Source organism: Methylosinus sp. RM1 (genome assembly GCF_011378635.1).
GTDB classification, from domain to species: Bacteria; Pseudomonadota; Alphaproteobacteria; order Rhizobiales; family Beijerinckiaceae; genus Methylosinus; species Methylosinus sporium.
On record NZ_WOVC01000008.1, the window covers coordinates 1 to 57,671 of the forward strand.

50 protein-coding genes (1 of these 50 running past the window's edge) are annotated in these 57,671 nt (G+C 65.6%); 20 read left to right on the plus strand and 30 right to left on the minus strand.

What is annotated here, in order from left to right:
- On the minus strand, positions 1 to 188 hold a 188-nt coding region (locus tag FMZ75_RS21305), incomplete at its 3' end, for a hypothetical protein (protein WP_207783328.1).
- Between the two features lie 35 nt (positions 189 to 223).
- Here FMZ75_RS21305 and FMZ75_RS07355 point away from each other — a divergent pair.
- The 3 genes from FMZ75_RS07355 to FMZ75_RS07365 all read left to right on the plus strand — a co-directional run bounded on the left by FMZ75_RS07355 (position 224) and on the right by FMZ75_RS07365 (position 5,919).
- A complete protein-coding gene (locus FMZ75_RS07355) occupies positions 224 to 745 on the plus strand; it encodes a Dps family protein (RefSeq protein WP_166141872.1) in 522 nt (173 codons plus the stop codon).
- Between the two features lie 110 nt (positions 746 to 855).
- Entirely contained in the window at positions 856 to 3,513 is a 2,658-nt protein-coding gene (gene pepN / locus FMZ75_RS07360; protein ID WP_166141873.1) for an aminopeptidase N, read from the plus strand.
- 117 nt (positions 3,514 to 3,630) lie between these two features.
- Complete coding sequence (locus tag FMZ75_RS07365; RefSeq protein WP_166141874.1) at positions 3,631 to 5,919, plus strand: HAMP domain-containing sensor histidine kinase; 2,289 nt, start codon at positions 3,631 to 3,633, stop codon at positions 5,917 to 5,919.
- A gap of 39 nt (positions 5,920 to 5,958) precedes the next feature.
- Here FMZ75_RS07365 and FMZ75_RS07370 read toward each other — a convergent pair whose 3' ends face one another.
- The gene (locus FMZ75_RS07370) at positions 5,959 to 6,309 is read right to left on the minus strand and encodes a hypothetical protein (RefSeq protein WP_166141875.1); all 351 of its coding nucleotides are present in this window, start codon (positions 6,307 to 6,309) and stop codon (positions 5,959 to 5,961) included.
- Between the two features lie 49 nt (positions 6,310 to 6,358).
- Entirely contained in the window at positions 6,359 to 7,924 is a 1,566-nt protein-coding gene (locus FMZ75_RS07375; protein WP_166141876.1) for a radical SAM protein, read from the minus strand.
- Between the two features lie 316 nt (positions 7,925 to 8,240).
- Between FMZ75_RS07375 and FMZ75_RS07380 the strand changes: the two genes are divergently transcribed.
- Genes FMZ75_RS07380 through FMZ75_RS07390 form a run of 3 tightly spaced genes read left to right on the plus strand, consistent with a single transcriptional unit; the run spans position 8,241 to position 10,680 of the window.
- Positions 8,241 to 8,657, plus strand: coding sequence for an SxtJ family membrane protein (locus tag FMZ75_RS07380; RefSeq protein ID WP_166141877.1), 417 nt, complete (start codon positions 8,241 to 8,243; stop codon positions 8,655 to 8,657).
- Positions 8,658 to 8,691: 34 nt separating this feature from the next.
- The gene (locus FMZ75_RS07385) at positions 8,692 to 8,838 is read left to right on the plus strand and encodes a DUF5989 family protein (protein WP_166141878.1); all 147 of its coding nucleotides are present in this window, start codon (positions 8,692 to 8,694) and stop codon (positions 8,836 to 8,838) included.
- A gap of 6 nt (positions 8,839 to 8,844) precedes the next feature.
- Positions 8,845 to 10,680 carry a carbamoyltransferase gene (locus tag FMZ75_RS07390; protein ID WP_166141879.1) on the plus strand — a complete coding sequence of 612 codons (1,836 nt, stop codon included), beginning with the start codon at positions 8,845 to 8,847 and terminating at the stop codon, positions 10,678 to 10,680.
- 46 nt (positions 10,681 to 10,726) lie between these two features.
- Here the strand turns inward: FMZ75_RS07390 and FMZ75_RS07395 are convergent, their stop codons facing one another.
- From FMZ75_RS07395 to FMZ75_RS07405, 3 genes are all read right to left on the minus strand, one after another.
- Complete coding sequence (locus FMZ75_RS07395) at positions 10,727 to 12,166, minus strand: ATP-binding protein (protein WP_166141880.1); 1,440 nt, start codon at positions 12,164 to 12,166, stop codon at positions 10,727 to 10,729.
- Entirely contained in the window at positions 12,150 to 12,833 is a 684-nt protein-coding gene (locus FMZ75_RS07400) for a response regulator transcription factor (protein WP_108918421.1), read from the minus strand. Before FMZ75_RS07400 ends, FMZ75_RS07395 begins: the two co-directional genes overlap by 17 nt.
- A 333-nt stretch (positions 12,834 to 13,166) precedes the next feature.
- On the minus strand, positions 13,167 to 14,744 hold the full coding sequence (locus FMZ75_RS07405) for a Do family serine endopeptidase (protein ID WP_207783329.1): 1,578 nt from the start codon (positions 14,742 to 14,744) through the stop codon (positions 13,167 to 13,169).
- 268 nt (positions 14,745 to 15,012) lie between these two features.
- On the opposite strand from FMZ75_RS07405, the gene FMZ75_RS07410 reads away from it, so the two are divergent.
- A complete protein-coding gene (locus FMZ75_RS07410; RefSeq protein WP_142863413.1) occupies positions 15,013 to 15,429 on the plus strand; it encodes a regulator in 417 nt (138 codons plus the stop codon).
- A 62-nt stretch (positions 15,430 to 15,491) separates the two neighbouring features.
- Here FMZ75_RS07410 and FMZ75_RS07415 read toward each other — a convergent pair whose 3' ends face one another.
- Entirely contained in the window at positions 15,492 to 16,571 is a 1,080-nt protein-coding gene (locus FMZ75_RS07415) for a hypothetical protein (RefSeq protein ID WP_166141881.1), read from the minus strand.
- Between the two features lie 237 nt (positions 16,572 to 16,808).
- On the opposite strand from FMZ75_RS07415, the gene corA reads away from it, so the two are divergent.
- Positions 16,809 to 17,810, plus strand: coding sequence for a magnesium/cobalt transporter CorA (corA, locus tag FMZ75_RS07420; protein ID WP_166141882.1), 1,002 nt, complete (start codon positions 16,809 to 16,811; stop codon positions 17,808 to 17,810).
- A 50-nt stretch (positions 17,811 to 17,860) separates the two neighbouring features.
- Here corA and grpE read toward each other — a convergent pair whose 3' ends face one another.
- From grpE to FMZ75_RS07440, 4 genes are all read right to left on the minus strand, one after another.
- Complete coding sequence (gene grpE, locus FMZ75_RS07425) at positions 17,861 to 18,466, minus strand: nucleotide exchange factor GrpE (protein WP_166141883.1); 606 nt, start codon at positions 18,464 to 18,466, stop codon at positions 17,861 to 17,863.
- 55 nt (positions 18,467 to 18,521) lie between these two features.
- Positions 18,522 to 21,356, minus strand: a complete 2,835-nt coding sequence (locus FMZ75_RS07430; protein WP_166141884.1) for a [protein-PII] uridylyltransferase — start codon at positions 21,354 to 21,356, stop codon at positions 18,522 to 18,524.
- Positions 21,349 to 22,305, minus strand: a complete 957-nt coding sequence (gene gshB, locus FMZ75_RS07435) for a glutathione synthase (protein WP_166142068.1) — start codon at positions 22,303 to 22,305, stop codon at positions 21,349 to 21,351. Before gshB ends, FMZ75_RS07430 begins: the two co-directional genes overlap by 8 nt.
- A 243-nt stretch (positions 22,306 to 22,548) precedes the next feature.
- Positions 22,549 to 23,715, minus strand: coding sequence for a penicillin-binding protein activator (locus tag FMZ75_RS07440; protein WP_166142070.1), 1,167 nt, complete (start codon positions 23,713 to 23,715; stop codon positions 22,549 to 22,551).
- 268 nt (positions 23,716 to 23,983) lie between these two features.
- Here FMZ75_RS07440 and rsmI point away from each other — a divergent pair, with 268 nt between their 5' ends.
- Together rsmI and FMZ75_RS07450 are read left to right on the plus strand one after the other, a co-directional pair.
- On the plus strand, positions 23,984 to 24,907 hold the full coding sequence (gene rsmI / locus FMZ75_RS07445; RefSeq protein WP_166141885.1) for a 16S rRNA (cytidine(1402)-2'-O)-methyltransferase: 924 nt from the start codon (positions 23,984 to 23,986) through the stop codon (positions 24,905 to 24,907).
- Between the two features lie 13 nt (positions 24,908 to 24,920).
- Positions 24,921 to 25,295: a YraN family protein gene (locus tag FMZ75_RS07450; RefSeq protein ID WP_166141886.1), complete on the plus strand. Its 375-nt coding sequence runs from the start codon at positions 24,921 to 24,923 to the stop codon at positions 25,293 to 25,295.
- A 93-nt stretch (positions 25,296 to 25,388) separates the two neighbouring features.
- On the opposite strand, the gene FMZ75_RS07455 is transcribed toward FMZ75_RS07450, so the two are convergent.
- From FMZ75_RS07455 to FMZ75_RS07495, 9 genes are all read right to left on the minus strand, one after another.
- Complete coding sequence (locus FMZ75_RS07455) at positions 25,389 to 26,711, minus strand: methyl-accepting chemotaxis protein (RefSeq protein WP_142861534.1); 1,323 nt, start codon at positions 26,709 to 26,711, stop codon at positions 25,389 to 25,391.
- A gap of 164 nt (positions 26,712 to 26,875) precedes the next feature.
- Positions 26,876 to 29,212 (minus strand): glycine--tRNA ligase subunit beta, encoded by a 2,337-nt coding sequence (gene glyS, locus FMZ75_RS07460; RefSeq protein WP_166141887.1) that lies wholly within the window; start codon positions 29,210 to 29,212, stop codon positions 26,876 to 26,878.
- A 209-nt stretch (positions 29,213 to 29,421) separates the two neighbouring features.
- A complete protein-coding gene (locus tag FMZ75_RS07465) occupies positions 29,422 to 29,844 on the minus strand; it encodes an endonuclease domain-containing protein (protein ID WP_142861532.1) in 423 nt (140 codons plus the stop codon).
- A 156-nt stretch (positions 29,845 to 30,000) separates the two neighbouring features.
- Positions 30,001 to 30,996: a thioredoxin-disulfide reductase gene (trxB, locus tag FMZ75_RS07470; RefSeq protein ID WP_166141888.1), complete on the minus strand. Its 996-nt coding sequence runs from the start codon at positions 30,994 to 30,996 to the stop codon at positions 30,001 to 30,003.
- Between the two features lie 118 nt (positions 30,997 to 31,114).
- Complete coding sequence (locus FMZ75_RS07475; RefSeq protein ID WP_166141889.1) at positions 31,115 to 32,290, minus strand: mitochondrial fission ELM1 family protein; 1,176 nt, start codon at positions 32,288 to 32,290, stop codon at positions 31,115 to 31,117.
- 68 nt (positions 32,291 to 32,358) lie between these two features.
- Entirely contained in the window at positions 32,359 to 32,832 is a 474-nt protein-coding gene (greA, locus tag FMZ75_RS07480; protein ID WP_026191343.1) for a transcription elongation factor GreA, read from the minus strand.
- 156 nt (positions 32,833 to 32,988) lie between these two features.
- A complete protein-coding gene (gene carB, locus FMZ75_RS07485) occupies positions 32,989 to 36,483 on the minus strand; it encodes a carbamoyl-phosphate synthase large subunit (RefSeq protein WP_166141890.1) in 3,495 nt (1,164 codons plus the stop codon).
- A gap of 260 nt (positions 36,484 to 36,743) precedes the next feature.
- On the minus strand, positions 36,744 to 37,052 hold the full coding sequence (locus FMZ75_RS07490) for a DUF167 family protein (protein ID WP_108917490.1): 309 nt from the start codon (positions 37,050 to 37,052) through the stop codon (positions 36,744 to 36,746).
- On the minus strand, positions 37,049 to 37,756 hold the full coding sequence (locus FMZ75_RS07495; RefSeq protein WP_166141891.1) for a spermidine synthase: 708 nt from the start codon (positions 37,754 to 37,756) through the stop codon (positions 37,049 to 37,051). The genes FMZ75_RS07490 and FMZ75_RS07495 overlap by 4 nt, the downstream gene beginning before the upstream one ends.
- A gap of 232 nt (positions 37,757 to 37,988) precedes the next feature.
- On the opposite strand from FMZ75_RS07495, the gene FMZ75_RS07500 reads away from it, so the two are divergent.
- The 6 genes from FMZ75_RS07500 to glcF all read left to right on the plus strand — a co-directional run bounded on the left by FMZ75_RS07500 (position 37,989) and on the right by glcF (position 44,494).
- Positions 37,989 to 38,246 carry a type II toxin-antitoxin system Phd/YefM family antitoxin gene (locus tag FMZ75_RS07500; RefSeq protein WP_166141892.1) on the plus strand — a complete coding sequence of 86 codons (258 nt, stop codon included), beginning with the start codon at positions 37,989 to 37,991 and terminating at the stop codon, positions 38,244 to 38,246.
- Positions 38,246 to 38,659: a type II toxin-antitoxin system VapC family toxin gene (locus FMZ75_RS07505; protein WP_166141893.1), complete on the plus strand. Its 414-nt coding sequence runs from the start codon at positions 38,246 to 38,248 to the stop codon at positions 38,657 to 38,659. Before FMZ75_RS07500 ends, FMZ75_RS07505 begins: the two co-directional genes overlap by 1 nt.
- Positions 38,644 to 38,988: a hypothetical protein gene (locus tag FMZ75_RS07510; protein WP_166141894.1), complete on the plus strand. Its 345-nt coding sequence runs from the start codon at positions 38,644 to 38,646 to the stop codon at positions 38,986 to 38,988. Before FMZ75_RS07505 ends, FMZ75_RS07510 begins: the two co-directional genes overlap by 16 nt.
- A gap of 1,189 nt (positions 38,989 to 40,177) precedes the next feature.
- Positions 40,178 to 41,956: an aspartate--tRNA ligase gene (aspS, locus tag FMZ75_RS07515; RefSeq protein ID WP_166141895.1), complete on the plus strand. Its 1,779-nt coding sequence runs from the start codon at positions 40,178 to 40,180 to the stop codon at positions 41,954 to 41,956.
- 72 nt (positions 41,957 to 42,028) lie between these two features.
- Positions 42,029 to 43,204, plus strand: coding sequence for a glycolate oxidase subunit GlcE (gene glcE, locus FMZ75_RS07520; RefSeq protein ID WP_166141896.1), 1,176 nt, complete (start codon positions 42,029 to 42,031; stop codon positions 43,202 to 43,204).
- Between the two features lie 9 nt (positions 43,205 to 43,213).
- On the plus strand, positions 43,214 to 44,494 hold the full coding sequence (gene glcF, locus FMZ75_RS07525; protein ID WP_166141897.1) for a glycolate oxidase subunit GlcF: 1,281 nt from the start codon (positions 43,214 to 43,216) through the stop codon (positions 44,492 to 44,494).
- A 10-nt stretch (positions 44,495 to 44,504) separates the two neighbouring features.
- Here the strand turns inward: glcF and trpS are convergent, their stop codons facing one another.
- Entirely contained in the window at positions 44,505 to 45,539 is a 1,035-nt protein-coding gene (gene trpS / locus FMZ75_RS07530; RefSeq protein ID WP_166141898.1) for a tryptophan--tRNA ligase, read from the minus strand.
- 84 nt (positions 45,540 to 45,623) lie between these two features.
- A complete protein-coding gene (gene glpE, locus FMZ75_RS07535; RefSeq protein ID WP_142861519.1) occupies positions 45,624 to 45,935 on the minus strand; it encodes a thiosulfate sulfurtransferase GlpE in 312 nt (103 codons plus the stop codon).
- A 569-nt stretch (positions 45,936 to 46,504) separates the two neighbouring features.
- Here glpE and rplS point away from each other — a divergent pair.
- Both rplS and FMZ75_RS07545 read left to right on the plus strand, forming a co-directional pair.
- Positions 46,505 to 46,909, plus strand: coding sequence for a 50S ribosomal protein L19 (rplS, locus tag FMZ75_RS07540; RefSeq protein ID WP_018266314.1), 405 nt, complete (start codon positions 46,505 to 46,507; stop codon positions 46,907 to 46,909).
- Between the two features lie 94 nt (positions 46,910 to 47,003).
- Positions 47,004 to 47,450 carry a hypothetical protein gene (locus tag FMZ75_RS07545; RefSeq protein ID WP_166141899.1) on the plus strand — a complete coding sequence of 149 codons (447 nt, stop codon included), beginning with the start codon at positions 47,004 to 47,006 and terminating at the stop codon, positions 47,448 to 47,450.
- A gap of 19 nt (positions 47,451 to 47,469) precedes the next feature.
- Here FMZ75_RS07545 and FMZ75_RS07550 read toward each other — a convergent pair whose 3' ends face one another.
- A complete protein-coding gene (locus tag FMZ75_RS07550; RefSeq protein WP_166141900.1) occupies positions 47,470 to 47,886 on the minus strand; it encodes a glyoxalase/bleomycin resistance/extradiol dioxygenase family protein in 417 nt (138 codons plus the stop codon).
- A gap of 1 nt (position 47,887) precedes the next feature.
- Positions 47,888 to 48,901, minus strand: a complete 1,014-nt coding sequence (locus FMZ75_RS07555) for a small ribosomal subunit Rsm22 family protein (RefSeq protein ID WP_370464685.1) — start codon at positions 48,899 to 48,901, stop codon at positions 47,888 to 47,890.
- A 137-nt stretch (positions 48,902 to 49,038) separates the two neighbouring features.
- On the opposite strand from FMZ75_RS07555, the gene leuC reads away from it, so the two are divergent.
- A complete protein-coding gene (leuC, locus tag FMZ75_RS07560; RefSeq protein WP_166141902.1) occupies positions 49,039 to 50,448 on the plus strand; it encodes a 3-isopropylmalate dehydratase large subunit in 1,410 nt (469 codons plus the stop codon).
- A 7-nt stretch (positions 50,449 to 50,455) separates the two neighbouring features.
- Positions 50,456 to 50,881, plus strand: a complete 426-nt coding sequence (locus tag FMZ75_RS07565) for a metallopeptidase family protein (RefSeq protein WP_142861514.1) — start codon at positions 50,456 to 50,458, stop codon at positions 50,879 to 50,881.
- Between the two features lie 9 nt (positions 50,882 to 50,890).
- Here FMZ75_RS07565 and FMZ75_RS07570 read toward each other — a convergent pair whose 3' ends face one another.
- From FMZ75_RS07570 to FMZ75_RS07595, 6 genes are all read right to left on the minus strand, one after another.
- Positions 50,891 to 51,901 (minus strand): sensor histidine kinase, encoded by a 1,011-nt coding sequence (locus tag FMZ75_RS07570; RefSeq protein ID WP_166141903.1) that lies wholly within the window; start codon positions 51,899 to 51,901, stop codon positions 50,891 to 50,893.
- Between the two features lie 42 nt (positions 51,902 to 51,943).
- Positions 51,944 to 53,536: an ATP-binding protein gene (locus FMZ75_RS07575; protein WP_166141904.1), complete on the minus strand. Its 1,593-nt coding sequence runs from the start codon at positions 53,534 to 53,536 to the stop codon at positions 51,944 to 51,946.
- A gap of 113 nt (positions 53,537 to 53,649) precedes the next feature.
- Positions 53,650 to 54,294 (minus strand): sterol desaturase family protein, encoded by a 645-nt coding sequence (locus FMZ75_RS07580; protein ID WP_166141905.1) that lies wholly within the window; start codon positions 54,292 to 54,294, stop codon positions 53,650 to 53,652.
- Between the two features lie 8 nt (positions 54,295 to 54,302).
- On the minus strand, positions 54,303 to 55,298 hold the full coding sequence (locus tag FMZ75_RS07585; protein ID WP_166141906.1) for a fatty acid desaturase: 996 nt from the start codon (positions 55,296 to 55,298) through the stop codon (positions 54,303 to 54,305).
- Positions 55,295 to 56,488, minus strand: coding sequence for a hypothetical protein (locus tag FMZ75_RS07590; RefSeq protein WP_166141908.1), 1,194 nt, complete (start codon positions 56,486 to 56,488; stop codon positions 55,295 to 55,297). Before FMZ75_RS07590 ends, FMZ75_RS07585 begins: the two co-directional genes overlap by 4 nt.
- A gap of 135 nt (positions 56,489 to 56,623) precedes the next feature.
- On the minus strand, positions 56,624 to 57,671 hold the 3' portion of the coding sequence (locus tag FMZ75_RS07595) for an aminotransferase class I/II-fold pyridoxal phosphate-dependent enzyme (protein ID WP_024880662.1). 194 nt of this gene lie beyond the right edge of the window; the window shows 1,048 of its 1,242 coding nt (coding positions 195-1,242); its start codon lies beyond the right edge, outside the window; its stop codon occupies positions 56,624 to 56,626.

The window sequence follows — 57,671 nt, forward strand, 5'->3', positions numbered from 1 at the left end:
GTACACCGCCTGCCGGCGGCGCGCCGCCCGACGGCCGAGCCGGCCCCGGCCGAGCCCGCAGAGCCGCTCGAAAACGAGCTCCCCAGCGCCTCCGCCGGCTGACGGCGCGCGACGATCCGTCTCGGCGGCCCCGCCAAAAAATCCGCGCCGAGCCATGGGAAGCCGCGCGCGCCGGCATATCTGGTCATAGCGATCCAGCCCTCCGCTCGAGGAGAAAATCGCAATGACCAATCGTGAACTGCGCTCCCGCCAAAAGGCCGCGCTCGAGACGCCGACCTGCTTCTCGCCCGAGGCGACGCGCGATCTCGCCGGCGCGCTCAACGCTCTGCTGGCGGATGCCTTCGCTCTCTATCTGAAGACGAAGAATTTCCATTGGCACGTCTCCGGCCCGCATTTTCGCGACTATCATCTGCTGCTCGACGAGCAGGGCGCGCAGATTTTCGCGACGACGGACGAGCTCGCCGAGCGGGTGCGCAAGGTCGGCGGCGTGACGCTGCGCTCCATCGGCCACATAGCGCGGCTCCAGCGCATCCTCGACAATGACGCCGATTATGTCGATCCGCAGGACATGCTGGCCGAGCTGCGCGACGACAATAACGCGCTGGCGGCGCGGATGCGCGAGGCGCATTCCCTCTGCGACGACCGCGGCGACGTCGCCACCGCGAGCCTGCTCGAGAATTACATCGACGAGGCCGAAAGGCGTGTCTGGTTCCTCTTCGAGGCCGGCCGTCGCGGCAACGCCTGACGCAAATCGTCGGCGGCGGCTCTCTTCTCCTGCTGCTTGCCTCGCCCGTTTTCCCTAGCCCGTTGCGAAGGCGCGCCGCCGCGTGTAGGTGTGACGTGCATCGAGGTCCCATGCGCAACCCACCCCCTCAGGCCGTCCGCCTCGCCGACTATCGCCCGCCCGCGTTTCTGATCGACGCGGTCGATCTCGATATTTCGCTCGATCGCAGCAAAACGCGTGTCGCCGCGCGCCTCGCGATCAGGCGCAATCCGGCCGGACAGGCCGGCGCGCCGCTCGCGCTCGACGGCGACGGCTTGGTCTTGCGGCGCGTCGCGCTCGATGGGGCGCCGCTCGCGCCCGAGTCCTATGAGGCGACGCCCGATTCCTTCCTGCTGCGCGCCCCGCCCGAGGGGCCCTTCACGCTGGAGATAGAGACCGAGGTCGATCCTTCGGCAAATACGCAATTGAGCGGGCTCTATCGCTCCGGCTCCGCCTATTGCACGCAATGCGAGGCGGAGGGCTTTCGCCGCATCACCTATTTCCTCGACCGGCCCGATGTGCTGAGCGTCTACACGACGCGCATAGAGGCCGATAAGAGCGAAGCCCCGGTTCTGCTCGGCAATGGCAATCCGATCGCCTCGGGCGATCTCGACGGCGGCCGGCATTTCGCGATCTGGCGCGATCCTTTCCCCAAGCCCTGTTATCTCTTCGCCCTCGTCGGCGGCGACCTCGGCCATATTTCCGAGAGCTATCGCACGAGCTCCGGCCGCGACGTGGAGCTCGCCATCTATGTCGAGCGCGGCAAGGAGCCCTTCGCCTCTTATGCGATGGATTCGCTGGTGCGCTCCATGCGCTGGGACGAGCAGGCCTTCGGCCGCGAATATGATCTCGACGTGTTCAACATCGTCGCCGTCTCCGATTTCAACATGGGCGCGATGGAGAACAAGGGCCTCAACATATTCAACGACAAATATGTTCTGGCCTCGCCGGAGACCGCGACCGACTCCGATTATGCGGGCATCGAATCGGTCATCGCCCATGAATATTTCCACAATTGGACCGGCAATCGCATCACCTGCCGCGACTGGTTCCAGCTGTGCCTGAAGGAAGGGCTGACCGTCTATCGCGATCAGGAGTTCTCTGCGGATCAGCGTTCTCGCGCGGTAAAGCGCATTTCCGACGTGCGCGGCCTGCGCGCGCAACAATTTCCCGAGGACGCCGGCCCGCTCGCCCATCCGGTGCGGCCGAGCCTCTATCACGAGATCAATAATTTCTACACGGCCACCGTCTATGAGAAGGGCGCCGAGATCGTTCGCATGTTGAAGACGCTGATCGGCGAGGCCGATTTCCGTCGCGGCATGGACCTCTATTTCGCGCGTTTCGATGGAACGGCGGCGACGGTGGAGGATTTCCTCGCCTGTTTCGCCGAAGCCTCCGGCCGCGACCTCGCGCAATTTTCGCTCTGGTACGAGCAGGCCGGCACGCCGCAAATCTCAGTGCAGAGCGACTATGACGCTGCCGCCAAGACTTTCACGCTCGCCCTCGAGCAGTCGACGCCGCCGACGCCCGGCCAGAGCGAGAAAAAGCCTTTCGTCATTCCGCTCGCGCTCGGCCTCATCGGCGAGAATGGCGACGAGCTGACGCTGTCCGCAGCGCCCGGCGAGACCGGCGCGAGCGGCGAGGAATGCGCGCGCGGCGTCGTCGAGCTCTCGACGCCAAAACGGAAGATCGTGTTCGAGAATGTCCCCTCGCGGCCGGTGGCGTCGCTGCTGCGCGGCTTCTCCGCGCCCGTGCGCCTCGCGCCGCCGCAATCGGCGGAAGACCTCGAGCGGCTGCTCGCCCATGACAGCGATTCCTTCAATCGCTGGCAGGCGGCGCAGAGCCTCGCGCTGCGTTCCGTCTTCGCCCGCGTCGAGGCCGCCCGCGGCGGCGAGGGCGTCGACGACAAGGCCTTTTTCGACGCGCTGAAACGGCTCGTCGAGGCGGGGGAGGGCGATCCGAGCCTCGTCGCCCAGGCGCTCTCTCTGCCGTCCGAGATCGACATCGCGCGCGAGATGGGCAAGGACGTCGATCCCGATGTGATCTATTCCGCGCGCTCCGGCCTGAAGCGCGATCTCGGCCGCTTTCTGGCGCCGGCGCTCGCCGAGGCGCACGCGCGCTTCGCGCCGCAGGAGGGTTTTTCGCCGGACGCCGCCAGCGCCGGCCGGCGCGCCATGCGCAATGTCGCGCTCGATCTTCTCGCAGCGGGCGATCCGGCCTCGGGCGGTCCGCTGGCCGAGCGGCAATTCGCCGAGGCGACGAATATGACCGACCGCATCTGCGCGTTGGCGACGCTGTCGCATCTTCCGGGCGCCGCGCGCGAGGACGCTTTCGCCGCCTTCTACGAGCGCTACCGAAAAGATCATCTCGTCGTCGACAAATGGTTCGCTCTGCAATCGACGATTCCGGAGGTCGAGACGACGGCGCGCGTCGCGCGGCTGATGGCGCATGAGGACTTCTCGCTCGCCAATCCCAATCGCGTGCGCGCGGTGGTCGGATCCTTCGCCAATGGCAATCCGACGCGTTTCCATGCGCTGGACGGCTCCGGCTATGCGCTGCTGGAGCGCGTCGTGCTGGAGCTCGACCCCAAAAATCCGCAGCTCGCCGCGCGCCTGCTCTCGGCGCTGCGCTCCTGGCGCTCGCTGGAGGAGCGGCGGCGTAAAATCGCCGAGACGACGCTGCGTCGCATTCTCGCGACGCCCGATCTCTCCGCCGATGTTTCGGACATAGCGACGCGCGCGCTCGGCTGAGCGTTTACGTCCTTTTAAGGTCTGGACAAAAGCCCTCCGCCGGATTCGAATGGTGCTGATTCGGGGCGGGATGCGGCGCGTTTTTCCCCCTCTTCGACAAACGCGGGGACTTACGAAATGGCGCGTGGACGCGCGGCCAATACGACGACTTGCGCCGATTCCTCATGGAGCGCTGCGGGCTCCGCGAGCATCGGCCGGGCGATCGCGCAACAGCTGAGCGCGCGGCGCGCGACTGTCGCGCTCGGCGCCTGCGCTCTCGCGCTCGGCGCGCTGCTTCTCCTGCTGGCGGAGGCGGCGCATGAGCGCACATTGATCGAGGCGGCGCAGGAGCTCGAGATTTTCGCGCGCGCCGTCTCCCGCGACGTCGAGGCGAGCGCGCGCGGCGGGGCGGCGGCGCTGCCCGATTACGCCGCGATGCGCGGACGCCGCGTCGCCGTCGCCGACGCGTCCGGCCGGATCGTCGCCGCGACAGCGCCGCTCGACGCCTCCGGCGCGCTCGCCGGCCTGCTCGGCGCCGAGCAGATATTGACCGAATTCGCCGATAAGGCGGGAGTGATGCGCGTCACTCTGGCCGATGGCCGCAAGGCGCTCGCCACTGTGCGCAATCTGGCGCCCGCGGCGGGACAAGGCGTGGGACAAGTCGCGGCGATCTTGCCTTACGACGCGGCCCTCGCCGATTGGCGCTGGTCGGTCGCGCGCAATGCGGCGCTCGCCGCGGCGGCCGCGCTGGCGACGACGCTCGGCCTCGTCGCCTTTCGGCGGCAGGCGCGCCGCGCCGCGCTCGCCGAGCGCGCGCAGATCGATCTGCGCCGGCGCGTCGACGCCGCGCTCGGCTCCGGCCGCTGCGGCCTTTGGGATTGGGACATTGCGCGCGGGCGCATTCATTGGTCGCAATCCATGTTCGCGCTGCTCGGCCTCGATCCGCAACCGCGTTCGCTCTCCTTCGGCGAATTGAAGACGCGTCTGCATCCGCAGGACGGCGATCTCATCGCCATTGTCGAGACCATCGTCGCCTCCGGCTCGCGCGGCATGGATCACGAATTCCGCATCCGCACTGCGCGCGGCGACTTTTTGTGGCTGCGCGCCTGCGCCGAATTGATCGACGATGCGCAGGGCGGCAAGCGCCTCGTCGGCGTCGCCGTCGACATTTCCGAGCAGCGCGCGCTGGCGGAAGGCGCCGCCACCGCCGATATGCGGCTGCGCGACGCCATAGAGACGATCTCCGAGGCCTTCGTGCTGTGGGACGCGCATAATCGGCTCGTCGCCTGCAATTCGAAGTTTTTGGCGCTGCACGGCCTCGCCGCCGAGGCGGCGGCGCCCGGCGCGAGCTATGCGCGCATCATGGCGAGCGCTTCCGCCGCGCTCGCCGAGACGCAGATCGTCTCCGACGAGGCCGTGACGGCGAGCGAGCGCACCTATGAGGCGCGACTCGCCGACGGCCGCTGGCTGCAGATCAGCGAGCGCCGCACCAAGGACGGCGGCTATGTCTCGGTCGGCGCCGACATCACCGCGCTGAAGCGCAATCAGGAGAAGCTCATCGACTCCGAGCGCCGGCTGACGGCGAGCGTCGCCGATCTCTTGAAATCGCGGCAGACGCTGGAGGCGCAGGCGCAGCAGCTGGCGACGCTGGCCGAGCAATATCATCTGCAGAAGGGCGAGGCCGAGGCCGCCTATCAGGCCAAGTCCGAATTCCTCGCCAATATGAGCCATGAGCTGCGCACGCCGCTCAACGCCATCATCGGCTTTTCGGAGATGATGCAGGCGCAGGTGTTCGGCGAGCTCGGCTCGACCAAATATGTCGAATATTGCAATCATATCCATCAGGGCGGCCGCTATCTGCTCGATGTGCTGACCGATATTCTGGACATGTCGCGCCTCGAAGCCGGCCGCGTGCGGCTGGATCAGCGCGAGGTCGACGTCTCCGGCGCCGTGCGCGCGACGGTGGAGCGGTACCGCCATAGCGCCGAGACGAAGCGCGTCGAGATCAGCGTCGACGCCTGCGACGGGCTGCGCTGCTATGGCGATCATGACGCGATCGTCAAATCGATCGGCGTGCTCGTCTCCAACAGTCTGAAATTCACCACGGCCGGCGGCGCCGTGCGCGTGCGAGCGCGTCGGCTCGCGCGCTCGGTCGCCATTTTCGTCGAAGACGACGGCTGCGGCATAGAGAAGGCCGCCATCCCCAAGCTCGGCCGCCCCTTCGAGCAGCCGATCGCCGTCATCGAAAATGGCATGAAAGGCTCCGGCCTGGGCCTCGCCATAGCGCGCTCGCTGATCGCGCTGCATGGCGGCGCGCTGCGCATCCGCTCGCATGTGGGCATCGGCACGATCGCGATGCTCCGCATTCCGGTGCGGCCGACGACGCGGGCGATTTCGGCGCAAGGCGCGCGGACGTCGCTGTACTGAGCGTCGTAGCCGCGGCTCGCGAGCGGCGTTAGTGGGCGCTCAGCTTTTCTCGGCGTCGGTCGAATAGACCGATATCTCGATTTCATCGACGGCGCGGCCGACCGTCCTCATGAATTCGGACGGCAGCACAAAGTTTCGCGTCATTGCGTCATGATCGAAATAGACAGCGACATTCGCCGAAACCGTTAGCTCGGCGAGAGAGCGCAGTTCGCCGATCGCGCACAAAAATTTCGACAGCGTCTCTTCGCTGGCGAGGATATGATCGGCCGCGAAAGAAACGAGGTCTCTCTCCGCCGTTGCGACATTCCGCAATGGAGCGACGCCCCAGTCCAATTTTCCGAGATCGGAATGGGGCCGTTCGACGCGCAGCCACAAAATGATGTCCGACAATTCGAGTTCCACCATCGCGCGACGTTTCTCCGACCGCTGCTCTTACACGTCACTCCGCCGCGGCCTCCGCCATCTCCCGCCGCGGCGGCGCAAAGGCCAGCTGCGGCTCCCAATAATTGCCGCGGTCGAACATGTGCCGCGCCTGCGCATATTGGAACATGATGCGCCCGACGATCTTCGCCGTCGCCGGCTTGCGCAGCGCCGCGCCCCACACTTTGTTCCACATGCGCCCCTCGGCGTCGCCGAGACGGCGCACCTCGGCGGCGATGTCCATCGCCTGCCGCTCCACCTCGCGAAAGCTCTCGAACTCCGGCAGCTTGGCGTCGCTCAAATCGCGCGAGCGGCCGAAGCTGTGAATGAAATTCAACATGCGCTCGCCGAAGGCGGCGGGCGAATAGAGCGCGTTGCAGAGATTGTGCAGGCCGGAGTTCAGCTCCTCCATGCTCATCGTCACCGGGCGGATATTGGAGCCCCAGGGCACCGCCTGCGTCTCCACCGTGCCTTGCAGCAGGCGTCCTTCGGCGGTGATGCGGTCGAAGAGCGGCGTCGCCTCCGAGGCCATCAGCGCGCCGAGGCTGAAGATGGGGATCGGCGTCGACATGGCGAACTCATATTGTTGCGAAAACACATTCGGCCCGTCGTGATCGAAGCCGACGATCATGCCGCCCATCACTGAAATGCCGCGGTCGATGAGCTTCTGCACCTCGCTCGGAATGTCGATCTTCAAATTCTGCTTTTTGCCGGTCTCGCGCAGGCTGTCGAGATTGGGCGTCTCTATGCCGATGAACACTTGATGCACGCCGGCCTCGACCAGCATGTCCATCAGCTCCGCGTCGCGCGTCGCGTCGATGGAGATTTGCGTGACGAAATCCATCTCATGGCCATTGCGCCGCCAATGCGCCATCGCCTCCAGCAGCTCCTTGCAATGGGCGCGATAGGCGGTGAAATTGTCATCCGCCAAGAATGTCGCGCGAAAGCCATGCGCCCAAAGAGCGTCGAGCTCGGCGATCACATTGGCGATCGGCTTGTGACGCTGCTTGCGGCCGAGATATTGGATGACGTCGCAGAATTCGCATTCGAACGGACAGCCGCGCGATGTCTGCACGGCGCCGAGCATGGCGCGATGATTGGGATAGAGATCCCAACGTGGGATCGGGCTCGTCGCCAGCGAAGGCTTGTCGCCGATGTAGCGATCGCGCGGACGCCCGCGGCGCAGATCGGCGAAGAGCTCGTCGGCGATCTCCTCGATCTCGCCGCTCACCAGCACATCGCAATGCGCGGCGAGATGATCGGGGCTGAGGCTGGCGTATGGCCCGCCGATGATGACCTTCTTGCCGCGGCGACGAAATTCGTCGGCGATGGCGATCATGCGGCGGCGCTGACTCACCTTGCCGGTGACGCAAATCCAATCTGCGTCATGATCGAAATTCACGGGCGCGACGCCCTCGTCGCTGATCTCGATCGCGAAGTCGCGCGGCGCCATTGCGGCGACGGTCGTCGATGAGAGATCGGCCATCATGACGCCCGAGGGCCGGCCGGAGGCGACGAGAATCTCGGCGCCGAAGTAGGTTGGAAAATCTGCAGCGGGATTGATGATATAAAGGGATGAGGTCATTGCAGGCCCCTTTCCGACAACCCATGAATTAAGGTCTTTTTTTTTGTCGCGCGCAAGCCCAAAGCGCGCCGCGGCCTCTCATTCGCGCGGCGCCCGGCCGTTTCTCGAAGGTAATCCACAGGCTCGCCGGCGCCGCGAGGCCGGGGCGCAAAGTCATGTGAGTGTCGAAACGTCTTGCCGCTCAATCTTCTACATCGATCTGCGGACGCGGATGGGGATACCCCGTAATTGACGCTCCACTTTTCATCGCCTAAGCCTCGCGAGGTTTTGGTGACGACGCGTTTCTACGGTTTTTTTCAGGGGATGGCGCCATAAGATGACGCATGAAGCCCTCACCTCGGATCGGCCGGTCGAGCGTGGTTCCGATCGCTCCTTCGGCCTGGTGATCGCCGCCGCGCTGACCATTTTGGCGCTGGCGCCGATGTGGCGAAACGACTCTCCGCACCTTTGGGCGCTCGCCGCCGCCGCGGTTTTCGCGGCGCTCGCCATCATCGCGCCGAAGCGGCTCGCAGCGCTCAACGATCTCTGGCTCGCCTTCGGATCGACGCTTCACAAAATCGTCAATCCGATCGTCATGGCAGTGCTGTTCTTCGGCGTGCTGACGCCGATCGCCATCCTCTTTCGGCTGCGCGGGCGTGACCCTCTCGCGCTGCGTTTCGACCAAGCGGCCGAGAGCTATTGGACGCGGCGCGGCGATGCGGACGGCGCCTCCGACATGCGCAAGCAATTCTGACCGGAAAAGCAATTTCTGACAGGAGACGAATGCGATGGATATGGTTCTCGAGCTGTGGGATTTCGTCGCGAGTCGCAAGAAATATTGGATGGCGCCTGTGCTCGGCGTGATGATGCTGCTCGGCGGGCTGATGCTGCTGCAGGGAACGGCGGTCGCTCCTTTCATCTACACGCTGTTCTGATCGCTCGTGCGAATTCTGGGCGTTTCCGCCTTCTATCACGACAGCGCGGCCGCGTTGATCGAGGATGGACGCATCGTCGCCGCCGCGCAGGAAGAGCGCTTCTCTCGCGTCAAGCATGATGCGCGCTTCCCCGCCAACGCCATCGACTATTGCCTCGCCGCCGCCGGCCTCGAGGCGAAGGACATCGATCACGTCGCCTTCTACGACAAGCCCTTCGTGAAGTTCGAGCGTCTGCTCGAGACATACACCACCTTCGCGCCGCGCGGGTTTCAGTCCTTCGCGACCGCTCTGCCGGTGTGGCTGCGCGACAAGCTGTTTCAAAAATCTCTGCTCGCGCAAAAGCTGAAGCATCATGCGCCCAATGTCGATTGGCGCGTGCGCCTTCTCTTCGCCGAGCATCATCTCAGCCATGCGGCGAGCGCCTTCTATCCATCGCCCTTCGACGAGGCTGTGGTACTGACCATGGACGGCGTCGGCGAATGGGCGACGACGTCGGTCGCTTTCGGCGAGGGCGCGAAGCTCGTCATGCAGCGCGAATTGCGCTTTCCGCATTCGCTCGGCCTGCTCTATTCGGCCTTCACCTATTACACGGGATTCAAGGTCAATAGCGGCGAATATAAGCTCATGGGCCTCGCGCCCTATGGCGAGCCGAAATATGCGAGCCTCATTCTCGATCACATCGTCGATCTGAAGAAGGACGGCACATTCCGTCTCGATCAATCCTATTTCGATTATTGCACAGGGCTGCGCATGACGAGCGAGAAGCTGCATCGCCTGTTCGGCGGCCCGCCGCGCGCGCCGGAAGAGCAGCTGACGCAGCGTCATATGGACATAGCCGCATCGATCCAAGCGGTGACGGAGGAGATCGTGCTGCGCCTGACGCGCGCGCTGGCGGCGGAGACAGGCGCGCGCAATCTCTGCCTCGCCGGCGGCGTCGCGCTCAATTGCGTCGCCAATGGTAAGGTGCTACGCGACAAGAGCTTCGAGCGCATTTGGATTCAGCCCGCGGCCGGCGACGCCGGCGGCGCGCTCGGCGCCGCGCTGCTCGCCTATCATGATTTCAACGGACGTCCGCGCGCCGCGTGCGGCGAAGGCGACGCAATGCAGGGCGCCTATCTCGGGCCGTCCTATTCGCAGAGCGATATAGAGCGTCGCCTCGCCGATAGCGGCGCGCGCTTCACGACGCTCTCGGATGAGGAGACGATCGCCGCCACGGCGCGCGATCTCGCCGATGGCAGGGCGGTGGGATGGTTCCAGGGGCGCATGGAGTTCGGCCCACGCGCGCTCGGCGGGCGCTCCATTCTCGCCGATCCGCGCTCGCCGCAAATGCAGAGGACGCTCAATCTCAAGGTGAAATATCGCGAATCCTTCCGGCCCTTCGCGCCCTCCGTTCTGTGCGAGCATGTCGCCGATTGGTTCGATCTCGATGAGGATTCGCCCTACATGCTGCTCGTCGCCGATGTCGCGAAACGGCATCGTCTCGCGACCAGTGCGGAGGATGAGGCGCTGTTCGGCATAGAGCGCTTGCAGCGGCCGCGCAGCGTCATTCCGGCGGTGACGCATGTCGATGGCTCCGCGCGCGTGCAGACGGTGCATCGGGAGACCAATCCGCGCTATCACGCGCTGATCTCGGCCTTTCATGCGCGGACCGGCTGTCCCGTGCTGGTCAATACGAGCTTCAACGTGCGCGGCGAGCCGATCGTCTGCAAGCCCGAGGACGCCTTCGCCTGCTTCATGGGCACGGAGATCGAGACGCTGGTCATCGGCAATTGCCATTTGCGCAAGGAGGATCAGGACCAAGTGCTGCGCAAGGACTATAAGGACAGATTCGAGCTCGACTGACGTTTTCGCCCGCGGAACCCGCGCGAAACGATCGGCCGAAAATTCGTCACTCCGCCGACGGCGCCTGCGGAACGGCGGGGGAAGGCGCGGCGCTCGGCGCATGGGTCGCCGGGGCCGCGCGCGGCAGCGCCAGCACGACGCGCAGGCCCGGCGCATTGTCTTCTATGCGCAAGGTCCCGCCATGCAGGCGCGCGACTGCGGCGGCGAGCGACAGGCCGAGGCCGGAGCCCGGCCGCGAGCGCGAATTCTCGAGCCGCACGAAACGCCCGATCACGCGGTCGCGGTCCTTCTCCGCTATGCCGGGGCCGCGATCGGAAACCTCGATCTCTATGCTGTCGCCCGCCCGCCGCGCCGCGACGCGCACGACGGCGCCGGGCGCGGCCGCGCCATATTTCAGCGCATTGTCGACGAGATTGACCAGCGCCTGGCCGAGCAGCTCGCGATTGCCGCGCAGCGTCAGCCCGTCGGCGGCGGCGAGCTCTATGCGCGCGTCATGCTCCTCGGCGACGGGCTCGTACATTTCGGCGATGTCGGCGGCGACGCGGCCGGCGTCGAAGTCGCTGGAAAAATCGCTGCAATAGCCGGCCTCTGCGCGCGCGATCATCAGCAGCGCGTCGAAAATGCGGATGAGAGCGTCGGATTCCTCGATCATATCGGTCAGCGCGTCGCGATATTGCTCGGCGCCGAGATCGGCGCGCAGCGCGGCGTCGGCGCGATTGCGCAGCCGCGTCAGCGGCGTTTTCAGATCATGGGCGATATTGTCGGACACTTCGCGCAGCCCGGTCATCAATTGCTCGATGCGGTCCAGCATGGCGTTGAGATTGGCGCTGAGCCGATCGAGCTCGTCGTCGGCGCCCATCAGCGGCAGGCGCTGCTCGAGATCGCCGGACATGATGCGCCGCGCCGAGGCGGAGAGCTTGTCGAGCCGCGCCAGAATGCGCCGCGCGACGATGAGGCCGCCGAGCGTGCCGATGGCGATCAGCCAGAACAGCGAGGCGACGAGCGCGCGGCGCAATATGCCGTGCAGCAGTCTGCGGTCCTGCAGATCATGGCCGACCAGCAGGCGGAAGCCGCCCGGCAGCTGGAACAGCCGCATCATCGCGCGATGATGGGCGGTGGTCTCGCCGCGGCGCTGATAGCGCGCCTCGACCAGCTCGGATCGATCGGGAAGGTCCGGCGGCAGCGCGGCGATATTGCCGACGATGAGCTCGCCGGAAAATGTCGTCACCAGATAGAGCGAGGCGCCCGGCGTGCGCACGCGGCGCTCGATCACCTCGACGAGCTGGCGTATGCCGCCTTCCGAATATTGCTCGGCGAGACCGCGAATATCGGCGTCGATCGTCTGCGCGGTCTGCTCGTCGAAGAGGTCTTCGACATTGATCTGCACGCGCGTCAGCACAATGGCCGCGCCGATGCCGAACAGCACCAGATAGGCGAGCGACAGCTTGAAGGCCGTCGTGCGGAAGAGTCTAACGAGCGCCTTCACGGATCATATATCCCGCGCCGCGGATCGTGTGCAGGAGCGGCGTCTCGCGTCCCTTGTCGATCTTGGCGCGCAGTCTGGAGATGTGGACGTCGATGACATTGGTCTGCGGATCGAAGTGATAATCCCAGACATTCTCGAGCAGCATGGTGCGCGTCACCACCTGGCCGGCGTGCTTCATCAAATATTCCAGCAGGCGGAACTCGCGCGGCTGCAGCACGATCTCCTGTCCGGCGGCGACGACCTTATGGGCGAGCCGATCGAGCTCGAGATCGCCGACGCGATAGACGGTCTCTTCCGGCTTCGGCCCGCCGCGGCGGCGCGCCAGCGCCTCGACGCGGGCGAGCAGCTCGGAGAAGGCGTAGGGCTTGGACACATAATCGTCGCCGCCGGCGCGCAGGCCGCGCACGCGATCGTCCACCTGGCCGAGCGCGGAGAGGATGAGAGCGGGCGTGTCGATCTTCTGCTCGCGCAGGCCCGAGATGAGCGAGAGCCCGTCGAGCTTGGGCAACATGCGGTCGATGATCAGCACGTCATATTTGCCGTCCGTCGCGGCCGCATAGCCTTCCAGCCCGTCGGCCGCATGGTCGGCGACATGGCCTTGCTCGCGGAACGCCTTCACGAGATAGGCGCCGGCTTCCGAATCGTCCTCGACGATCAATATTCGCATTTCATCCATATAGCGCGCCTCGAATGAAAACGGCAGGCCGGCGAGAACGCGCCGACCTGCCGCGACTGACGCGGCGGGAGAGGAGACGTCTGTCCCCCACCGCCTTCATGCGCAGCGCCCGCTACACGGGGGGCGGGCAATACGGGCCCCGCGCAAGAAGCTCTGGGAATCCACCCTCTCCTTTCGGGGGAGGGGCGGACTGCGGAGCAATCCAGGGTGGGGTTCCGCGGCGAACACTCGTGGCGTCGCCCCCTCCCGAGCGCCTGCGGCTATCGACCTCCTCCCTAGTGGGGGAGGCGGAATTGCCTTTCCGGCGCCTGTCCTCGTTCATCGTCAGGACGCCGGATTGACCGAGAGCGCGACGAAGCGCGCCCCTTCCGGCGATTTCACGCGCAGCAGCACGGATTTGCGGCCCTCTTTCTTGGCCGAGTCGATCGCCGCCTGCAGATCGCCGCGCGCCTTCAAAGTCTGGCCATTGGCCTCGACGATCACGTCGCCCTGGCGCAGCCCCTTCTGGGCGGCGGCGCCATTGGGGTCGATGCCGACGATGATGAGGCCCTCGCCGCCGCGGCCGCCGCGCACTTCCGCGGCCGGCGCCACTTCTATGCCATAGGCGGCGAGCGCCGCGCCGGGCTCGACGCCGTCGTCTTTGGATTCGGCGGCGGCGGTCTCCTTTTCGCTCGGCAGCTTGCCGAGTTTCAGCTTCACGCTCTTCTCGGCGCCATTGCGCAGGAAGGTGAGCTCAGCGCTCTTGCCGGGGCCGAGCGTCGCGATGCGGCGGGCGAGGTCGCGCGGTCCGTCCACTTTCTGGCCGTCTACGGCGGTGACGACGTCGCCGGCCTTGAGCCCGGCCGCCTCGGCCGGGCCGCCGCGCTGCGGCTGCGCGATCAGCGCGCCCTTGTTGTTTTTGAGCCCCAGGCTCTCGGCGATTTCCGGGGTGATCGGCTGGATGGAGACGCCGATCCAGCCGCGCGCCACCTGACCCTTGTCCTTGAGCGCGGCGATCACATCCTTGGCCACCTCCGAAGGAATGGCGAAGCCGATGCCGACCGAGCCGCCTGAGGGCGAATAGATCGCCGTGTTGACGCCGATCACCTGGCCATGCTCGTCGAAAGAGGGGCCGCCGGAATTGCCGCGGTTCACCGGCGCGTCGATCTGGATGAAGTCGTCATAGGGGCCGGCGCCGATGTCGCGGCCGCGCGCCGAGACGATACCCGCCGTCACCGTGCCGCCGAGGCCGAAGGGATTGCCGACCGCGATCACCCAATCGCCGATGCGCGGGCTGGCGCTCGCCCAATCGACATGCGGCAGATTATTGCCGTCATTGATCTTCAGCAGAGCGAGATCGGTGCGCTTGTCGGTTCCGACGATCTTGGCCGGCAGCGTGCGGCCGTCGTCGAAAGTCACCTCCACCTGCGTCGCATGTTCGACGACATGGTTGTTGGTGACGACATAGCCGTCGGCGGTGATGACGAAGCCGGAGCCCAGCGCCTGCGTCATATGCTTTTGTCGCCCGCGTCCTCCCGGAGGCTCGCCGAAATGGCGGAAGAAGCGATAGAGCGGATCGTCCGGCGAAAGCTCGGGCGGCATTCCGGGAAAGCCTTCCTCCGGGCCGCCGCCGGCCTCCAGCGCCTTGGTCTTGATCGCGACCACGGCCGGCTTCACCCGCTCGACGACATCGGCGAAGGATTGCGGGCCGACGGCCGCAGCCGCGCTCTGGCTGGTGCTCTGCGTCTGGGTCGCTGGAGCCTGGCCCCAGGCGAAGGTCTGCGCCGGCAGCAGCGTCGCGCCGAGCGCGAGCGCGGCGGCGCCGGACATCAGCGCGAGACGAAACGGGCGCCCTTCCGGGCGACGCCAGCGCGCCGTTCGGGTCGTGGCGAGAACTCGACGAAAAATCACCGGCAAGGTCATCGAACCGTCTCCATCGTCTGCCCCTCGAGCGGGGCCGGGGGCGCGGCGGGGCCTCCGCCTGTCGACGATGAAGATGGCGTTCGCGAGCTTACGCCACAGTGGCCCGCGCATGAAACTTTCGTAAGGCCGCGCGGGGCGTAGCGTGAGCTCGGGCGAAAAAAGGCCGCGGGCAAATCGCCCGGGAAGGCGAGGGCGCCCGTCCGTGGGCGGCGCGCTGGGCGGAGCGGCACAATTCGGCGGGTCTCAATCGCGAGACGGGAGGATGAAAATGCCGAATTTCGCTTTCGACGACAGCAACATCGAGTGGCGGAGGCTCGAGGGGGTGGATCACCTCTGGCTCTCCGTGCGCGACATAGACGACGAGGCCGGGATCGTCCATGTTCTGTACAAATTCGCCGCCAATGAGAAAATCCTGCTGCATCGTCACAAGACGGTCAACAAGACCTTCGTGATCCAGGGCGAGCATCGCCTCTATCACGCCGATGGCGAGCTAAAGGAGATCCGGCCCGTCGGCAGCTACAAGGTCAGCCCGCCTTCGGAGGACCCGCATCGGGAAGGCGGCGGCGATCAGGACGTGATCGTGTTCTTCACCATCTATGGCAAGGGCCTGCTCTACGAGATTTTGGACGATGCGCAGAATGTCGTCGCTCCGCTCACCGTGGAGGATTTTCGCGCGCTATTGTGAGGGGCGACAAGGTTCGAGCGACGGCGCGCGTTTCGCGCCGTCGCGCCGGGCGGGGAAGACGCTCAGACGAGATCGAGACGCAGGCCGCACATTCCGAGCATGATGGCGAGAGCGAGAAGCGCGGCCGCCGCCGCGACGCCGAACATCGCTCTATTCGCCCATCGCTCCGGCAGATTATGGCCGATCATCGCCATCCTCAGGCCGGCGCCCATATGCGCGACGACGAAGAAGACTCCCAGCGCATAATGCGGAATGAGGCGATTGCTCCAGCCGCTCTCGATCAGGCCGCCCCACGCCTCGCTGGTCGCGAAGGACCAATCCGTCACGATCGGCGGATCGGACCAGCTGCGAGCGTAGATGAACACCGAATTCATATGGCCGAGGATGAAGAAGGCGAGATAGACGCCCGCCGCGATCTGGAAAATCCTGAATGGATCGGCGCTCGCGCGCAAATGACGCGAGGCGAGAAACGATCCGCTCGCGACTTGAAACAGCAATGCTGCGACGAGCAGCGGCTCGACGAGAGCGGAGCCGTAAATGGCGTGAACGCTCTTCATCAGGCTGCGATGCGCATCCGGCCCGATCAATCCCGTGAGATGATTGACGAGATGAAAGCCGAGAAACACAGCGAGTATGGCGATCGCGGCGACGCCGTGAGCGACGCGTAGCGTCGCCGGCGCCGCGGCGGCGGAGGCGAGCGGATAGGGCCGGTCCGGGCTCGCGACGACGGCGACGATGAGAAGCGCCCAAAGCAGCGCAAAGGCCCATTCGTCGGGCAGCGGGCTGTTCGTCATGAAATCGACGACGCCGAGGGAAGTGTAGATCGCCGGCGCCGCGACGACGAGCAGGGCGACGAGCTCGGCGCGTCGTTCCGCCACAGTCGGCGCTGTGACGCGCGCCAGACGGAATGACGCGAGCAAGCCGATCAACGGGATGGCGAAGGCCAGCGCCAAGAAGAGGGCGGCGCCGAGCCAGAAGATGAGATGCGCTGGTCTCGACGGCTCGACGATCTCGGCTGCGGCTATATTGAACGCCCGCGGCGTCCAAGGATAAGCGATCGCCGCCAAAGGCGCTGCGATCAAGGTGAATTTTCGTGAAACGCCGACGCGATCCGGCGTTATGCCTTGCGCTTCTATCGTCATATTTTTGGCCTCCCGATCAATGGTCCGCCCCGCATCGGCGGTTCATAGAGCTTCAATATTCGTGGCGTCACGGCGATTATCGCCGCGAGGGATGTGTCGGCGTTCGATCGCGCATCGAAAATTCAGATGTCTGCGCTCAGCCTAATCAGCCGCGGCCGAGCTGTCACGCTCTATCGATAAGTCGTTTATTGATACGACCTCATTATGATGCTTCGGATCGCCCTATGGAGTGGGACTATGAACGATGGATCGCCGAGCGTCGGGCGTGAGCCCGGTGTCGTCGCAGCCGCCGTCTATGCGGATGGCCGCCGGCTTCAGGACATAGCGATCGAGGAAGCCGGCGCCTTCGCCGCGCGTCCCGGCCATGTCGTGTGGATCGGCCTCTGTGAGCCGTCCTTCGAACTGCTCGCGCGCGTGCAGCGGCAATTCGATCTGCATCCTCTGGCGATAGAGGACGCCGGCAAGGCGCATCAATATCCCAAGCTCGAGCAATATGGCGACGGTCTGTTCATCGTCGCGCGCACCGCGCAGATGGAGAATGGCCGCATCGCCTTCGGCGAGACGCATCTCTTCGTCGGCAAGGGCTATGTGCTGTCGATCCGCCACGGCGCCTCCAGCTCCTACGCGCATGTGCGCGAGCGTTGCGAGGCGGCGCCGCATGGGCTCTCCGAGGGCGAGGATTACATCGTCTACGCCATACTCGATTTCATCGTGGACAATTACTTTCCCGTGCTGGCGACGATCAATGCGGAAGTCGAAGCGATAGAGGATCACATTCTCGCGCGATCGCCGGACCGGGCCCATGTCGATCGGCTCTATGCGCTGCGCCGCGATCTCTTGCGGCTCGGCAATGCGGTCGCGCCGCTGGTCGATGTCTGCCAACGCTTGGAGCATACGGAGGTCATGGCGATCGACGCTGCCATGCGTCCGCATTTTCGCGATGTGACCGACCATATTCTGCGCGTGCGCGAGCAGATCGCCACTTTGCGCGAGGTGCTGGCCTTCGCCTTCGAGGCGAGCCTGATGAACGGCCAGATGCAGCAGACGCATATCACGCGGCGTCTCGCCGCCTGGGCCGCCATTCTCGCCGTGCCGACCGCGATCGCCGGCATTTATGGAATGAATTTCGAGCATATGCCGGAGCTGAAATGGCGCTACGGCTATTTCCTCATTCTCGGCGCGACGGCGGCGATCTGCGCGACGCTCTACTGGCGCTTTCGCCGCAATGATTGGCTGTGACGCGCGGCGTCATCGACGTCGCGCGCGGCCACTCTTGAAAAAAGCGCCGATCAGGCCTTCGGCCCGCCGCGCGCGACGCCGACCTTGGCCGGGCGCAGCACGCGCTCGCCGATCGTATAGCCGGGCTCGACCACTTGCGCGACCGTGCCATTGGGCACGCTCTCGTCCGGTATCTCGAACAGCGCCTCGTGCTGATTGGGGTCGAAGCGCTGGCCCTGCGCCTCGATCTTCTTGACCCCGAAACGGGCGAGGCGGGAGACGAAATCGCGCTCGGTGAGCTCGACGCCCTCGATCAGCGTGCGAATATTCTGCTCGAGGCCCTCGCGCGAGGGCTCCGGCACGCTGTCGACGGCGCGGCGCAGATTATCGGCGAAGGTCAGCATCTCGCGGGCGAAATTGGCCACCCCATAGGTCTTGGCGTCGGCGATCTCTTTTTCGGTCCGCCGCCGCATATTCTCCATATCGGCGAGCGTGCGCAGCAGCTTGTCTTTCAAGCTGGCGACCTCGGCGTGGAGATTCTCGAGCTCCGTGAAAGGCTCGGGCTCGGCGATGTCGGATTCCGCCCCCGGCTGCGCCAGGGCGGAGGCGTCGTCGCTCGCCTGCGCCTGACGGGCGCGGGCCTCTTCCTGGGTGTCCTTTTTCTTATCGTCGCTCATGATCTCTTCCATTGGCGATGAAACGCCCCCGATATCAGTGCGGGAGCGCGCAAAATCAAGTCGGGGCGGCGCCCGCGCCCCCGCCGGAGGTCTTTCGCACGCGGAGCGCGAAGACATCCAGCAATTGGCGCTTTATCGCCGCCTGACGCGAGGGCGAGACGATTTTCCCGCCGGTCAGATCGGTCACATAGAAGGCGTCCACAGCCCGCTCGCCGAAGGTGACGATATGAGCGGAGCCGATGTTGAGATTGAGATTGGAGATGGCGTTCGTCAGATCGAAGAGCAGGCCGACGCGGTCGAGGCCGGAGACCTCGATGACGGTCGCCATATTGGCGAAACTATTGTCGATGACGACGCCGGGCGCGATGTCGAAGGCCGTGGTCGCGCCGCGCTGCGCGCTGCGCGCCGCCACCGCCTCGGAAATGGCGATCTCGCCGCGCAGCGCTTTCTCTATGTATTCGGCGACGCGGCGCGCGCGGCGCAATTCGTCGTCGTCGAGCGGAAAGGCGCGCGAGAAGAAGATGGTGTCGAGCGCGAGCCCGTCCGCCGTGGTGAAAATATGCGCGTCGACGATATTGGCGCCGCTCGCGGCGCAGGCGCCGGCGATGATCGACAGCAGGCGCCGATGATCCTGCGCGACGACGGTGAGCTCCACCGCGCCGCTCTTGGTGTCGAGATCGACAGTGGTGACGAGCGGCGTCTTCGTGTCGCTGAGATCGCGCAAGAGCCGGGCGTGGCGGATCTTGCGGGAGAGATCGGCCTTCAGCCAATAGGCGGAATAATGGCGCTGCGCATAGGCGGCGAAATCGGCGTCGCTCCAATCCGCGAGCGCGGCGCGCAGCTCTTCCTTCGCATGGGCGACGCGGCTCTTGCGATCGGCCGCCGAATGGCCGCCGCCGAGCACGACTTCCGTCTCCCAATAGAGCACATTGAGCAGCTGCGCCTTCCAGGCGTCGAGCACGCCGGGGCCGACCGCGTCTATGTCGCACATGGTCAGCACGAGCAGCATTTTCAGCCGCTCCATCGTCTGCACGATGGCCGCGAAATTCTCGATGGTGCGGCGGTCGGAGAGATCGCGGCTCTGCGCTATGCTGGACATCAGGAGATGATGCTGCACCAGCCAGGCGACCGTATCCGTCTCGCCGGGATCGAAGCCGAGCCGCGGACACAGCGAATGCGCTATCTCCGCGCCGGCCTGCGAGTGATCCTCCTTGCGGCCTTTGGCGATATCGTGCAGCAGCAGGCCGAGATAGAGAGTCTTGCGATTGGAGATGGTCGGCAGAATGTCATTGGCGAGCGCGGCCTGTTTCGGCCCGCGGCCGGATTCGAGCGCCGCCAGCGCGCCCACTGCGCGCAATAGATGCTCATCGACCGTGTAGTGATGATACATGTTGAATTGCATCATCGCGACGATGCGGCCGAATTCGGGAATGAAGCGCCCGAGCACGCCGGTCTCGTTCATGCGCCGCAGCACGGTCTCTGTCGTATTGTGCGACAGCAGAATATCGAGAAACAGGCGGTTGGCCTCTTTGCTCGCGCGCAGCTCGGAATCGATCAGCCGCAGCGAGCGCGTGATGGCGCGCACGGCGTCAGGATGGATCGCGAGCCCATAGCGGTCGGCGGTCCAGAACAGGCGAATGATATTCACCGGATCGCGGCGGAACACGTCTTCGGCCGCGACATTGACGCGGTCGTGCTCGACGATGAAATCATCCGACGGCATTTTGCGCGCGCGCCGTCGCAGCCGGCCGAGCACGCGGTCCAGCATGGCCGGCGGCTTGGCCTCGCGCGCCTCCAGCGCCGCGCAGACGATGGCGGTGAGATCGCCGACATCCTTGGCGACGAGGAAGTAATGCTTCATGAAGCGCTCGGTGCGCGAGAGACCGGCGCGATCGTGATAGCCGAATTTCGCCGCGAGCATGGGCTGCAGATCGAAGGACAGGCGCTCCTCGGCGCGGCCGGTCGAAAAATGCAGCTGGCAGCGCACGCGCCACAGAAATTCCTCGCAGCGCTGAAACAAAGTCAGCTCGCTGCGCGTGAAGAGGCCGGCGGCGACGAGCTCCTCCGGCTCGCGCACGCGATAGACATATTTGGCGATCCAGAACAGCGTGTGCAGATCGCGCAGGCCGCCCTTGCCCTCTTTGACATTGGGCTCGACGAGATAGCGCGAGGAGCCGGCGCGCGAGACGCGCTGGTCGCGTTCGGCCAGCTTGGCGGCGACGAACTCGCGCGCGTCGACGCGCATGATCTCGCGATCGAAGCTCTCGAGCAGCTCGTGAAAGAGATCCGAGCTGCCGAGGATGAAGCGCGCCTCGAGAATGGTCGTGCGTATGGTGACGTCGGCGCGCGCCTGGCGCAGGCATTCGGCGACGGAGCGGCTCGCGTGCCCGACCTTCTGGCGCAGATCCCACAGCATGTAGAGGATCGCCTCGACGACGCTCTCGCCCCAGGGCGTCTGCTTATAGGGAAGCAGGAACAGAAGATCGATGTCGGAGCCGGGCGCCAGAGTGCCGCGCCCATAGCCGCCGACGGCGACGATGGTCAGCCGCTCGCCGAAGGTCGGATTGTCGGCGACATAGACGAAACGCACGACATAATCATAGATCGCGCCGATGATCTCGTCCTCGAGATCGGAGAGATAGCGCGCGCAGACGAGGCCCTTGCCGCCGGATTCGAGATAGGCGCGCGCGATTTCGTGGCTCTCGGCGAGGGCCTTGCGCAAAATCTCCACCACGGCCGCGCGCGGCTCGCCGGGCTTGGCGGCTCTGCTCACGGCGGCGATTTTTTCGCCGAGCGTCGCGCGCACGCCGTCTGCGCTCGGCGCCTCGCTCCGTGCAGGCGGCCGCGGCTCTTCCCGCGCGCGCAGCGCGGCCTTGCGCGCGTCAGCCATTCGCGCGCAGCCTCGCGAGCTTGGCCTCGATCGCGTCGAAGATCGGCGCGGCGAGGTCGGGGCCGCCGAGCCGGGAGAGGGCGCGCAGGCCGGTCGGCGAGGTGACGTTGATCTCGGTCAGATTGCCGTCGATGACGTCTATGCCGACGAAGAGCAGGCCGCGCGCGCGCAGCGCCGGGCCGAGCCGCGCGCAGATTTCGCGCTCGCGCTCGGTCAGCGCCGTCGAGGCCGCCGCGCCGCCGCGCACCATATTGGAGCGAATGTCGTTCTCCGCCGGAATGCGGTTCACCGCACCGAGCGGCTCGCCGTCGACGAGCAATATGCGCTTGTCGCCCTGGCTCACCGCGGGGAGAAAGCGCTGCGCCACCCAGGGCTCGCGGAAGGTCGTGGAAAAGAGATCGAAGAGCGAGCCGAAATTGGGATCGACCGGCGCCACTTTGAACACGCCGGCGCCGCCATGGCCGTAGAGCGGCTTCATGACGATGTCGCCATGCTCGGCGCGGAACGCCTCGATCGCCGCCCGGTCGCGCGTCAGCAGCGTCGGCGGCATCAGATCGGCGAATTCCATGACGAAGAGCTTTTCCGGCGCATTGCGCACGGCGGCGGGATCATTGACGACGAGCGTCCTCGATTGGATCTTCTCGAGGAAATGCGTCGAGGTGATATAGGCGAGGTCGAAAGGCGGGTCCTGGCGCAGCAGCACGACATCGACGCCGGCGAGATCGAGCACGTGCTCCTCGCCGAGCTCATAATAGCGCGCGGAATCGTCGAAGACGGAAATCTCGCGCGCCGGCGCGCTCAGCCGTCCGGCGCCGAGCGAGAGTCTGTCGGGCGTGTAATGCCACAGGCGATGGCCGCGCCTCTGCGCCTCGAGCATCAGCGCGAAGGTCGAATCGCCGGCGAAATTGATTTTTTCGAGAGGGTCCATCTGGACCGCGACGTCGATCATGTTCGCCATGTCTCTTTCGTGGCGCAGCCCGTCCCCGGCGGACCGCCCCAGAGGAAGTAACGCGTTTCGCCCCGGGGCGAAAGCGCTTCCTCATGTCTGGAGCGGGGCGGGGCGGCGCATTCGCATCCACCCTCCCCTCGAGGGGAGGGTCGGCCGGCGAAGCCGGACGGGGTGGGGTCTACGAGAAAGACCCGGAGGACATGCTCGCTCAGCAGATTCTTCGGAGGCGTCCCGATGAGGGAATCACGCCCCATTGCCGGTGAAGGTACGCGGCGCCGGCGACAGCACTTTGGCGGCGCCGCTGGAAATCTCCAGCACCGACAGGCCGCGCTCGTTCATGCCGTCCGCCTTGAAGCGGAACACGCCATCGGCGCCGTTGAAGCCCGATGGATTGAGCAGCACATTCTCCGAATAGCGCTGCGAGCCCTGGCTGCGCGACAGCGCGATGGCCAGCGACACAGCGTCATAGGCGAGCGTCGCTATGCGCGCGGGATCACTGTTGAATTTGGCCCGATAGCGCTGCGCCAGCGCATTGAAGCCGGCGTTCTCCGGCGCGACGAACCAGGCGCCCTGCAGCGCCGGCAGCTTCAGCACGCGGGCGTCGTTCCAAAGGCCGGTGCCGAGCACCTGAATGCGCTTGGTGTCGATATGCGCCGCTTGCAATTCCTGCGAGACGGCGGTCATGGCCTCGGCCTGCTCGGGGATGAACAGCGCGTCGATCTGCTCGGCCGCCTGGGCGATGCGCTGCACCGAGGGCTGCGCGGCGCCCGGCTTGTAGCGCTCGATCGTCAGCACGCGCATTCCGTGATTGGCTGCGCTCTGCTGGAACTGGGCCAGCGCCACAGTGCCGTAATCATTGTCGGGCACGAGCGCGGCGATCGATTTCTTGCCGCGCTGCGCGGCGAAATCGACGATGCGCTCGACATAGCCTTCGACCAGGAAGGACAGAAGGTAGACGCCCTTGCCGGCCACCGAGGAATCGGTCGAAAAAGCGATGATCGGCTTGCCGGCGCTCTGCGCCACGCGCGCCGCCTCCTTCACGCCGCTGGCGAACACCGGGCCGATGACGATTTCTGCGCCCTCATTGATGGCGCTCTGCGTCGCCTGAGCGGCGCCGGCGGCCGTAGAATGATCGTCCTTGACCAGAATGGTCACGTCATTGGCGCCGCTGTCGGCATAGGCGAGCTTGGCGGCGTTCAGCAGCGAGGCGCCCACCTGGCTCGGACCGGAGGCCATGGAGAGCGGCACGATCAGCGCGATGCGCGTCGCGCCGCTGCCGATCTGATCGCCCTCGCTGAGCTGGCCCACCTCCACCTTGCCGAGCGGCGCCGAGAGCCGCAGCTCGGGCGCGCCCGGAACGCCGGGGCCCGCCGTCGGATTGCAGGCGCTGAGCAAGGCCGCCGCAGCCAAGGCGCAGAAAAGGCGCGCCGGCGCCGCTGCGCCGCCTCGCCGAAACCTGTCCTGCCTACCCGTGACCAATGGAAGCCTCCCGCTCGAACGGCACGATGAAATCGCCGTCTTATACGCGATTGCGGAAAGCGCACGGCAACCCCTAAATTGAAATAAAATCGAATTTTGCGGGGAAATTGCGGCCTTGAACGCGTTGGTCATGTTCTGTAAAAAGAACGTGCGGGCGTTTCATCGAACGGCCGTATCGGCGGAGATCGGGCGGATGGCCATGAGCGAGGATAAAGTGACGGCGACGGCGGCCTATACCGCTTTCGGTCTGCGGGCGGAGGCGGAGAAGATCGCGGCGGGACTGCATCTCGTGGCGACGCCGATCGGCAATCTGAAGGATATCTCTTTCCGCGCTCTGTCGACTCTGGCGGCGGCCGACGCCGTGGTGGCGGAAGATACGCGCGTCACCAAGACCTTGCTCGCCCATTACGGAATCTCGACGCCGCTCGTCGCCTATCACGAGCACAACGCCCATGTGATGCGGCCCCATCTGATCGCGCGGCTGGAGGCGGGGGCGGCGCTGGCCCTCGTCTCGGACGCCGGCACGCCGCTGGTCTCGGATCCGGGCTTCAAGCTCGTCGCCGAGGCTCTGGAAAAGGGAATCAAGGTCACTTCCGTTCCCGGCCCTTCGGCCGTGCTGGCGGCGCTGGTCGTCGCCGGCCTGCCGACGGACCGCTTTTTCTTCGAGGGCTTTCTGCCGCACAAGGGCGGGCCGCGGCGCGCGCGCCTCGCCGAGCTGGCGCGCATTCCCGGCACTCTGGTGTTTTTCGAATCGCCCAAGCGCGTCGCCGAGACGCTGGATGACGCCGCCGCGGTGCTCGGCCCGCGCGACGCCGCCATCGCGAGGGAATTGACCAAGCTCTATGAATCGGTGCGGCGCGGCAGGCTCGACCAGCTCGCCGCCGCTCTGCGCGAGGAGGAGCCGCCGCGCGGCGAGATCGTCGTGCTGATCGCCCCGCCCGGCGTGGACGCCGAGGCGGCGAGCGAGGCCGAGCTCGACGCCAAGCTCGAGGAGGCGCTCGCCGCCCATTCGTTGAAGGACGCGGCCAGCGTCGTCTCCGCCTCCACCGGCCGGCCGCGCCGCGAAGTCTATGCGCGGGCGATAAAGCTCGCCGCCGAGCGCGAGAGCGAGACGCGCGAGTGAGCGAGAGCCGAAAGTGAGCGAGACAGAAAAACGGCGCGCGCGCCATCGCGGCGGGCTGCGCGCCGAGACGATCGCTGCGCTGTGGCTGCGCGCCAAATTCTACACCATCCTCGATCGCCGCTATCATATTCGCGGCGGCGAGATCGACATTGTCGCGCGGCGCGGGCGGACCATCGCTTTCGTGGAAGTGAAGGCGCGCGCCAGCCTCGAGGAGGCGATGATCTCCATCACCGAGGAGAAACGCCGGCGCATTTCCCGCGCGGCGTCGAAATGGCTGGCGTCCAATCCCTGGGCCGCGGATCATGTGCTGCGCGGCGATGCGGTCTATATCGCGCCGAAGCGCCTGCCGCTGCATGTGGAAGCGGCGATGGAGTTGGATTTGGGATGACGAAAGAGGCGAAGCATTGAAGCCGCGCCCTTGCTTCTCCCGCCTGCGGGAGAAGCAAGGGTCGGATGAGGGCTCTTATCTCGCGCAGATGTCTCAGCTCGCCAGGCTCTGCGCCAGCTCTTCCGTATGCGCTTGCGTGCGGCGGGCCATATGGTCGATCTCGCGCGCCAGAGTGACAATCGACTCGGCGCCGGCGCCGGTCATCGCCATGGCGCTCGCCACCTGCGCCACATGCTGCGACATGGCCGAGGCGCTGTCGGCGGCCGAGCGCACGCTGCGGGTGATGTCCTTGGTGGCGGCGTCCTGCTCATGCACCGCCGAGGTGATGATCGCCGAAATATGCTCCACCTCGGCGATCTTGTTCTTGATCTTGTCGATCGAGGACACGGAGAGATTGGTCGCCGCCTGAATTTCGGAGATCTGATCGGCGATTTCCTGCGTCGCCTTGCCGGTCTGGGTGGCCAGACTCTTGACCTCCTGCGCCACCACGGCGAAGCCGCGGCCCGCCTCGCCGGCGCGCGCCGCCTCTATGGTGGCGTTGAGCGCCAGAAGATTGGTCTGCGCGGCGATGCGCGAAATGAGGCTCACCACATCGCCAACGCGATTGGCGGCGGCCGAGAGCCGCAGCATCTCGGCGCTGGAGCCGTTGGTCTCCTGCACGGCCTGGCGCACCACAGTGGTCGATTCCACCGCCTGGCGGCTGATCTCGCCGATCGCCTCCAGCAATTGCTCCGAGGCGGTGGCGACGGAGGCGACGTCGGCGGCCGCCTGCAGAGAGGCGGTGCGGGCGAAATCCGTATCCTCGCGGGCGCGACGCTCCTGCACGATCATCTCCTCCGATGCGCCGGCCATTTTCTTGGTCAGCTCGCCGAGCGCCGCGGTCGTCGCCGAAAGGTCATGCGAATAATGCTCGACCTGATCGCGAATGGCGGCCTCGCGGCGCAGCCGCTCCTCGCGGTCGTCGCGGGCGCGGATTTCTGCGGCCATCTCGTTGTTGGCGCGCATCGCGTCGCGCAGCACGATCAGCGCCTTGGAAATCGCGCCGATCTCATCGCCGCGCTCGGCGCCCCGCACCACGATCGTCGTGTCGCCGGCCGCGAGATCGGCCATTTGCCGCGCGATCGTCTTGATCGGCGCGGCGACGGTGCGATGAATGGTCGGGATCGAGACCCCCACCACCAGAAAAGCGGCCGCCAGTGTGCCGAGCAGCAGCTCGAGAGAGAGCGTCGCCGCCGCCTGATTCGCGGTGACGGCGAATTGCGCCGCCTGCGCCGCATTGGCGGGGTCCGCCGCGGCGGCGGTCAGATCGCGGACATTGGCGACCGACACATAGGCGGTCGCGCCCATGATCAGCAGCAGAGCCAGAAAAAGGAACTGTCTGAGCGCGAGGCCGGCGCCGATCGAGGTGAACCGCATTTGAAAACGTATCCTATTTGTTCCCGCTTTCACAGTTATACGTAATTTACCTCGATCTCGTTCAAGCAGAGTTAACGTGTCTGGAGTCGTTCGAAATCGTGCTTCATCGCAGGATGGCGCGCCATTGCGAGCGAAGCGTCGTCGCTTCGCTCGCTGTCGGCGGCTCACGCCACCTTCGAGAAATCCGCCACTTGCAACATGGCTTCGCGCAGTTCGGCCAGCAAGCGCAGACGGTTGAGGCGCACTTTCGGATCGTCGCAATTCACCGTCACCGCCTCGAAGAAATCATCGACCGGCTCTCGCAGCTTCGACAGCGCCTGCATGGCGCTCTCGAAATTCTCCTTGTCGAGCCGTTCCGACGTCTCCTCCCGCGCGCGTTTGATGGCGGCGGCGAGCTTATGCTCGGGCTGCTCCATGCGCAGATTGGGATGATGCGGCTCCTCATAGGCGCCGGCGCCGTCCTTCTTCTCCTCGATCTTGAGAATATTGGCGGCGCGGCGAAAGCCGGCGAGCAGATTCTTGCCGTCGTCGGTGTCGAGGAATTTCCCCAGAGCCTCCACCTTGCGCGTGATGGTGAGCAGATCGTCCGGCATTTGCGCGCTCCCTTCTCGAGACTGCGCCGAGGCCGAGGCCCCGAGCGCCGCATCGATGAGGTCATATCGTGCGCCGCGATCGCGAAGGTAGACCTTCAGGCGGTCGATGAAGAAGGCGAGGAGATCGGCCGCATTGGCGGCCAGGAGAGGCGGCAGCGTCTCGCGCAAGAAAATCTCGGCGGCAGGCGAGGGCGCCTCGGCGCCCGGCTCTCTGCCGACGGCGTGAAGCTGCTTCTCTATGTCGCGGCGCAGATGCGCTTCGGCGTCGGCCGAGAGAGTCGCGGCTCCATTGGGCGAGAGGTCCGAGGCGACGCGATTGACCTCGCTCGTCACCAGCTCGCGCAGCGGCGTGCGCGCCGCGAGCCAGACAGGCCATTGCGCGGCGGCGAAGGCTTCGCGCAATGGCAACCGCAGCTCATTCTCGAGCGCGAGGCGGATGACGCCCAGCGCCGCGCGGCGTAGCGCATAAGGGTCCTTGCTCCCGGTCGGCTTCTCGTCGATCGCCCAAAAGCCGACCAGCGTGTCGAGCTTGTCGGCCAGCGCCACGGCGATGGACACCGGGCTCGTCGGAATGCGGTCTGCCGGCCCCTGCGGCTTGTAATGCTCCTCGAGCGCCGCGGCGACCTCTGCGTCCTCGCCCTGCGCCGCCGCGTAATAGCGGCCCATGAGTCCCTGAAGCTCGGGGAACTCACCGACCATTTCGGTGACGAGATCTGCCTTGGCGAGCGTCGCCGCCCGCGCGGCCTTGTCCGCATCGGCGCCGACGATGGGCGCGAGCTCGCGCGCGAGCGCCGCTATGCGCTTCACGCGCTCGCCCTGCGTGCCGAGCTTTTCATGAAACACGATAGTGTCGAGCTTGGGCAGACGCTCGCCGAGCTTCGTCTTCAGATCGGTCTCGTAGAAGAATTTGGCGTCCGACAGACGCGCGGCGATGACGCGCTGATTGCCGCCGATGATCGTCTCGCCGCCATCGCTCGCCTCAATGTTCGAGACGAGGATGAAGCGATTGGCGAGGCCGCCGTCATGGCGCTTCAGCACGAAGCATTTCTGATTGACGCGAATGGTCGCGCGAATGACCTCCGGCGGAATGGAGAGAAAGCTCTCGTCGAAAGCGCCCATCAGCGTCACCGGCCATTCGACGAGGCCGGCGACCTCCTCGAGCAGCGCGGCGTCCTCGACCAGCTCCAGCCCCAGAGCCATAGCGAGATTGCGCGCATCGTGCAGCACGATGTCGCGCCGGCGCGCTGCGTCGAGCACGACCTTCGCCTTCTCCAGCGCGGGAGCGTAATCGTCGAAGCGCTTCACCGCGAAAGACGCCGGCGCCATAAAGCGATGGCCGTGGGAGAGATCGCCGCTCTCGATTCCATCGACAGAGAAGCGCACCACATCCGGCGTCTCCATCTCCGTGCCGAAAGTGGCGAGGATGGATTGCAGCGGCCGCACCCAGCGCAGCGCATCGAGCCGCGTCGAGGCCTTGCCCCAGCGCATGGATTTCGGCCAGGGAAAGCTCTTCACAATGCCCGGCAGCAGATCCGCCAGCACCTCTATCGTCTCGCGCCCGGCGCGCTCGATGACGGCGACATAGAACTCACCCTTTTTGGCGTCTTTCTCGATTCTGGCCTCATCGATCGACGCGAGGCCGGCGCTCTTCAGAAAGCCCTGAATGGCGGCGTCGGGCGCGCCGACGCGCGGACCCTTCTTCTCCTCGCGCGTATCCGGCTGACGGCCGGGCAGGCCGGCGATATGCAGCGCCAGCCGGCGCGGCGTCGCATGGGCGGCCGCGCCCTCATAGGTCAGCCCCTTTTCTGCGAGCGCGCCGCAGACCAGCCGCTGCAGATCATCGGCCGCCTGACGCTGCATTCGGGCGGGGATTTCTTCGCTGAAGAGTTCGAGGAGAAGGTCGGGCATCGATTATCTGTTTCTCGTGCGTGCGGAGACGAGGCGTTTTTCCACCCTCCCCTTCAGGGGGAGGGTCGGCCTGCGAAGCAGGACGGGGTGGGGTGCTCCCGAGTCTCTATCGCGCGGACCCCACCCCGCGCCTTTGGCGCGACCCTCCCCCTGAAGGGGAGGGTGGGGATTCGGGCTCTGCGAAATCTCAGAGATGACCATCGGGAGTCTCAGAGCTCTTCACTCAAAGGTGGGGCCGGCGGCGGTGGCGCGCCAGCCTCCGCTGCGAGAGAGCCGTACAGCGCCGCATAGATCGTGTCGAGAACGCCATCGACATTCTCGTACACTTCCTGGTTCCAAAAACGGAGAACGCGATAACCCTCCCGTTCGAGCCAGAGCGTCCGCTCGGCGTCTCGCTGCGACGCCCCGGGTTCCGTATGCGACGGGCCATCGACCTCGATCACGAGCTTTTCGCGCAAGCAGACAAAATCGACGACGTAAGGACCGATCGGCGCCTGTCTTCGAAAATGCGTCCTCAGCAGCGGCACGCGATCCAGCTCACGCCAGAGCTTTTGCTCTGCGCTTGTCGCGTTCTCGCGCAGGCGACGCGCCGTTCCGAGGCGAAATCGTCGAAGCCTGTCCTCGTCGCGCATCGCCGGCCGTCCTGCTCACCCTCCCCTCGAGGGGGAGGGTCGGCCTGCGCAGCAGGCCGGGGTGGGGTGTTCCCCGAATCTTTGTCGCGCGGACCCCACCCCGCGCCTGCGGCGCGACCCTCCCCCTGAAGGGGAGGGTGGGGACGGGGGCTGCTGTTACAAAGGCTCCTCGGAGGCGAGCGCGTCGCTCGCATGGGTGGGCGTCTCCAACAGATATCGCTCCACATCCAGCGCCGCCATGCAGCCGAGGCCGGCCGCCGTCACCGCCTGGCGATAGGTCTCGTCCGCCACATCGCCGGCCGCGAACACGCCCGGAATATTGGTGTTGGTCGTGCCCGGCTGCACGGCGATATAGCCGGAGGGCTTCAGCTCCAGCTGGCCGACGAACAGCTCCGAGGCCGGCTGATGGCCGATGGCGATGAAGACGCCGTCCACATCCAGAGTCTGCGTCGCGCCGGTCTTCACGTTCTTCACGCGCGTCTGCGTGACAGAAGGCGGCGCGCTGCCGCCCAATATCTCGTCGATGGCGTGATCGAAGAGGATTTTGACATTCGGCCGCGCGGCGAGCCGCTCCTGCAGCACGCGCTCGGCGCGGAAGGCGTCGCGGCGATGCACAACCGTCACCTCGGCGGCGATCTGCGAAAGATAGAGCGCCTCCTCGACGGCCGTATTGCCGCCGCCGACGACCAGCACCTTTTTGCCGCGGAAGAAAAAGCCGTCGCAAGTGGCGCAGGCGGAGACGCCATAGCCCTTGAACGTCTCCTCGCTCGGAAGGCCGAGCCATTTGGCCTTGGCGCCGGTCGCGATGATGAGCGCGTCCGCCGTATAGAGCGTGCCCGAATCGCCCAATAGCTCGAAGGGCCGCTTGTCCAGCCGCGCCTCGACGATATGGTCGGAGACGAGCTTGGCGCCGACATGCTCGGCCTGGGCGCGCATCTGATCCATCAGCCAGGGGCCTTGGATCGGCTCGGCGAAGCCGGGGTAATTCTCCACATCTGTGGTGATCATGAGCTGGCCGCCCTGATCGAAGCCGGCGATGACCACGGGCTCGAGCATGGCGCGCGCGGTGTAGATCGCCGCCGTATAGCCGGCGGGGCCGGACCCCAGCACGATGACGCGGGCGTGCAGGCGGCCTTTATCGTCTGCGGACATGAAGAGGCTCTTTGCGAATGTCTCCGCGCGGACGGCGCGGCGCGTTCGGATGGGCGCAATCTAGCCATTATGCGTTGCGCCGCAACCGCTCCTGATCTTCGTGCGACTCGCGAATTCATTACGAAGCGCGCGAGCCATGAAGCAATACGGGGGCCGCCCCACGGAAGTCGGCGTAGCGGCGAGCGATCTCTTCGGCGATGGCCGGCGTCTCGTTCAGCGGCTCGTATCGCCAATGTTCGAGCCGGCCGCGCCAGCGGCGCAGAGCGCCGCGCTGCTCGAGCGCATCGAGAAAGGCGGCGATCTTGGCCGCGCCGCCTTCCGGCTCGAAGACATGGACCGGCGCGCCGGTCGCCGCCGCCTCGGCGACCATATTGACGCTATCGGCTGTCACCAGCAGCGCCTGCGAGCCGGCGAGTGTGGAGAGATAGGGATTGTCGCCATCCCCCGCCCAAAGAAAGGCGCGCGCTTCCTTCTCCCGCGCGCGGGAGAAGGCGCCCCTCGCGTCAGCGAGCGGCGGATGACGGCTCGCGAGCCGCTCGCGCAACGCTTCGACCAGCCCCGCGGGCGTGCGCCGCGAGACGGTCGCGGCGACGCTCCACCCCTGGTCCAGCATGGCGCCGACGGCGGCGAGAAGCCTCTCCGCATCCCGCTGCGAAAACCGAAAATGCCGGCTATCCCCGCCGATCAACAGCCCCACTCTCGGCTCCGGCAACGCCGCGACCCGAGGATCGAGCGCCGCGCGCGCTTCGGCGAGTCGCTGCGGCGTCAGCCGATTCGCCGGCGCGAGCGGGGCGATGACATTTTTCCCCGCGAGCCGGTCATGGCGCGGCGCGACGATGACATCCGCCGTCCCGAGCCCGCTGGCCGGCCGGTTCACATAGACGGTGAAGACCGCGCCGCCCGAGGCGCGCTTCACATGGCGTAGATAGGGAATCGTCCGCCGCCCACAGGCGATGACGAGATCGGGATAGGGCGGGGCGAGGAGCCTCGCCTCGCGCGGGTCGATCGGGCCGAAGGGCGCGAGCGCGGCGATGAGGCCACGTGGGGCGAGGCGAATGAGGCGGGGGGAGAGGCCGAGGGCGTCCGCTATGCCGAGGCTCTGGATTTCGTGGCCGACGCGGGCGTCGGAGAGGACCCAGGCTATTCCCGCTCTCCCTTCTCCAGCGCGCGGGAGAAGGTGGCCCGGCCATAGGGTGTCCGATAGGACGCCCGTCGCAAGCGCCGGGCTAATGGCCGGGTCGGATGAGGGGCCGTGCCGTTGATCGAGATATTGGCCTGCGGGAGGCGCCCTCATCCGACCCTCGCTGACGCGAGGGCCACCTTCTCCCACGAGTGGGAGAAGGGGAGCGCGCTGGTCTTCGCTCAGACGAAAGCGACCTTCAAAATCTCATAGCTCTTGCCGCCGCCCGGCGTCTTCACCTCGACGGTGTCGCCGGCCTTTTTGCCGATCAGCGCGCGGGCGATGGGGGAGGCGATGGAGACGCGGCCGTTCTTCACATCGGCCTCGGGCTCGCCGACGATCTGATAGGCCTTCTCCTCCTCGGTGTCCTCGTCGACGACGGTGACCGTCGCGCCGAATTTCACCGTATTGCCGGTGAGCTTGGATACGTCTATGACCTCAGCGCGAGAGAGCTTGTCCTCGAGCTCGGCGATGCGGCCCTCGTTCAGCGATTGGGCCTCTTTCGCGGCGTGATATTCAGCGTTTTCCGAGAGATCGCCATGGGCGCGCGCTTCGGCGATCGCCTGGATGATGCGCGGACGTTCGATCTGCTGGCGCTGACGCAGCTCCTCGTCGAGAGTGGCGTAGCCGGCGGCGGTCATGGGCACCTTGTCCACCATGTCTCTTGCTCTTTCGCTCCTGGATGGTCCTGACCCGGTCAAAAAATTCCCGCGCCCCCGGACCAGCGACAGCTGCGGCGGACGGTCGGACTTCCTTCGACATGAACGAGCCGCGGATGCGGCGGCCTTCACTTGATATTCGCGCGCGCGGGATCACGCATCCGGCGCGAAATAGTCCTGAAGGGCGCGGACTTCGAGATCTCCCGATACATAGGCCCTGATGCTCTGGACCGCCGCTATGGCGCCGGCCAGAGTCGTATAATAGGGGACTTTATGCAATAGCGCAGCTTGGCGCAAGGAACGAGAATCCGCCAGCGCCTGGGCGCCTTCGGTCGTGTTGAACACCAGCTGAACGGAGCCGTTCTTGATGGCGTCGACGATATGCGGGCGCCCTTCCGACACTTTGTTCAGCTTTTGCGCCGGCACGCCCTGCTCCTGCAGATAGCGGGCGGTTCCCCCGGTCGCCACCACGGTGAAGCCGAGGCTCACCAGCTGCTGGACCGCCGGTATGACACGCGGCTTGTCGGCGTCGCGCACCGAGACGAAGACCGTTCCCTGCCGCGGCACCTTGGTGCCGCCGCCGAGCTGGCTCTTGGCGAAGGCGGCCTCGAAGCTGCGATCGAGGCCGATGACCTCGCCTGTCGAGCGCATTTCCGGCCCGAGCACGGTGTCGACGCCGGGGAAGCGCGCGAAGGGGAAGACCGATTCCTTCACGCCGACGTGATTCGGCGCGCGGGTGGGCAGAGTGAAGGCCGAGAGCTTCTCCCCGGCCATGATCCGCGCCGCGATCTTGGCGATGGGCGCGCCGACCACCTTGGCGACGAAGGGCACGGTGCGCGAGGCGCGCGGATTGACCTCCAGAACGAAGATTTCGCCGTCCTTCAGCGCATATTGGACGTTCATCAGCCCGATGACGCCGAGCGCCTTGGCGAGCTGGATCGTCTGCCGCTCGAGCTCGGCCACCATCTCCGCCGACAGCGAGCGCGGCGGCAGCGAGCAGGCCGAATCGCCGGAATGAATGCCGGCCTCCTCGATATGCTCCATCACGCCGGCGATGGCCGCCTCCTCGCCATCGGCGAGACAGTCGACGTCCACCTCTATGGCGTCGGTGAGATAGCGGTCGAAGAGCAGCGGATTCTTGCCGAGAACCGTGTTGATCTGCCCGGTCTTGTCATTGGGATAGCGCGCCTTCACATCGGAGGGCACGAGGCTCGGCAGCGTGCCCAGCAGATAATCATCGAGCGTGTTCTGGTCGCGGATGATCGCCATGGCCCGCCCGCCCAGCACATAGGAGGGTCGCACCACCAGCGGCAAGCCGAGCTCGCCGGCCACGAGCCGCGACTGCTCCACCGAATAGGCGATGCCGTTTTTCGGCTGCTTCAATCCGAGCTTGTCGAGCAGGCGCTTGAAACGGTCGCGATCCTCGGCGAGGTCGATCGAATCGACCGGCGTGCCGAGAATGGGCAGGCCCGCCGAGCTCAGCGCATGGGCGAGCTTCAAGGGCGTCTGGCCGCCATATTGGACGATGACGCCATGCAATGTCCCATTGCTGCGCTCGATGTCCAAAATCTCCTCCACATCCTCTGCGGTCAGCGGCTCGAAGTAGAGACGATCGGAGGTGTCGTAATCCGTCGACACAGTCTCGGGATTGCAATTGATCATGATGGTTTCGTAGCCCGCGTCGGCGAGCGCGAAGCAGGCGTGGCAGCAGCAATAGTCGAATTCTATGCCCTGGCCGATGCGATTCGGGCCGCCGCCGAGAATGACGACCTTACGCCGATTCGACGGCCGCGCCTCATTCGCCGGCGCGCCGAGGAAGGGCGTCTCATAGGTCGAATACATATAGGCGGTGGGCGAGGCGAATTCCGCCGCGCAAGTGTCGATGCGCTTATAGACCGGCCGCACGCCGAGCGCCCGCCGCGCCGCGCGCACCTCTTTCTCGCCGGCGCCGGTGAGCGTGGCGAGGCGCGCGTCGGAGAAGCCGGCGAATTTCAAGGCGCGGAAATTATCGGCGTCCTTCGGCAGGCCGAAGGCGCGCACCCGCGCCTCCAGCGCGACGATCTCCTGCAGACGCGCGATGAACCAGGGATCGATCTTGCAGGCCTCGTGAATCTCCTGCGGATCCATGCCGAGCCGCAGCGCCTGGCCGACGACGAGCAGCCGATCCGGCGTCGGCGTGCCGAGCGCGGCGCGCAGGACGTTCATATCGTCGCCGCGGCCCATTCCGTCGATCTCGATCTCGTCGAGGCCGGAGAGTCCGGTCTCCAGCGAGCGCAGCGCCTTTTGCAGCGATTCGGCGAAATTGCGCCCGATCGCCATGACCTCGCCGACGGATTTCATCGCCGTCGTCAGAATGGGCTCGGCGCCGGGGAATTTCTCGAAAGCGAAGCGCGGAATCTTGGTGACGACATAATCGATCGTCGGCTCGAAGGAGGCGGGCGTCGCGCCGCCTGTGATGTCGTTGGCGATCTCGTCCAGCGTGTAGCCGACGGCGAGCTTGGCGGCGACCTTGGCGATGGGGAATCCTGTCGCCTTCGACGCCAGCGCCGAGGAGCGCGACACGCGCGGATTCATCTCGATGACGATCATGCGCCCGGTGGCCGGATCGACGGCGAATTGCACATTCGATCCGCCGGTCTCGACGCCGATCTCGCGCAGCACGGCGAGCGAGGCGTCGCGCATGATCTGATATTCTTTGTCGGTCAGCGTCAGGGCAGGGGCGACGGTGATCGAATCGCCCGTATGCACGCCCATGGGATCGATATTTTCGATCGAGCAGACGATGATGCAATTGTCCGCTCTGTCGCGGACGACCTCCATCTCATACTCTTTCCAGCCGATGACGCTCTCTTCGATGAGCACTTCGGTGGTCGGCGAGGCGTCCAAGCCCCGCTCGATGATGTCGATGAACTCGGCCTTGTTATAGGCGATGCCGCCGCCCGTGCCGGCGAGGGTGAAGGAGGGGCGGATGATCGCCGGCAGGCCGATATCCTCCAGCGCCTCCAGCGCCTCGGTCAGGCCCTTGGAGATGTAGCGCCGCTTGCGCTCCGGCTCGTCCGCCTCCCAGCGGCGGCGGATATCGGCGATCGCCTTCTGCTTCTCCTCGGCGGAGAGGGCAGAGGCCTCGATCTCGGCGATATCGGCGTTGCGCTTGGCCTTGTCGGAGGTCTTGACGTCGGTGGCGTTGGCGAGGCGCGAGCGCGGCGTCGAGAGGCCGATCTTGGTCATGGCCTCGCGGAACAATTCGCGATCCTCGGCCTTGTCTATGGCCTGGGCGTTGGCGCCGATCATCTCGACGTCGAATTTCGCCAGAACGCCCATGCGCTCGAGCGAGAGCGCGCAATTGAGGGCCGTCTGGCCGCCCATGGTGGGCAGCAGCGCGAAGCCGCCGGGCGCGGCGTAACGCTCCTTCTCGATGATCTTGGCGACGATCTCGGGCGTTATCGGCTCGACATAGGTCCGATCCGCCATGTCGGGATCGGTCATGATCGTCGCGGGATTGGAATTGACGAGGACGATTCGATAGCCCTCGGCGCGTAGGGCCTTGCAGGCCTGAGTGCCGGAATAGTCGAATTCGCAGGCCTGGCCGATGACGATGGGGCCGGCGCCGATGATCAGAATGGTCGAGATGTCTGTTCGCTTCGGCATGTCGGTCCGTCTGTCATCCTTTCGTCGCGGGACGCTCCCCAGAATGGGGGAGAGCGCGCGTCTTGTCGTCTATCGCGGCGCCGGCGCGCACAAAAAAAGGCCGCGCTGCAGCCTTTCCAAGGTCCAGCGCGCCCTCCGTGAGACGAGACCCGGTGGGGCGGGAGGCCCGGCCCGGCGGTCGGCCGTGTGTTAGACGAGAATCCGTGCAAGGGGAAGGGGGCGGCCGCCCGCTCCGCCCAGATGAATGCGCGTCGTCGCGCTCACGAACGGCGAAACGGCCTCGGGAGCTTCTGCGGCGCCGTGATTCGCAATTGCTTGTTGACATTCATGCGGCCGAACACCACCTCGATCGCCGATGGCGCGACGCCGAACTCGCCGGCGAGAAAGCGCACCATGTGATCGGTCGCCCGGCCTCGGCGCGGCGCCGTGGTCACGCTGACCTCGAGCTGATGGCCCCTGGGCTTGCCGATGGCGTCGCGACTGGCGGCCGGCCGCCCCAGAATATTGACCACCAAAATCTCGCCTTCCCACCAGAAAAAAGGCTCGGCCTCCGCCGAATTGCGCGTCACGCTTCCGCCTCAGGACGCCGCGGCGGCGAATCGGCGCGCGTGGCGAGCCAGATCACATGCCGTGCGCCGCCGTCTCGGCCTCTGGCGCGCGTCCTCACCTCCTCCATGTGGAAGCCGGTCCTGCGCAGCCGTGCGGCAAAATCACGATCCGGAGCGCAGGACCACACGGCCAGCACGCCGCCGGGGCGCAACGCGGCGCGCGCCGCCCGCAATCCTTCGACGCCATAGAGCCCGCCATTGGAGTCGCGCGTGAGGCCCTCGGGGCCATTGTCGACGTCGAGGAGAATGGCGTCATAGCTACCGCGGCCGGAGCGGATCACTCGCCCGACATCTTCCACCTCTATGCGCACGCGCTCGTCGGTCAGGCTGTCGCCGAACAGCTCCGCCATCGGCCCTCGCGCCCAGGCGACGACGGCCGGCACGAGCTCGGCGACGACGATCTGCGCCTTCGCCCCGAGCGCGCCCAGCGCGGCGCGCAAGGTAAAGCCCATGCCGAGACCGCCGATGAGGATGCGCGGCTGCGTCTTCCCAGCGATTTTCGCGCAGGCGAGCGTCGCCAGCGCCTCCTCCGAGCCGCTGATGCGGCTGTTCATCAGCTCGACCGTGCCGAGCCGGATGGAAAATTCCGCGCCCCGCCGCCGGAGCCGCAGCGCGCCCTCGCCGCCGGGCACGGTAGCCGTATCGAGGAGGGTCCAGGGGATCATGGGGGCTCTTTGGTGGGCGGGGCGGGCGCGTTTCAGTGGAGCGGTGATAGCCCGAGGCGAGATTCGGCGTCCAGCACCCGAGCGATTGGGAAATTGTTCCTCATCCTGAAGAGCCGGCGAAGCCGGCGTCTCGGAGGGCGAGGAAACCGTCTGCGCCGCCTTCGCTTCGCTCGTCGCTTGCGCCGATGCGACAAAATGACTAGTTATCTGACTGGTCAGCAGAGGGCGCATCATGAAGAGCTGGGCTGTCCAGGACGCCAAGGCGCGATTCAGCGAGCTGTTGGACGCGTGTCTCCACGAGGGTCCGCAGATGGTCACGCGGCGCGGCGCGGAGGCCGCTGTTCTGGTCCCGATCGGCGAATGGCGCAGGCTTCGTCAATCCGCGCCGCCGACATTGAAGGCCCTGCTCCTGTCCGACTCGGCGCGCGGCGATCTGGATTTGCCGGAGCGGGGCGCCCGGCGTCGTCGGCCGCCCCGCGGCGTCGATTAATGTATCTCTTGGACACGAATGTCGTCTCGGAATTGCGGCGCGCGCGGCCGCATGGCGGCGTCCTCGCCTGGCTCGAGAGCGTCGCCGACCATGAGCTTTATTTGTCGGCCGTGACGATCGGCGAGATTCAGGCGGGGATCGAGATCACGCGCGCGCGCGACGCCGAACGCGCGGCTGCGATCGAAGCCTGGCTGGAGCAGGTCGCGGCGACCTACAATGTGCTCGCCATGGACGCGCCCGCCTTTCGGCAATGGGCGCGTCTCATGCACCGAAAGCCGGATCGGCTGATCGAGGATGCGATGATCGCCGCCACGGCGATCGTCCACGGGCTGACCGTCGTCACGCGCAATATGCGGGATTTCGAAGCGCTGCGGGCGCCGACGCTGAACCCGTTCGAGTGGCCGAAGACGTGATTGCCGCGGCATTTGTTTCGACAGTTTCGCCTATGTCGATTTGCTACGGAAATGCCAGCATCGACGAGGCGCGCACTCACGCCGAGGCGCTGGACGTCGCTCTGCGTGACGGCGTCGCCGCGAAATCCGACATCGACCGGCTCGAAGCCAAAATTGAGATGAGCGCGGCTAAACTGAAGGTCGGAATTCTGGCTGGATGGTGGTGCCGCAGCTTGCGGTTGGTGGGCCGCTGTTCGCGGCGCTGCGGTTTACCCGGGGAGAGGACGATACTCGCTGAGGGGTGTCATATTGGTGGACATAATAAACCGATGGATATGACCTTTATATAAAGGTACGCAATTTACTTATTTACGCTAAGCAGCGCGAAGATGGCGCCTACGCCTAGAGTGAAGGTTTGCAGTAATGTAGAAAATAGCCGCTCGACAAGTGGTGTATTTGGCAATGGCGCAAGCAGCGCAAGCGCCGCAGCCACAAGCCCACACAATACCGTGAGAGTCATCACTGAAAAGAAGATCAAGCGGAAACGTTGGTCCACGACGGCCTCTCGACGTTTCATCCAAACCGAGATGGCAAAAGTTGTCGTAGACAACCTTGCGGATTCTCGATCCCGTTACGCAGGAACATACGGTACGGATACGCGAAACGTCGGCTATGATGCCGAAGCGATGTCTAGACTATCGTATTGAGGATGGATTGCAACAAAAGCTGCGCCCCGTTTGTCAAAACTCAAAACTTATCCACAAGCCATCTGCTCCGAAAATTTCAACGCTTTTTCGAAACCCTCCGCTTCCCCACCCTTGATGCCTGCGGATTAAATTCCGATATTCCTCCCTGCCCCCGCCGGTGGGGCGTCGCCTTGAAGGGTAGGCGGCGTCGGCGGGGGCGCGGTTCGTAAGGGCGGGGGTAGACCCTCTCTCGTCTCGAGCGACGCCACGCCGCCGGCACGGCTTCTCCTTCGTGCGGAGGCATGTGGGAACACATGCGAAAGTCGGCCGAATTTCCGAGGCTCGCGCGGGGATAGACTACCCGAAAGGGGAAAACAACCCTGAGCCCGCAGGCGGCGAACAGAAAAGGCGGCCGTGGTCCGGGATGCTTTCCGGCTTCGATGCGCATTTCCTTTTACGCAACGGCCGAACGGAGCCGCTGCGTCCCGGACCTCCCATCCTCCCACGCCGAATTTCGGCGGCGGGGCGCCTCTTCGTGTCTTCGCGGTTCGAATTTCACGATGAAAGACACCAAGGTCAGACCCTATAGGCGAAGGACGAAGTTCCCAACCCCTCGTCCTGAGGAGCTCGCGAAGCGGGCGTCTCGAAGGACGGCCGCAGCGAGAAACCCATGAATTCGGCTCGCGACCGTCCTTTGAGACGCCGCCTGCGGCGGCTCCTCAGGACGAGGGTCGGGGATTCGCTCCTTCACCCGATCGAGACACGAGCCGCCCCGCCGCTTGACACCGCCCCTTCCCCCTGCGCTTCTCCGCGGCTAGAAACATCCCTCCCTACGAGACAAAAGACACGCAAAATGCATCGCTATCGTTCGCATAATTGTGGAGAGCCGCGCGAGGCCCATGCCGGCGAGAAAATCCGGCTCTCCGGCTGGTGCCACCGCATTCGTGACCATGGCGGCGTGCTGTTCATCGATCTGCGCGACCATTACGGCCTCACGCAATGCGTGGTGGATCCCGATTCGCCGGCCTTCAAGGCCGCGGAGAAGCTGCGCTCCGAATGGGTCGCGCGCCTCGATGGCGAGGTGCGCAAGCGCCCCGCCGGCACAGAAAATCCCGATATGCCGACCGGCCTCGTCGAGGTCTATGTCACCGAGATCGAGGTGCTCGGCCCCGCCGCCGAGCTGCCGCTGCCGGTGTTCGGCGACCTTCCCTATCCCGAGGAGACGCGGCTCAAATACCGCTTCCTGGACCTACGCCGCGAGAAGCTGCACGCCAATATCATGCTGCGTGGCCAAGTGATCGATTCGCTGCGCCAGCGCATGAAGTCCCAGGGCTTTTTCGAGTTCCAGACGCCGATCCTCACCGCCTCCTCGCCCGAGGGCGCGCGCGACTTTCTGGTGCCTTCGCGTATTCATCCCGGCAAATTCTACGCGCTGCCGCAGGCGCCGCAGCAGTTCAAGCAGCTCTTGATGGTGGCGGGCTTCGATCGCTATTTCCAGATCGCGCCCTGTTTCCGCGACGAGGACGCCCGCGCCGACCGCAGCCCCGGCGAGTTCTACCAGCTCGACATCGAAATGAGCTTCGTGACGCAGGAGGACGTGTTCGCTTCGGTCGAGCCCGTGCTGCGCGGCGTGTTCGAGGAATTCGGCGGCGGCAAGCCGGTGACGCAGAGCTTCCCCAAGATCGCCTTCCGTGACGCCATGCTGAAATATGGTTCCGACAAGCCGGATTTGCGCAATCCGCTCGTCATTGCCGATGTGAGTGAAGAATTCGCGCGCGAGGATGTGAGCTTCAAAGCCTTCAAGGGCAAGGTGGTGCGCGCCATTCCGGCGCCGGGCGCCGCCGCGCAGCCGCGCAGCTTCTTCGACAAGCTCAATGATTGGGCGCGTTCGGAAGGCGCGCCGGGCCTCGGCTACATCATCTTCGACGAGGAGAATGGCGCGCTGATCGGCAAAGGCCCGATCGCGAAATTCATCCCGCCGGAGGCGCTGGCCGCGCTCGCCGCCAAGGGCGGCGTGAAGGCCGGCGATGCGCTGTTCTTCTCGGCCGGCGAGGAGCTGAAGGCCGCCAAGCTCGCCGGCGCCGCGCGTCTGCGCGTCGGCGCGGAGCTCGGCCTGTCGAAGACCGATGTCTTCGAATTCTGCTGGATCGTCGACTTCCCGATGTATGAATACAACGAGGACGACAAGAAGATCGACTTCTCGCACAATCCCTTCTCCATGCCGCAGGGCGGCCTGGAGGCGCTCACGAGCAAGGACCCGCTCGATCTTCTCGCCTATCAATACGACATCGTCTGCAACGGCATCGAATTGTCCTCGGGCGCGATCCGAAACCATCGCCCGGACATTATGAAGAAGGCGTTCGAGATCGCCGGCTATGGCGAGGATGTGCTGATCGAGAAATTCGGCGGCATGTATCGCGCCTTCCAATATGGCGCGCCGCCGCATGGCGGCGTTGCGCCGGGCGTCGATCGCATCGTGATGCTGCTCGCGGGCGAGGAGAATTTGCGCGAGGTGGTGCTGTTCCCGATGAATCAGCGCGCCGAAGATCTGCTGATGGGTGCGCCCTCCGAGGCGACGGCCAAGCAGCTACGCGAATTGCACATAAGGCTGAACCTGCCCGAGAAGGGCTGAGTCTCGCCGCCGCTATCCTTCTCCCACTCGTGGGAGAAGGAGTCGCGCGGCGCGACTCGGGAAGCACGTCACATGCGCCTGACGCCGAGAGACGAAGCCGACGTCGCCGAGGCCATCCGCGCCGCGCTCGCTCGAGATGCGCCTTTGTCGATCGAAGGCCATGGCTCCAAAGCCGCGCTCGGACGCGCTGTGGCGCACGAGCATGTGCTCTCGCTCGTGGGGCTCTCCGGCGTCACGCTCTATGAGCCGCAAGAGCTGGTGCTGACGGCGCGCGCGGGAACGCCCTTGCGCGAGATCGTCGCGCTGCTCGATGCGCAAAATCAGCAATTGTCCTTCGAGCCGATGGATCATGCGGCGCTGCTCGGCGGCGCGCGCGACGACGCCACCATCGGCGGCGTGATCGCCGTCAACGCTTCCGGCCCGCGACGGATAAAGGCGGGCGCGGCGCGCGATCATCTTCTCGGTTTTCGCAGCGTCACCGGCCGCGGCGAGATCGTCAAATCCGGCGGCCGCGTGATGAAGAATGTCACCGGCTATGATCTCTCCAAGCTCGTCGCCGGCTCCTATGGCACGCTCGCCGCGCTCACCGAGGTGACGTTGAAGGTCCTGCCCAAGGCGGAGATGGAAAAGACCTTGCTGCTCTCCGGCCTCGGCGAGGAGAAGGCCCTCGCCGCTCTGCGCAAGGCGTCGGGCTCGCCTTATGAAGTGTCGAGCCTCGCCTATGATCCGCAGGGCGATACGGCAGCGCTGCGGCTCGAGGGGCCTCAGATTTCCGTCACGACGCGTCGCGACGACCTTACGCGCTTTCTCGCCGATTTCGGCGCCGCGACGAACGTTCTGCAAGCAGACGAAAGCCGCGCATTCTGGACGCGTGTTCGCGACGCCGAGCCGATCGCGGGGGAGGGCGTCATATGGCGCGTGTCGCTCGCGCCGACCGACGGCTTCGCTTTCGTCGAGAGGCTGCGCGGGGCCGGCGCGCCGCTCATCGCGCATGTCTATGATTGGGCCGGCGGCCTCGTCTGGCTGCGCCTCGAGACGGCGGCGGACGCTCATGCGACGGTCATACGCGCCATCGTCGATGCGCTCGGCGGCCATGCGACGCTCATTCGCGCCGACGCCGATATTCGCGCGCGCGTGGATGTGTTCCATCCGCAGCCTTCCGCTCTCGCCTCGCTCACGCGGCGCGTGAAGGAGGCGTTCGATCCGCGCTTCATTCTAGAGCGCGGCCGCGTGCGCGCGGAGTTCTAGAGTTAAGCGATGCTGACGCATTTCTCCCCCGAGCTGCTCGCCGATTCCGACATGTCGCAGTCGGAGAAAATCCTGCGCGCCTGCGTCCATTGCGGCTTCTGCACGGCGACATGCCCGACCTATCTGCTCACCGGCGACGAGCTCGATTCGCCGCGTGGGCGCATCTATCTCATGAAGGAGATGCTGGAGAACGGCCGCGCCGCCGACGAGCGGACCGTGCGCCATGTCGACCGCTGCCTCTCCTGCCTCTCCTGCATGACCACATGCCCGTCGAGCGTGCATTACATGCATCTCGTCGATCATGCGCGCGCGCATATTGAGAAGACCTATCGGCGTCCGCTCCTCGATCGCATGCTGCGCGCGACGCTCGCATTCGTGCTGACGCGGCCGGCGCTGTTCCGCCGGTCCTTGCGCGCCGCGGCGTTGGCGCGTCCACTCGCCGGCCTGCTGCCGCGACGCCTGCGAGACATGATCGCAATGGCGCCGGCGCATTTGCCCGCGCCTTCGCCGATCGATCGCTCGCAAATCGTCGCTGCGCAGGGCGCGCGCAAAATGCGCGTCGCGCTGCTGAGCGGCTGTGCGCAGACCGTGCTCGACGCGAAAATTCATGAGGCGACCGCGCGTCTGCTGACGCGGCTCGGCGCGGAAATAGTGGTGGCGGAAGGCGCCGGCTGTTGCGGCGCGCTGCCGCATCATCTCGGCAAGAGCGCGGACTCACACGCGCTCGCGCGCCGCAATATCGAGGCCTGGATGCGCGAGATCGAGCGCGGCGGGCTCGATCATATCGTCATCGACATATCCGGTTGCGGAACGACGGTCAAGGATTATGGCCATATGTTCCGCGATGACCCCGCGCTGGCCGAAAAGGCCGCGCGCATCGCCGCAATGGCGCGCGACGTGACAGAGGTGATCGCCGCGCTCGATTTCGCGTCATCGGTCGATGTCGGACGTCTGCGCGTCGCTTATCATTCCGCCTGCTCATTGCAGCATGGGCAGAAGATCGCCGATCTGCCGATGGATTTGCTGCGCCGCGCCGGCTTCGACGTCGTTCCCGTTCCAGAGAGCCATATTTGCTGCGGCTCGGCGGGAACTTACAATCTCCTGCAGGGCGAGTTGGCGAGCGCGCTGCGCGAGCGCAAAGTGGCCAATATCGAATTGGTCGCGCCGAGGGCCATCGCCGCCGGCAATCTCGGCTGCATGATTCATATCGGGCAAGGGACGGCGATTCCCATTGTCCATACGGTGCAATTGCTGGACTGGGCGAGCGGCGGCCCGAAGCCGCTCGCCTAAAGCCGATCGGTCAGCGCAGAAAGCCGACGATATCCTTCACCGCATCCATATTCGTGCGCGCCAGTTCCCGCGCCCGCGCGGAGCCGTCGCGCAGCACATCGTCGATATAGGCTGCGTCCGCCATCAGCTTGCGCATCTCGGCGGTGATCGGCGAGAGCTTCGCCACGGCGAGGTCTACGAGGGCGACTTTGAAAGTCGAGAAATTGGAGCCGCCGAATTCGCCGAGCACATCGGCTTTCGTGCGCTGCGACAGCGCCGCAAAAATGCCGACGAGATTATCCGCCTCCGGCCGTCCCTCGAGGCCCTTTTCTTCCGACGGCAGGGCGTCCGGGTCGGTCTTGGCCTTGCGCACCTTCTGCGCGATCTGATCGGCGTCGTCGGAGAGATTTATGCGCGAATAGTCGGACGCGTCCGATTTCGACATTTTCTTCGTGCCGTCGCGCAGGCTCATCACGCGCGTCGCCGGGCCGGAGATCAGCGGCTCCGGCAGCGGGAAGAAAGCGTCGTTGAAGCCGTTGCGCGCGATCGATTCGGCGAAGTCGTTGTTGAACTTCTGCGCAATGTCGCGGGCGAGCTCCAAATGCTGCTTCTGATCCTCGCCGACCGGCACATGGGTGGCGCGATAGAGCAGAATATCGGCGGCCATCAGCACCGGATAGTCGAGCAGGCCCATGGAGGCGTTCTCGCGATCCTTGCCGGCCTTGTCCTTGAACTGCGTCATGCGGTTCAGCCAGCCGATGCGGGCGACGCAATTGAGCACCCACGCCAGTTCGGCGTGCTCGGCCACCTGGCTCTGATTGAAAACGATGTTCTTCTTCGGATCGATGCCGCAGGCGATGAAGGCCGCGGCGATCTCGCGCGTGTTGTTGCGCAGCGCGATCGGGTCCTGCGGCACGGTGATGGCGTGCAGATCCACGACGCAATAGAGGCAGTCGAAGCTCTGCTGCAGCTCGACGAATTTGACGATCGCGCCGAGATAATTGCCGAGATGCAGATTGCCGGTGGACTGCACGCCGGAGAAGACGCGCTGCGGAAAGCTGGTCATGAGGAGCGCCGAGTGGTTGAGGCCGGCGGCCCTTATGGCAATGCGGGCGCCCGAGCGCAAGAACCCGAGCGCAACTATCCCGCCTCAGGCCCGCTCGGCCGCCGCCCAGGCCTCATAGCCGCCGTCGAGGCTATAGACCTCGGCAAAGCCCATATCGGCGAAGATGCGGGCGTAGGACTGGCTGGAATTGCCGTGATAGCAGCAGACGATGACCGGCTTGTCCTTCGGCGTCTCGAAGAGATAATAGTTCATATCGTCCTGGGAGGCGTTCTCCGCGCCCTCTATGTGGCCGCGCGCGAAGGATTGCGGGTCGCGCACGTCGAGGACGAGCGTCTCGCCGCGGCTCATCACGTCGCGCGCGGCGGCGACGTCGATCCTGCGAAAGTCTTGCGCCATTGTTCGGTCTCGCGTTTCTACAGGCGCCCTCGGCGCCGCTCCGGCCGCGCCATGCGAAGACGGGGCCAACCGTGCGTCGGCCGAACGAGAAGAACTGATGGAAGAGGCGTTTTACCTCCTCTTCGAGGAGCTATCGAAGGCACACATCCTTCTCGCCCCCGCGGCGTCTTGGCCGGGCTCGTCCCGGCCATCCACGCCAGGACGCCGAGGCGCCGTGAAAGTTTGGCGTGACGCCGAAGCTCCGGTAGGCGGCCCGCCACGGGAGGAAACTGTCGTCGGCGGGCGCTTTCCTACGGTTTCTCAGCTCGTTGGCGTGGATGGCCGGGACAAGCCCGGCCAGGACGGCTGCAGAGTTTCGCTATGTGTGATCCGATAGCCCTCGAGGGGGAGGCCGAGCGCCCCGAACATCACCCCGTCCGGCTGTCCCATCGAGGAGAGGGCGGACGTGGTCTCTCATGCTCTCGACAATCGGCGCCGCCTCGTGTATTGCGGCGCGTCCAAATCAAAACAGCGTCCCGAAACGCTCGCCACGCCATTCGGCGCAAGGCGAAACGGCAGGAGTTTTTTTCATGCCCTCTATCATCGAGCAACTCGACGCCGAGCAATCGGCCCGCCTTCTCGAAGGCAAGTCGATCCCGGAATTCCGCCCCGGCGACACCGTCATCGTCAATGTGAAGGTGAAGGAAGGCGACCGCTCCCGCATCCAGGCCTATGAGGGCGTGGTGATCTCCCGTCAGGGCGGCGGCCTCAACGAGGCCTTCACCGTCCGCAAGATTTCCTATGGCGAGGGCGTGGAGCGCGTGTTTCCCCTCCATTCGCCGCTCGTCGACTCGATCAAGCTGGTCCGCCGCGGCAAGGTCCGCCGCGCCAAGCTCTATTATCTGCGCGACCGTCGCGGCAAATCCGCCCGCATCGCCGAGCGCATCGACAATAAGGCGAAGGCCAAGGACAAGCCGGCCCCCGCGGCCGAGTAAGGCTCCCGGAGCCTTTCCCGACATTGCGAGTTTGGCGGAGCGATCCGGCGGCAGGCCGCAGGATCGCTTCATCGTTTCTATGCGAGAGAAATCGATGAGCAAAATCCTGTTCTGGGATTTCGAGGGCGTCGTCGCGCGTCGCGCGCCGGATTGGCGGCTCGTGGAGGGCGCGGCGGAGACGTTGGAGGCGCTGGCCGCCAAGGGCTGGATCCATATCGCCTTCGCCGCGGGGACGCAGGACCTCGCCGCCGTGGCGGAAGGGCTGGGCCTCGCCGGCAAATTCGCCGGGCTCCATGACGCCGGCGAGGGCGCGGAGCCGCTGGCGCGGGCGATTGAGGCCGCGCGGCCTTTCGATCAGGCTTTCGTCATCGCCGCCAGCGTGGCCGGCGCCGTGCTGCCGGCGCGCGTGGCTGTGGTGCCGTCCATTCTGGTCGGCGACGCCTCGCCGCTCGCCCAATTTTGTTGCGAATCGCCGTCGGAGATCGAGCTGGCGCTCGAAACCTGGACGTCGATGCGACGGTCTTTCTTCGTCGAGCCGTGACGGCGGCGCTCGCTGAAGCTCAGCCGCCCGAGGAATCGAGCGGCGCGTTCAATATCCATCTGTGGCCGAAGGGATCGCGCAGCGCGGCGTAGCGCGTGCCCCAGAAAGTATTGGTCGGCTGCGTCTCGACCTTGGCGCCGAGCTGGGTCGCGCGGGTGACGATCTCGTCCACCTCATGCGCTTTGTCGTATTCCAAGCTCACCGAGGCGGTGACCTGCTCGCCGGGCAGCGGCATGCGGGCGTGGCCCAATTCTGGAAAGACGTCGGCGAGCATCACCGAGCCGCCATTGATGGCAAGCTCGCAATGGGCGATGCGCATTCCGTCGACGGAAGGCATCAGCGCCCTTTGCTGCGCGCCGAAAGCGGCGCTGTAGAAAGCGATCGCGCCGGCGGCCGGCGAGACGGTGAGATAGGGCGCGACCCTCGGGCGCTGCATGTCATTCCCTCGCCGGTGTTTCCCCAGGGACGATCTCGTCGCCCCAGTCTTTCTTTTTTATAGGCGCGTAAGCCGCTTTATCGCGCTTCGCCACCGTAACTTCTTCGATTCCCGCCACAGAGCAAAGCTTTATCCTTAATCCATGCTTTAGGACCTCCGGCCGCGCCAGCATCCGAGCCGGGGCCGGCGCAATAGAGGCTTCCGGCCGCGTGGCGACCAGATAGGCGAATTTCTCGTCCTCGAAGGGCGCGTCGGCGCCTTTGAGCAGCTTATGGTCGCGCGAGCGGGCGAGCCGCACCGAGAAATGGCACCAGTCCGGCGGCTGCAGCGGGCAGGGGGCCGAATGCGGGCAGGGCAGGGAGACGCGTGCGCCCGCGGTGACGAGCCGCGCCCGCATCCGCATCAGCCGCGCATGATCGCGCGGCGTGCCGGGCTCGACGAGAATCAGAGCGCCGGCGCAATTCGCCCAGGCGGCGTCCACGGCGCGGTCGAGGCCGCTTTCCGCGATCTCGGTCAGCGCATAGCTGGTGACGACGAGATCGAATGGCGCGCCGAGATCGGGCGGCGCGGTCAGATCGCCGGCGACGATTCGCGCCTGCGCCAGCGATTCGCCGGCGAGCCGGCGGGCGAGCGCGAGAAAGGGCTCGCTGCGGTCGAGCAGCACATTCTCGTCGATTTGCTCGTCGATCTGCGGCCAGAGCACGCGTGCGGCGAGGCTCGCGGTCCCGAGCCCCGCGCCGAGATCCAGCATGCGCCGCGGCGAGAAATCCGGCGCCCGTTCGGCCAGCCGGCCGAGAACATGGATGGTCGCCGCATAGGTCGCCGGAAGCCGGTAGAGGGCGTAGGCGAGAGCGTCGTCCTCGCAGAGGATCGCCTGCGCCGTCGTTCCGCCGGTGCGATAGAGGGCGGAAATGCGCGCCGCCCGCTCCGCCAGAGCCCGGCGCGAGCGCTCGTCCAGCAGGCGCTCCAGCGCCGCCGTCAGCTCCTGTGGCGGCGCCGTCGATATTCGCGTCACGTCGAAGGGACCTCCCGCTGGGGCGACGGCGAGATTACATGCTTTCAAGCCGCCCATGTTGCGAGTAGAACAGCCTACCCGGTTCGGTCGAGGCCGAATTACGGTTCTTTTTACGGCTCGGAGCAGGAACGAGACAAATGGCAGGACGCCCGCGCACGCTCTACGACAAGATCTGGGAGGATCATGTGGTTCACGAGCAGGAGGACGGCGCGTCCCTCATCTACATCGATCGCCATTTGATTCATGAGGTGACGAGCCCGCAGGCCTTCGAGGGGCTGCGCACCTCCGGCCGCAAGGTCCGCGCGCCGGGCAAGACCCTGGCCGTCGTCGACCATAATGTGCCGACGACCGACCGCTCTCTGCCGATCACCGATCCCGAGAGCAAGGCCCAGGTCGAGCAGCTCGCCATCAACGCCGCGGAATTCGGCGTCGAATATTACAATGAGCATGATTCGCGTCAGGGCGTCGTCCATATCGTCGGCCCGGAGCAGGGCTTCACTTTGCCCGGCACGACGATCGTCTGCGGCGACAGCCACACCTCCACCCATGGCGCCTTCGGCGCGCTCGCCCATGGCATCGGCACCTCGGAGGTCGAGCATGTTCTGGCGACGCAGACGCTGATCCAGAAAAAGGCCGCCAATATGCTGGTGCGCGTCGACGGCAAGCTGGCCGAGGGCGCGACCGCCAAGGACATTATTCTCGCCATCATCGGCGAGATCGGCACCGCCGGCGGCACCGGCCATGTGATCGAATATGCGGGCGAGGCGATCCGCGATCTCTCGATCGAGGGCCGCATGACCGTCTGCAATATGTCGATCGAAGGCGGCGCCCGCGCCGGCCTCGTCGCGCCGGACGAGAAGACCTATGAATATCTCCGCGGCCGGCCCAAGGCTCCGCAGGGCGAGGCCTTCGACGCCGCCGTCCGCTATTGGGAGACGCTGCGCTCCGACGAGGGCGCGCATTACGACCGCGTGATCGTGCTCGACGCCGCCGCTCTGCCGCCGACCCTCACCTGGGGCACCTCGCCCGAGGATGTGATGCCGATCACCGGCCTGGTGCCGACGCCGGACAGCGTCGCCAATCCAGCCAAGCGTCAGGCCATCGCCCGCGCGCTGGAGTATATGGGGCTCGAGGGCGGCGAGAAGGCCATCGACATCGCCATCGATCGCGTCTTCATCGGCTCCTGCACCAATGGCCGCATCGAGGATCTTCGCGCCGCCGCGGCGGTCATCGCCGGCAAGCAGATCAACGCCAAGGTCAACGCCATCGTCGTGCCGGGCTCCGGCCTCGTGAAGGCGCAGGCCGAGGCGGAGGGGCTGGACAAAGTGTTCACCGCCGCCGGCTTCGAATGGCGCGAGCCGGGCTGTTCCATGTGCCTCGCGATGAATCCGGATCGTCTTGCGCCGGGCGAGCGCTGCGCCTCCACCTCGAACCGCAATTTCGAGGGCCGCCAGGGCTTCAAGGGCCGCACCCATCTCGTGTCGCCGGCCATGGCGGCGGCGGCGGCCATCGCCGGCCATTTCGTGGACGTTCGCAGCTGGAGGTAAGTCTCGCATGGCCTCGCCTCTCGACGACAGCGCTCTCGCCCAGCTCCGCGCCCCTTCGCTCGAGGACCTCGAGGTTCTGGCCGATGCGGCTTTCGCCTCGCTGCCGTCGCGTTTCACGCGGCTCTGCGAAGGTCTCGTGATCCATGTCGAGGATTTCCCGGACGAGGAAATCCTCGAGGAGATGGAATGCGAGACCGAGTTCGATCTCTTGGGGCTGTTCCGCGGCCAGGGTCTCGCCCAGCGCGATGCGACGGGACATACCGGCGAGCCGCCGAACATGATCTGGCTCTATCGCCGTCCGCTCCTCGATTATTGGGCGGATGGCGAGGACACGCTGCAAGAGGTCATCACCCATGTCCTGGTGCATGAGATCGGCCATCACTTCGGCCTCTCCGACGAGGATATAGAGGAAATCGAGCTGCGGGCCGGGTGAGCGTCCGCCTCACCCCGTCGGCGCGGGAAAACGTAGCTCGCAGCGCAGGCCCGTCCCACGGGCCTCGATCGTGACCGAGCCGCCGAGCTGCTGGCCGAGCGAGCGCGCCAGCTTCTGCCCGACGCCGGCGCCCTTCGCTTCGGCCGAGACGGGCCCGACGCCGTCATCATCCACCGTCAAAGTCAGATCGTCGCCGTCGCGGCTCAAGCGCACGCGCACCGTTCCGGGGCGATCCTCGGGAAAGGCGTATTTCAGCGCATTGCCGACGAGCTCATTGACGATCAGCGCGACCGCGCGGGCTTCGTCCACGCCGAGCGCGCAATCGGCCACCTCCGTCCGCAGCGCGATCGGCCGCACGCCGACGAGCGCCAGCCGAAGATTGGCGCAGAGATCGCCGATGAGCGGCTTCATCGACACATCGGACATGTCGCCGTGCTGGAGCAGCGCATAGACGCGGCTCATCACGGCGATGCGGCTCGCCGCCGCGAGCAGAGCGGCGCGCGCGCTTTCGTCGTCGAGCGCGCGCGCCTCGATCTGCAGCATGGAGCCGGCGAATTGCAGATCATTCTTCGCGCGATGCGCCATCTCTTGTAGATACAGCCGCCTCAATCGCTCGGTCTTGGTCGCCAGCGCCTGGGCGGCGGCGGTCTCGTCGTCGCGCCGGTCGATCGCGTTCGAGAATTCTTGCAGCACATAGACGACGAAGAGCGCGACGCAGATGAACAGCACGAGCGCGAGCGCTTCCGCCGGGTCGGAGACGGCGAAGCCTTCTCCCTGGAACAGGAACAAGGCGGCGAGCGCGGCGCTGAAGGCCGCCGACCAGCCGCCGGCCTCGCCGCCGAAAAACAGGGCGGACAGCAGAACGGCGGGCAGAAACAAGAGCAGCTCGCCGGGCGGCAGCCGGTCGCGCAGCAGCGCCAGCAGCGCGAGCGCGGCCAAAGTGAGGCTGGACGCTCCGAGATAGCGCATCCAGCCGGTTAGGGCGCGGCAGCGCGCGGCGAGCGCGAAAAGCTCATGCATGATCTGGTCTCGGTCGCATCTCGTAAATCCAGGGCGCGGCCGTCAGCTCGGCAAGCGCATCGTCACCTCGAATTTCGCGCCCTGTAGCGGCTGCGACCGCGCGGTCAGCGTCCAGCCGTGGCGATCGGCGATCGTCTTGCAAATGGCGAGACCGATGCCGGTGCCAGGATAATCCGATTTGCTGTGCAGGCGCTTGAACGGCTCGAAGATGGCTTTCGCATATTTCGCCTCGAAGCCGACGCCGTCGTCCGAGACGGAGAGGCGGAGCAGCCCGTCCTCGACATGGCCGGCGATGGCGATGCGCGGCGTCTCCCCCTGTCTGCGGAATTTGATCGCATTGCTGACCAGATTATGCATGAGCCGCGCGAATTGCGGAGGGTCCGCCTCGAACTGGACCCGCGGCGCATCGAGGGTCACATCGGCCTTCGATTCCTCGATCAGCTCGGAGAGGTCGGTCAGAGCCGATTGGATCTCGACGCGCAGCTCGCGCCGCTGCACCTTCAGCGGGGCGTCGACGATGCGTGAATAGACGAGCAGATCCTCCACCAATTCGCGCGCGCGCAGCGCCGAGCCGCGCATTACCTCGCTCGCATAGGAAATATCCTTCTGATCGGAGGCGGAGACGGCCGCGTCGAGCATTTGCGAAAAGGCCACGATCTTGCGCAGCGGCTCCTGCAGATCATGCGAGGCGACATAGGCGAAGCGGGCGAGCCGCTCATTGGCGCGCTCGAGCTCGACGATGCGCTGTTCCAATGCGCGCTCGGCCTCGAGCCGCGCCGCCTCCTCGCGCTTGCGCTCGGTCACATCCTGCGCATAGCCGTGCCAGATGGTGGAGCCGTCCGCCTGGCGCACCGGCTGCGCCTGCGTCTCCAGCCAGATCGTCCCCTTGGTGGGATGGCCGTAGCGGAATTCTTCGCGCAGCAGCGTCATCTGCGCCGCCGAACGTGCGAAGCTGGCGCGCATTCGTTCGGCGTCGGCGCCGTCGATGCGGCGCAGCATGGGCGCGGCGTTGGCGGAAATCTCATCGGGCGCGACGCCGAAGACGGTGCGCACATTCTCGGCGAGATAGGGGCAGGAGCTGAAGCCGCCCGAATCGAGCCGGAAAGAGAAGACAACACCCGGCGCCGCCAGAGCGACATTTCCGAACTGCTCGACGAGCCGCGCATTCTGCGCCGCGAGCCGCTCCATCGCATGGCGCGTCTCGAGGTTGTCGATATGGGTCAGCGTGCGCTGGAAGGCTTCGCCGACGACGACGATGAGGCCGTTGGTCGTGAGGAAGGTGGCGAAAGCGAGCGCATCCTCGAGGCCCTCTATCGGCGCGAGCCAGAGCTCGGCGACGGCAGTGCTGATGAGCAGCGTCAGCGCGCCGGAGACCGCGCCGCCGGTGAAGGAAGCGACGAGGACCGGGAGATAGAAAGTGACATAGGTGTGGCCGCCGCTCTCGCCGGCGATGAGCAGCCGCCAGACGACGCCCGCGGCCGCGGCGAGCAGGCCGATGGCGAGGCGCCAGGACAGCGAGGAGCGATACCAGCGTACGAGCCGCGGCGCGAGCGCGACGAAGATCGCGCGGATACGGCCATGCTCGGCGCGCGGCAGATCGGAACTCGCCACAGGCGGACCTTTGAGGCTCGACATGGTTCGGCTCGCTCGAGGCGCGGCGGTCGCCTGCCTATGCGTCCTATGCGCCGGCGCCTCGGCTCATTTATGACCGAAAGCGGCGCATAGTAGGTCCTGCGACGATAAGCCCGTCACACCGCCCGGTTTCCCGGGGTCTGGCCCTGCTCGTAATTGGTGCCGAACACATAGTCCCACCAGATCGCATGGACGCCGAAGCCGCGCTCCGGATCACGGAAATGGTGCAGCATATGCAGCCGGCGCACCAGATGGCCGAGCTTGGATTTGGGCTGGCCGTGATGCGTCCAATAATGCACGCAGTCATAGAGCACATAGCCGGCGATGAAGCCCGCCAGCATGGGCCAGGCGAAATCGCCGCCGAAGACGAGGCGGATGAGCGAGAGCGCGATCAGCATGATCGGCGTCGACAGCAGCGGCGGCATGACGAGCCGCAGCGGATCGCTCGGATAGATGTGATGCACGCCGTGGATGAGGAATTGGAAGCGCGGCCCGAGCCCGAAGGGCAGCGGAAACACCGTATGGAACAGGAAGCGATGGCCGAAATATTCGGTCAGCGTCCAGGCCAAATAGCCGGCGACGAAGGCGAGGAGGGTATAGCCCGCGCTCGCATAATTGCTCGCATAGGCGATGAGCCAGAGAATGATCGGCCCATAGACGAGCGGCGGGGTCAGGTGATGGACGCGCGAATATTTGTCGAGAAGGTCGCTCTCGAAGAGGCGCGGCGATGCGTCGAGCGTCTCGTGTTCAGTGGCAGTCATGGGAAACTCTACTCCGCCGGGACGGGAACGAGCTGCGCGGCGCTGGCGGTCTCCACATTGGCGGAGCGCGTCTGCAGCGAATAGCGCGGGTCGAAGACAAAGGTGACGAGCAGGGCGAACCACGAATAATGGGCGCCGAGCGGCTTGTAGAACTCGGGCGCCATTTCGGTGAGCTCCGGCAGACGCCGCCACGGAATCTCGTGAAAGTCGTGATGCTCGTTGTGATAGCCGATGTTGAGCGCGACCTTGTTGAGCGGGCCGTAATAGTCGAACGTGCCCTGATTGGGGCCGAAGGCGAAATGCTCCTGCACCCAGCGCGCGCTCAGAGGATGCAGCCCGCCGACCGAGAACCAGAAGGACAGCACGAGATAGAGCAGCGCATTGGGGCCGAAGGCCCAGAGCACGAAGACGTCGAAGAGCAGGATGACGGCCGTGTTGATATAGGTCCACAGGCCCATGATCGGCACAGTGCCCTTCAGCCGCGAGAGGCGCGCCAGCTGGATCGCCGGGAAGAAGAACAGCCACAGCGCCTTGCGCCATGTGCTGTTGCCCACCCACTCCACCTCCCAATGGCTCGGAATGTCGGCGTCGTAATCATAGGCCGACAGATGCGAGTGATGCTTTATGTGGTAGCAGCGAAAGCCCATCGCCGTCGGAAAGGCGTTGGGCAGATCGGCGAGCAGGGCGGTGAGCTTGTTGTAGAGCGTGTTGTCGAACACGCAATTATGGATCGCGTCGTGAATAGCGACGAAAGCCGCGTGATTGGCGAATGCGCCGACGCAAATGGCGAGCAGCAAGGTCAGCGGCCAATAGGAGAGGCCGAGCCAGCCGAGAATGGCGGCGATCAGCAGCTGGCCGGCGAATATCCCCGCGGTGATCTTGAAAGTGAGATCGTCCTTGCCGAACAGCGTCCTCACCTCTGGATGCGCCTCGAGAATGAGGCGGCGACGCTCGACATGCGAGCGATCGGCGGAGGACGTCGAAGAAATCGAGATGACATTCATGGAGTCGCCTCTTCTCTCACAGCCTCGGTTGCAGCGGGCGGCGCGCCCGCCACGCGCTTTTCATAGACGCGGTGAATCTTGTCGATCTTGCCGCCGAACATTTCGATCGGCTTGCGCATTCCCATATTGTCCTCCAGCACCCAGCCGGCCTCGAGGGCGACGATGCTGGCGTCGACGCAGCTGCGCCGCCGCATGTCCTCGATCAGCGACAAAAGGATCGCGCCGCCCGTCGCGCTGTTCTGCAGCGTCTTGCGCGTGCCGAGCAGCAGCAGGCGCGCGGTCGAGAATTTATGCTTGCGGATGCGCGAGATCAGCTTGAACAGATTGAAGGGCAGCAGCTTGCCGTCGAAGTCGGCGGTGATCTCGTGCAGATTGGGCAGAGCGACCGCGAAGGAGACCGGCGCGCCGTCGAACTCGAGCACAATGCCGAATTCCGGCGGCATCACATATTTCATGAGGTCCGCGAAGCCGTCGAGCTCGTCCTTGCCGAGCGGCACATAGCCCCAATTGCCGCGCCAGGCGTCGTTGAAGAGATCGGACATCAGCGCGGTTTCGCCCTGCTTCAGATGATCGCGATCGAGCTGGCGAATCTTCAAGCGGTTGCGCCATTCCGGGCGATCGGCGATGCGGCGTTCCTTGCTGAGATCCTGCTCCGCGGAGAGATGCCGGTAGGAGATCAGATCCTTCGCCTTGTCATAGCCCAGCGCCTCGACGAGCCGCGACAGATAGGGAGGATGCCAGGGCATCAGAAACATCGGCGTCGCTTCGAAGCCGTCGATCAGCATGCCGCTTTCGCCATTGATGTCCGGCGAGAAGGGGCCGACGATGGTCTCCGCGCCCCGCGCGCGAAGCCATTCCTCCGCGGCCTGCGTCAGCGCGCGCACCACCTCTATGTCGTCGATGGCGTCGAGCGAGCCGAATTGCCAGCGCGAGGTGGAGACGGGCTGAATCTCGGGCTTATAGACCTGCGCGCCGATGCGGCCGACCCATTTGCCGTCCTTGCGCGCCAGAAACTCCTGCGCGTCGACATGCTTGAAATGCGGATTGAGCTTGTGGCTGTAGAGATTCCAGCGCTCGGCGTCGAGCGAAGGCGCGAAGCCTTTCTGGCCCTTATAGATGAGACGCGGCAGCTTGCAGAAGGTCAGGAAGCGCAAAAAATTATCGACAGGAACAATCTCGATGCCGGCCATAGCGAACACCTATCGAGCTAGAGAAGCGAGCGAAAGCTGGCATATCGACGCGGGAGAGCGGAGCGAGTGGGGGAGCCGGCGGTCGTGAGCGGCGGCCTGCGTTCTTTCTACTCCCCGCTCACTCCCTCATTTCCCTCACAGGCTCGCGCCCGCCATCGCCTTTTTCACCAATTCATGCGCCTCTGCGGCCACCGGCGGCAGATCGCGCAGCGCGTCGAGCACGGCGCGAATCTCATCCTCGGAATGATTGGCGGAGAGGAAGAAACGCAGACGCGGTTGGTCTTTGGGCACGCCGATCTGCACGATCGGTGGCACATAGAAGCCGAGGCCGAGCAGATGCTGCGAGGCCCACATGGTCTCGACGCTGTCCTGGAACAGAATCGGCACCACGCCGCGGCCGATCGCCGGCCCGGTGCTCAGCCCATTGGCATGGGCGTAGTCGCGGAAGAGCTCCGCGTTGCGCGCGAGCTTGCCGACGCGCCAGCTCTCCTCCTGCATCAGCCGCAGGGCGGTGCGTGCGGCGGCGAGGATCACGGGCGACAGGCCGACGCTATAGACGAAGCCCGGCAGAGTATAGCGGAACCAGTCGATGACCGGCTTTTTCGCGCAGACGAAGCCGCCGCAGGAGGCGAGCGTCTTCGACATTGTGCCGACGACGAGATCGAGCCGGCCGGGATCGACGCCCTGCAACTCGGCGAGGCCGCGGCCCGTCTCGCCCAGCACGCCGAGCGAATGCGCCTCATCGACCATCAGCCAGGCGTCATGGCGCTCTTTCAGCTCCACGAGGCGCGGCAGATCGGCGGTGTCGCCGTCCATGCTGTATATGCCCTCGACGACAATGAGCACATGGCGGAAGTCTTCGCGCTTCTTGGCGAGGAGATGGTCCAGATGCTCGAAGTCGTTGTGGCGGAATTTGATCACCTCCGCCGAGGAGGCCTCGCAGCCGGCGACGATGCTGTTGTGGGCGAGCTCGTCGATGAACAGAGCGTCGCGCTTGCCGAGCAGCCAGGAGATGGTCGTCACATTGGCGAGATAGCCGGAGACCAGCGTCAGCGCCGCCTCCATGCCGAGAAATTCGGCGATCTCGGCCTCGAAGGGCTTGTGAGTCGAGCGCTCGCCGCCGACGAGGCGCGAGGCCAGCGCGCCGACGCCGAGCCGATGCAGCTCGTGATCGGCCTCCTCC

Coding starts and splice junctions, on each gene's coding strand:
- FMZ75_RS07465 (WP_142861532.1), bottom strand. CDS start 29,844: ATGCGCGACGAGGACAGGCTTCGACGATTTCGCCTCGGAACGGCGCGT.
- corA (WP_166141882.1), top strand. CDS start 16,809: ATGAACGATGGATCGCCGAGCGTCGGGCGTGAGCCCGGTGTCGTCGCA.
- gshB (WP_166142068.1), bottom strand. CDS start 22,305: ATGATCGACGTCGCGGTCCAGATGGACCCTCTCGAAAAAATCAATTTC.
- carB (WP_166141890.1), bottom strand. CDS start 36,483: ATGCCGAAGCGAACAGACATCTCGACCATTCTGATCATCGGCGCCGGC.
- FMZ75_RS07365 (WP_166141874.1), top strand. CDS start 3,631: ATGGCGCGTGGACGCGCGGCCAATACGACGACTTGCGCCGATTCCTCA.
- FMZ75_RS07455 (WP_142861534.1), bottom strand. CDS start 26,711: ATGCGGTTCACCTCGATCGGCGCCGGCCTCGCGCTCAGACAGTTCCTT.
- trxB (WP_166141888.1), bottom strand. CDS start 30,996: ATGTCCGCAGACGATAAAGGCCGCCTGCACGCCCGCGTCATCGTGCTG.
- trpS (WP_166141898.1), bottom strand. CDS start 45,539: ATGACCAGCTTTCCGCAGCGCGTCTTCTCCGGCGTGCAGTCCACCGGC.
- glcF (WP_166141897.1), top strand. CDS start 43,214: ATGCTGACGCATTTCTCCCCCGAGCTGCTCGCCGATTCCGACATGTCG.
- FMZ75_RS07580 (WP_166141905.1), bottom strand. CDS start 54,294: ATGACTGCCACTGAACACGAGACGCTCGACGCATCGCCGCGCCTCTTC.
- rsmI (WP_166141885.1), top strand. CDS start 23,984: ATGAGCGAGGATAAAGTGACGGCGACGGCGGCCTATACCGCTTTCGGT.
- FMZ75_RS07475 (WP_166141889.1), bottom strand. CDS start 32,290: ATGAGGGCGCCTCCCGCAGGCCAATATCTCGATCAACGGCACGGCCCC.
- FMZ75_RS07415 (WP_166141881.1), bottom strand. CDS start 16,571: ATGACGATAGAAGCGCAAGGCATAACGCCGGATCGCGTCGGCGTTTCA.
- FMZ75_RS07590 (WP_166141908.1), bottom strand. CDS start 56,488: ATGGCCGGCATCGAGATTGTTCCTGTCGATAATTTTTTGCGCTTCCTG.
- FMZ75_RS07585 (WP_166141906.1), bottom strand. CDS start 55,298: ATGAATGTCATCTCGATTTCTTCGACGTCCTCCGCCGATCGCTCGCAT.
- FMZ75_RS07355 (WP_166141872.1), top strand. CDS start 224: ATGACCAATCGTGAACTGCGCTCCCGCCAAAAGGCCGCGCTCGAGACG.
- FMZ75_RS07550 (WP_166141900.1), bottom strand. CDS start 47,886: ATGCAGCGCCCGAGGGTCGCGCCCTATCTCACCGTCTCGCCGGCCGCC.
- FMZ75_RS07430 (WP_166141884.1), bottom strand. CDS start 21,356: ATGGCTGACGCGCGCAAGGCCGCGCTGCGCGCGCGGGAAGAGCCGCGG.
- FMZ75_RS07500 (WP_166141892.1), top strand. CDS start 37,989: ATGAAGAGCTGGGCTGTCCAGGACGCCAAGGCGCGATTCAGCGAGCTG.
- grpE (WP_166141883.1), bottom strand. CDS start 18,466: ATGAGCGACGATAAGAAAAAGGACACCCAGGAAGAGGCCCGCGCCCGT.
- glcE (WP_166141896.1), top strand. CDS start 42,029: ATGCGCCTGACGCCGAGAGACGAAGCCGACGTCGCCGAGGCCATCCGC.
- FMZ75_RS07405 (WP_207783329.1), bottom strand. CDS start 14,744: ATGACCTTGCCGGTGATTTTTCGTCGAGTTCTCGCCACGACCCGAACG.
- FMZ75_RS07380 (WP_166141877.1), top strand. CDS start 8,241: ATGACGCATGAAGCCCTCACCTCGGATCGGCCGGTCGAGCGTGGTTCC.
- glpE (WP_142861519.1), bottom strand. CDS start 45,935: ATGGCGCAAGACTTTCGCAGGATCGACGTCGCCGCCGCGCGCGACGTG.
- FMZ75_RS07505 (WP_166141893.1), top strand. CDS start 38,246: ATGTATCTCTTGGACACGAATGTCGTCTCGGAATTGCGGCGCGCGCGG.
- FMZ75_RS07545 (WP_166141899.1), top strand. CDS start 47,004: ATGAGCAAAATCCTGTTCTGGGATTTCGAGGGCGTCGTCGCGCGTCGC.
- glyS (WP_166141887.1), bottom strand. CDS start 29,212: ATGCCCGACCTTCTCCTCGAACTCTTCAGCGAAGAAATCCCCGCCCGA.
- FMZ75_RS07375 (WP_166141876.1), bottom strand. CDS start 7,924: ATGACCTCATCCCTTTATATCATCAATCCCGCTGCAGATTTTCCAACC.
- leuC (WP_166141902.1), top strand. CDS start 49,039: ATGGCAGGACGCCCGCGCACGCTCTACGACAAGATCTGGGAGGATCAT.
- pepN (WP_166141873.1), top strand. CDS start 856: ATGCGCAACCCACCCCCTCAGGCCGTCCGCCTCGCCGACTATCGCCCG.
- FMZ75_RS07495 (WP_166141891.1), bottom strand. CDS start 37,756: ATGATCCCCTGGACCCTCCTCGATACGGCTACCGTGCCCGGCGGCGAG.
- FMZ75_RS07400 (WP_108918421.1), bottom strand. CDS start 12,833: ATGCGAATATTGATCGTCGAGGACGATTCGGAAGCCGGCGCCTATCTC.
- FMZ75_RS07575 (WP_166141904.1), bottom strand. CDS start 53,536: ATGTCGAGCCTCAAAGGTCCGCCTGTGGCGAGTTCCGATCTGCCGCGC.
- FMZ75_RS07570 (WP_166141903.1), bottom strand. CDS start 51,901: ATGCATGAGCTTTTCGCGCTCGCCGCGCGCTGCCGCGCCCTAACCGGC.
- FMZ75_RS07565 (WP_142861514.1), top strand. CDS start 50,456: ATGGCCTCGCCTCTCGACGACAGCGCTCTCGCCCAGCTCCGCGCCCCT.
- aspS (WP_166141895.1), top strand. CDS start 40,178: ATGCATCGCTATCGTTCGCATAATTGTGGAGAGCCGCGCGAGGCCCAT.
- rplS (WP_018266314.1), top strand. CDS start 46,505: ATGCCCTCTATCATCGAGCAACTCGACGCCGAGCAATCGGCCCGCCTT.
- FMZ75_RS07410 (WP_142863413.1), top strand. CDS start 15,013: ATGCCGAATTTCGCTTTCGACGACAGCAACATCGAGTGGCGGAGGCTC.
- FMZ75_RS07385 (WP_166141878.1), top strand. CDS start 8,692: ATGGATATGGTTCTCGAGCTGTGGGATTTCGTCGCGAGTCGCAAGAAA.